Source organism: Streptomyces sp. NPDC024687, from assembly GCF_055559055.1.
Window position 1 is genome coordinate 113298 of record NZ_JBVHLJ010000003.1, and the last position, 57671, is coordinate 170968.

General features: G+C 70.1%; 49 protein-coding genes and 2 pseudogenes (2 of these 51 cut by a window edge). 29 read left to right on the top strand and 22 right to left on the bottom strand.

Features of this window, described 5'->3' with window-relative positions:
• Window positions 1-2000, bottom strand: the 5' portion of a protein-coding gene (locus ACZ39I_RS12340; RefSeq protein ID WP_467244463.1) for a peptidoglycan recognition protein family protein. It extends 184 nt beyond the left edge of the window; only the first 2000 of its 2184 coding nucleotides appear in the window; its start codon is at window positions 1998-2000; the stop codon falls past the left edge of the window.
• A 269-nt stretch (window positions 2001-2269) separates the two neighbouring features.
• Here ACZ39I_RS12340 and ACZ39I_RS12345 point away from each other — a divergent pair, with 269 nt between their 5' ends.
• From ACZ39I_RS12345 to ACZ39I_RS12355, 3 genes are all read left to right on the top strand, one after another.
• On the top strand, window positions 2270-2887 hold the full coding sequence (locus tag ACZ39I_RS12345; protein ID WP_467244464.1) for an RNA polymerase sigma factor: 618 nt from the start codon (window positions 2270-2272) through the stop codon (window positions 2885-2887).
• Window positions 2884-3927 carry a hypothetical protein gene (locus ACZ39I_RS12350; RefSeq protein WP_467244465.1) on the top strand — a complete coding sequence of 348 codons (1044 nt, stop codon included), beginning with the start codon at window positions 2884-2886 and terminating at the stop codon, window positions 3925-3927. Before ACZ39I_RS12345 ends, ACZ39I_RS12350 begins: the two co-directional genes overlap by 4 nt.
• 208 nt (window positions 3928-4135) lie before the next feature.
• Window positions 4136-4906 carry an alpha/beta fold hydrolase gene (locus ACZ39I_RS12355; RefSeq protein WP_467244466.1) on the top strand — a complete coding sequence of 257 codons (771 nt, stop codon included), beginning with the start codon at window positions 4136-4138 and terminating at the stop codon, window positions 4904-4906.
• Between the two features lie 92 nt (window positions 4907-4998).
• Here the strand turns inward: ACZ39I_RS12355 and ACZ39I_RS12360 are convergent, their stop codons facing one another.
• On the bottom strand, window positions 4999-5430 hold the full coding sequence (locus ACZ39I_RS12360) for a PPOX class F420-dependent oxidoreductase (protein WP_467244467.1): 432 nt from the start codon (window positions 5428-5430) through the stop codon (window positions 4999-5001).
• A 41-nt stretch (window positions 5431-5471) separates the two neighbouring features.
• Complete coding sequence (locus ACZ39I_RS12365; RefSeq protein WP_467244468.1) at window positions 5472-5684, bottom strand: hypothetical protein; 213 nt, start codon at window positions 5682-5684, stop codon at window positions 5472-5474.
• Between the two features lie 861 nt (window positions 5685-6545).
• Here ACZ39I_RS12365 and ACZ39I_RS12370 point away from each other — a divergent pair.
• Both ACZ39I_RS12370 and ACZ39I_RS12375 read left to right on the top strand, forming a co-directional pair.
• Complete coding sequence (locus ACZ39I_RS12370) at window positions 6546-7208, top strand: RNA polymerase sigma factor (protein WP_352389068.1); 663 nt, start codon at window positions 6546-6548, stop codon at window positions 7206-7208.
• Entirely contained in the window at window positions 7208-8287 is a 1080-nt protein-coding gene (locus tag ACZ39I_RS12375) for a hypothetical protein (protein WP_467244469.1), read from the top strand. Before ACZ39I_RS12370 ends, ACZ39I_RS12375 begins: the two co-directional genes overlap by 1 nt.
• A 222-nt stretch (window positions 8288-8509) precedes the next feature.
• Here the strand turns inward: ACZ39I_RS12375 and ACZ39I_RS12380 are convergent, their stop codons facing one another.
• Window positions 8510-9340 (bottom strand): L,D-transpeptidase family protein, encoded by an 831-nt coding sequence (locus ACZ39I_RS12380; RefSeq protein WP_467244470.1) that lies wholly within the window; start codon window positions 9338-9340, stop codon window positions 8510-8512.
• A gap of 123 nt (window positions 9341-9463) precedes the next feature.
• Between ACZ39I_RS12380 and ACZ39I_RS12385 the strand changes: the two genes are divergently transcribed.
• Window positions 9464-11044: an acyl-CoA mutase large subunit family protein gene (locus ACZ39I_RS12385; protein ID WP_467244471.1), complete on the top strand. Its 1581-nt coding sequence runs from the start codon at window positions 9464-9466 to the stop codon at window positions 11042-11044.
• A gap of 44 nt (window positions 11045-11088) precedes the next feature.
• On the opposite strand, the gene ACZ39I_RS12390 is transcribed toward ACZ39I_RS12385, so the two are convergent.
• Complete coding sequence (locus ACZ39I_RS12390; protein WP_467244472.1) at window positions 11089-12486, bottom strand: FAD-dependent oxidoreductase; 1398 nt, start codon at window positions 12484-12486, stop codon at window positions 11089-11091.
• 70 nt (window positions 12487-12556) lie between these two features.
• On the opposite strand from ACZ39I_RS12390, the gene ACZ39I_RS12395 reads away from it, so the two are divergent.
• Complete coding sequence (locus ACZ39I_RS12395) at window positions 12557-13234, top strand: TetR/AcrR family transcriptional regulator (protein ID WP_467244473.1); 678 nt, start codon at window positions 12557-12559, stop codon at window positions 13232-13234.
• Here ACZ39I_RS12395 and ACZ39I_RS12400 read toward each other — a convergent pair.
• Window positions 13200-14072: pseudogene (locus ACZ39I_RS12400) on the bottom strand (class I SAM-dependent methyltransferase). The gene ACZ39I_RS12395 and the pseudogene ACZ39I_RS12400 overlap by 35 nt on opposite strands.
• A 64-nt stretch (window positions 14073-14136) precedes the next feature.
• A pseudogene (locus ACZ39I_RS12405) lies at window positions 14137-15273 on the bottom strand (acyltransferase family protein).
• A gap of 240 nt (window positions 15274-15513) precedes the next feature.
• On the opposite strand from ACZ39I_RS12405, the gene ACZ39I_RS12410 reads away from it, so the two are divergent.
• The 3 genes from ACZ39I_RS12410 to ACZ39I_RS12420 are packed head-to-tail and all read left to right on the top strand — an operon-like array spanning window position 15514 to window position 21001.
• Window positions 15514-16977, top strand: coding sequence for a glycosyltransferase family 29 protein (locus tag ACZ39I_RS12410; protein WP_467244474.1), 1464 nt, complete (start codon window positions 15514-15516; stop codon window positions 16975-16977).
• The gene (locus tag ACZ39I_RS12415; RefSeq protein WP_467244475.1) at window positions 16974-19307 is read left to right on the top strand and encodes a glycosyltransferase; all 2334 of its coding nucleotides are present in this window, start codon (window positions 16974-16976) and stop codon (window positions 19305-19307) included. Before ACZ39I_RS12410 ends, ACZ39I_RS12415 begins: the two co-directional genes overlap by 4 nt.
• Window positions 19308-19309: 2 nt before the next feature.
• On the top strand, window positions 19310-21001 hold the full coding sequence (locus ACZ39I_RS12420) for a hypothetical protein (RefSeq protein WP_467244476.1): 1692 nt from the start codon (window positions 19310-19312) through the stop codon (window positions 20999-21001).
• Here ACZ39I_RS12420 and ACZ39I_RS12425 read toward each other — a convergent pair.
• The 6 genes from ACZ39I_RS12425 to ACZ39I_RS12450 all read right to left on the bottom strand — a co-directional run bounded on the left by ACZ39I_RS12425 (window position 20991) and on the right by ACZ39I_RS12450 (window position 27052).
• Window positions 20991-22256, bottom strand: coding sequence for an NAD(P)/FAD-dependent oxidoreductase (locus ACZ39I_RS12425; RefSeq protein WP_467244477.1), 1266 nt, complete (start codon window positions 22254-22256; stop codon window positions 20991-20993). The genes ACZ39I_RS12420 and ACZ39I_RS12425 overlap by 11 nt on opposite strands.
• Window positions 22253-22666 carry a GtrA family protein gene (locus ACZ39I_RS12430; RefSeq protein WP_467244478.1) on the bottom strand — a complete coding sequence of 138 codons (414 nt, stop codon included), beginning with the start codon at window positions 22664-22666 and terminating at the stop codon, window positions 22253-22255. The genes ACZ39I_RS12425 and ACZ39I_RS12430 overlap by 4 nt, the downstream gene beginning before the upstream one ends.
• The gene (locus ACZ39I_RS12435; protein ID WP_467244479.1) at window positions 22650-23615 is read right to left on the bottom strand and encodes a glycosyltransferase family 2 protein; all 966 of its coding nucleotides are present in this window, start codon (window positions 23613-23615) and stop codon (window positions 22650-22652) included. Before ACZ39I_RS12435 ends, ACZ39I_RS12430 begins: the two co-directional genes overlap by 17 nt.
• A 174-nt stretch (window positions 23616-23789) precedes the next feature.
• Window positions 23790-24632 carry an FkbM family methyltransferase gene (locus ACZ39I_RS12440; protein WP_467244480.1) on the bottom strand — a complete coding sequence of 281 codons (843 nt, stop codon included), beginning with the start codon at window positions 24630-24632 and terminating at the stop codon, window positions 23790-23792.
• 90 nt (window positions 24633-24722) lie between these two features.
• Complete coding sequence (locus ACZ39I_RS12445; RefSeq protein ID WP_467244481.1) at window positions 24723-26066, bottom strand: alpha-2,8-polysialyltransferase family protein; 1344 nt, start codon at window positions 26064-26066, stop codon at window positions 24723-24725.
• The gene (locus tag ACZ39I_RS12450) at window positions 26066-27052 is read right to left on the bottom strand and encodes a glycosyltransferase family 2 protein (protein ID WP_467244482.1); all 987 of its coding nucleotides are present in this window, start codon (window positions 27050-27052) and stop codon (window positions 26066-26068) included. Before ACZ39I_RS12450 ends, ACZ39I_RS12445 begins: the two co-directional genes overlap by 1 nt.
• 198 nt (window positions 27053-27250) lie before the next feature.
• Here ACZ39I_RS12450 and ACZ39I_RS12455 point away from each other — a divergent pair, with 198 nt between their 5' ends.
• The 8 genes from ACZ39I_RS12455 (at window position 27251) to ACZ39I_RS12490 (ending at window position 38321) form a co-directional block, all read left to right on the top strand.
• The gene (locus ACZ39I_RS12455) at window positions 27251-28597 is read left to right on the top strand and encodes a DUF6716 putative glycosyltransferase (RefSeq protein ID WP_467244483.1); all 1347 of its coding nucleotides are present in this window, start codon (window positions 27251-27253) and stop codon (window positions 28595-28597) included.
• 35 nt (window positions 28598-28632) lie between these two features.
• A complete protein-coding gene (locus ACZ39I_RS12460; protein ID WP_467244484.1) occupies window positions 28633-29883 on the top strand; it encodes a cytidylyltransferase domain-containing protein in 1251 nt (416 codons plus the stop codon).
• 14 nt (window positions 29884-29897) lie between these two features.
• Window positions 29898-30839 carry an N-acetylneuraminate synthase family protein gene (locus ACZ39I_RS12465; RefSeq protein WP_393600448.1) on the top strand — a complete coding sequence of 314 codons (942 nt, stop codon included), beginning with the start codon at window positions 29898-29900 and terminating at the stop codon, window positions 30837-30839.
• Window positions 30840-30936: 97 nt separating this feature from the next.
• The gene (locus tag ACZ39I_RS12470; protein ID WP_467245096.1) at window positions 30937-32001 is read left to right on the top strand and encodes a hypothetical protein; all 1065 of its coding nucleotides are present in this window, start codon (window positions 30937-30939) and stop codon (window positions 31999-32001) included.
• Between the two features lie 104 nt (window positions 32002-32105).
• Window positions 32106-32474 carry an SseB family protein gene (locus tag ACZ39I_RS12475; RefSeq protein WP_467244485.1) on the top strand — a complete coding sequence of 123 codons (369 nt, stop codon included), beginning with the start codon at window positions 32106-32108 and terminating at the stop codon, window positions 32472-32474.
• Complete coding sequence (locus ACZ39I_RS12480) at window positions 32471-33070, top strand: hypothetical protein (RefSeq protein ID WP_467244486.1); 600 nt, start codon at window positions 32471-32473, stop codon at window positions 33068-33070. Before ACZ39I_RS12475 ends, ACZ39I_RS12480 begins: the two co-directional genes overlap by 4 nt.
• Window positions 33070-37809 (top strand): putative T7SS-secreted protein, encoded by a 4740-nt coding sequence (locus ACZ39I_RS12485; protein ID WP_467244487.1) that lies wholly within the window; start codon window positions 33070-33072, stop codon window positions 37807-37809. Before ACZ39I_RS12480 ends, ACZ39I_RS12485 begins: the two co-directional genes overlap by 1 nt.
• Window positions 37806-38321: a hypothetical protein gene (locus tag ACZ39I_RS12490; RefSeq protein WP_467244488.1), complete on the top strand. Its 516-nt coding sequence runs from the start codon at window positions 37806-37808 to the stop codon at window positions 38319-38321. The genes ACZ39I_RS12485 and ACZ39I_RS12490 overlap by 4 nt, the downstream gene beginning before the upstream one ends.
• A 111-nt stretch (window positions 38322-38432) precedes the next feature.
• Here the strand turns inward: ACZ39I_RS12490 and ACZ39I_RS12495 are convergent, their stop codons facing one another.
• The 5 genes from ACZ39I_RS12495 to ACZ39I_RS12515 all read right to left on the bottom strand — a co-directional run bounded on the left by ACZ39I_RS12495 (window position 38433) and on the right by ACZ39I_RS12515 (window position 41459).
• Window positions 38433-39446, bottom strand: a complete 1014-nt coding sequence (locus ACZ39I_RS12495) for a hypothetical protein (RefSeq protein ID WP_467244489.1) — start codon at window positions 39444-39446, stop codon at window positions 38433-38435.
• An 11-nt stretch (window positions 39447-39457) separates the two neighbouring features.
• Complete coding sequence (locus ACZ39I_RS12500) at window positions 39458-40117, bottom strand: class I SAM-dependent methyltransferase (protein ID WP_467244490.1); 660 nt, start codon at window positions 40115-40117, stop codon at window positions 39458-39460.
• 75 nt (window positions 40118-40192) lie between these two features.
• Entirely contained in the window at window positions 40193-40393 is a 201-nt protein-coding gene (locus ACZ39I_RS12505) for a DUF397 domain-containing protein (RefSeq protein ID WP_467244491.1), read from the bottom strand.
• 5 nt (window positions 40394-40398) lie between these two features.
• Entirely contained in the window at window positions 40399-40599 is a 201-nt protein-coding gene (locus ACZ39I_RS12510) for a DUF397 domain-containing protein (protein WP_467244492.1), read from the bottom strand.
• Window positions 40600-40607: 8 nt separating this feature from the next.
• Window positions 40608-41459: a helix-turn-helix domain-containing protein gene (locus tag ACZ39I_RS12515; RefSeq protein ID WP_467244493.1), complete on the bottom strand. Its 852-nt coding sequence runs from the start codon at window positions 41457-41459 to the stop codon at window positions 40608-40610.
• A 203-nt stretch (window positions 41460-41662) separates the two neighbouring features.
• Here ACZ39I_RS12515 and ACZ39I_RS12520 point away from each other — a divergent pair, with 203 nt between their 5' ends.
• The 9 genes from ACZ39I_RS12520 to ACZ39I_RS12560 all read left to right on the top strand — a co-directional run bounded on the left by ACZ39I_RS12520 (window position 41663) and on the right by ACZ39I_RS12560 (window position 51846).
• The gene (locus tag ACZ39I_RS12520) at window positions 41663-42070 is read left to right on the top strand and encodes an ATP-binding protein (protein ID WP_467244494.1); all 408 of its coding nucleotides are present in this window, start codon (window positions 41663-41665) and stop codon (window positions 42068-42070) included.
• A 576-nt stretch (window positions 42071-42646) separates the two neighbouring features.
• Window positions 42647-43867, top strand: coding sequence for a M20 family metallopeptidase (locus tag ACZ39I_RS12525; RefSeq protein ID WP_467245097.1), 1221 nt, complete (start codon window positions 42647-42649; stop codon window positions 43865-43867).
• 287 nt (window positions 43868-44154) lie between these two features.
• Window positions 44155-45213 carry a BMP family lipoprotein gene (locus ACZ39I_RS12530; RefSeq protein ID WP_467244495.1) on the top strand — a complete coding sequence of 353 codons (1059 nt, stop codon included), beginning with the start codon at window positions 44155-44157 and terminating at the stop codon, window positions 45211-45213.
• 295 nt (window positions 45214-45508) lie between these two features.
• Window positions 45509-47056, top strand: coding sequence for an ABC transporter ATP-binding protein (locus ACZ39I_RS12535; protein ID WP_467245098.1), 1548 nt, complete (start codon window positions 45509-45511; stop codon window positions 47054-47056).
• Complete coding sequence (locus ACZ39I_RS12540; protein WP_467244496.1) at window positions 47053-48180, top strand: ABC transporter permease; 1128 nt, start codon at window positions 47053-47055, stop codon at window positions 48178-48180. Before ACZ39I_RS12535 ends, ACZ39I_RS12540 begins: the two co-directional genes overlap by 4 nt.
• The gene (locus ACZ39I_RS12545) at window positions 48180-49463 is read left to right on the top strand and encodes an ABC transporter permease (protein WP_467244497.1); all 1284 of its coding nucleotides are present in this window, start codon (window positions 48180-48182) and stop codon (window positions 49461-49463) included. The genes ACZ39I_RS12540 and ACZ39I_RS12545 overlap by 1 nt, the downstream gene beginning before the upstream one ends.
• Entirely contained in the window at window positions 49460-49861 is a 402-nt protein-coding gene (locus ACZ39I_RS12550) for a cytidine deaminase (protein ID WP_451477762.1), read from the top strand. The genes ACZ39I_RS12545 and ACZ39I_RS12550 overlap by 4 nt, the downstream gene beginning before the upstream one ends.
• A 27-nt stretch (window positions 49862-49888) precedes the next feature.
• A complete protein-coding gene (locus ACZ39I_RS12555; RefSeq protein WP_467245099.1) occupies window positions 49889-51166 on the top strand; it encodes a thymidine phosphorylase in 1278 nt (425 codons plus the stop codon).
• Window positions 51167-51261: 95 nt separating this feature from the next.
• Window positions 51262-51846 carry a Uma2 family endonuclease gene (locus tag ACZ39I_RS12560; RefSeq protein ID WP_467244498.1) on the top strand — a complete coding sequence of 195 codons (585 nt, stop codon included), beginning with the start codon at window positions 51262-51264 and terminating at the stop codon, window positions 51844-51846.
• A gap of 1 nt (window position 51847) precedes the next feature.
• On the opposite strand, the gene ACZ39I_RS12565 is transcribed toward ACZ39I_RS12560, so the two are convergent.
• Window positions 51848-52771, bottom strand: coding sequence for an AEC family transporter (locus ACZ39I_RS12565; protein WP_467244499.1), 924 nt, complete (start codon window positions 52769-52771; stop codon window positions 51848-51850).
• Window positions 52772-52904: 133 nt separating this feature from the next.
• Between ACZ39I_RS12565 and ACZ39I_RS12570 the strand changes: the two genes are divergently transcribed.
• Window positions 52905-53291 (top strand): STAS domain-containing protein, encoded by a 387-nt coding sequence (locus tag ACZ39I_RS12570; protein ID WP_352389040.1) that lies wholly within the window; start codon window positions 52905-52907, stop codon window positions 53289-53291.
• On the opposite strand, the gene ACZ39I_RS12575 is transcribed toward ACZ39I_RS12570, so the two are convergent.
• Together ACZ39I_RS12575 and ACZ39I_RS12580 are read right to left on the bottom strand one after the other, a co-directional pair.
• On the bottom strand, window positions 53175-54191 hold the full coding sequence (locus ACZ39I_RS12575; RefSeq protein ID WP_467244500.1) for a sigma-70 family RNA polymerase sigma factor: 1017 nt from the start codon (window positions 54189-54191) through the stop codon (window positions 53175-53177). The two genes, ACZ39I_RS12570 and ACZ39I_RS12575, sit on opposite strands and share 117 nt — an antisense overlap.
• Before the next feature lie 518 nt (window positions 54192-54709).
• Entirely contained in the window at window positions 54710-55990 is a 1281-nt protein-coding gene (locus ACZ39I_RS12580; protein WP_393600459.1) for an MFS transporter, read from the bottom strand.
• A gap of 63 nt (window positions 55991-56053) precedes the next feature.
• On the opposite strand from ACZ39I_RS12580, the gene ACZ39I_RS12585 reads away from it, so the two are divergent.
• Window positions 56054-57004: a LysR family transcriptional regulator gene (locus tag ACZ39I_RS12585; protein ID WP_451477757.1), complete on the top strand. Its 951-nt coding sequence runs from the start codon at window positions 56054-56056 to the stop codon at window positions 57002-57004.
• Between the two features lie 22 nt (window positions 57005-57026).
• On the opposite strand, the gene ACZ39I_RS12590 is transcribed toward ACZ39I_RS12585, so the two are convergent.
• Window positions 57027-57671, bottom strand: the 3' portion of a protein-coding gene (locus ACZ39I_RS12590; RefSeq protein ID WP_467244501.1) for a dienelactone hydrolase family protein. The gene runs 111 nt beyond the window's last position; the window shows 645 of its 756 coding nt (coding positions 112-756); the start codon falls outside the window, past its right edge; its stop codon occupies window positions 57027-57029.

The following is a 57671-nucleotide window of genomic DNA, read 5'->3' on the forward strand; positions in this document are numbered from 1 at the left end:
GCCTGCCCGGAGGTCGCCGCCCGCGAGACCGTCCACGCGGCGGACTTGCCGGTGAACGTCCAGGTCAGGCTCGCGTTCTTGGCACTGCTGGAGTACGACTTGCCACCGAGGTAGCTCGTGGAGGAACGGCTCGTCCAGCTGCCGGACTTCGTGGCCGAGGTCTCCTGAAGGATCATCGGCGTGTACGAGGGCGACGAGGTGCGGGTGTTGCCCGCGACGTCGGACGCCTTCATCGACCAGACGCTCGCGGTACCGGACTTGGCGGTACGGCTGGAGCTGGTGGTGGTCGGGCCGAAGGTGGCCGTCGTCGGGGACAGCAGGCTCACCGACTTGACGGCCTGGGAGTCGGCGGCCTTCCAGCCGAGGGTGACCGGAACGGCGGTGGGGTTGACCGTGCCGGTGCGCAGGGTGACCTTCGGGGTGGTGGAGAAGGTCGGCGCGGTGGTGTCGGTGACGACGGTCAGCGCGCCGGTCGCGGGAGTGACCTTGCCGGACTGGTGCACAGCCCGTACGGCGACCTTGTGGCTGCCCGCGGCCAGGGTGGTGCTCGCCGAGGTGGCCGTACCGGACGCGGTGGCGACGACCTGGCCGTCGACCAGCAGCTCGAACTTCGAGATCAGCGAACCCGGCGTGGTGGTCGACCACTTCGCCGTGATCGCGCCCTTCGTGTAGTACGTCGTGCCGGACAGGGCCGCGCCGGTCAGCGAGGTGAGCTTCAGGCCCTGCACCGGGCCGGACGCCCAGGCGCGGATGGTCGGCAGCTGGGCGTAGAGCGAGGTGCCCGGGCACTCGGTGGCGTAGCCGTCGCGGTGGCCGGAGACCCGGTTGAAGGTGTAGAGGCTGCCCGCGGTGAAGCTCGTACCGGCGAGGTTCTTCTGGGTCGCGCCCGCCGTCAGCTGGACCGTCGAGTCGGGGTCGACGCCGTACTGGCCGAGCTTCCAGGCCGTGATCCGGGCGACCGAGGTGAGGGCGGCGTTCGAGGCGCCCGTTGCGGTGTACTCACCGAGGACCGCGATGCCGGTGGACTCACGGTTCCACCCGTAGGTGTGGGCGCCCAGGACCGGTTGGTCGACGCCGCCCTTGCGGCCCTCGAAGATCGTGCCGCACTTGTCGACCAGGAAGTTGTAGCCGATGTCGTTCCAGCCGTTGCCGCTGGGGGCCGGGGCGGTGTGGTACGCGTAGATGGCCCGCACGATCGACGCCGATTCGGCGCAGGTGTAGTCGTTCGACCCGGCCGTGTGGTGCACGAAGACGGCCTTCACCCCGGCGTTGTACTCCGAGGGGTCGGGGCTGAGCGACTCGTCGGCGCCCCAGCCGGCGCGGGAGACGATCGACGGCTCGGGGACCGTCGACGGGGGGGCGGTGGGGGTGGTGGCGGTCGGGGTCGGCGTCGCGGTCGCCGTCGGGGAGGCGGTGGACGTGGCCGTGGCGGTCGGGGTCGGGCTCGGCGTCACGTCCTCGGCGTACGCCGCCGGGTCCGTGTCGTCGCCCGTGTCCCGCTGCTCCGCGGCGGTCGCGATGCCCGGGTCGACCAGGTTGACCTTGAGACCCGAGGGCAGTCCGGCGCTGGTGGTGCCGTCCTCGTGGACGACCTGTACCTCGACACCGTCCGAGGGGCCCACCCACAGGGGTTCGGACGCGCCGCGTGCCCCGGCCCGCTCGTCGGGGTCCTCCACCGGGTCCGCGTCCGTCTCCAGGTCCTGCCAGGACGTCCACGCGCCGGTGTCGATGCTGCGGGTGCGTACCTGCGCCTTGCCGTCGAGCCGCTTGGTCGCCCCCGTCCAGGAGATACCGAGCAGCGAGAACTGCTTGGTCTCAGTGCGCGGCAGCTCGCGCTCGCCGGTCTCGGGAGCCTTCAGCGCGAGGTTGTAGACCTTCACCGGCCGCTTGGGCTGCAGATCCCCCGCGGCGTCGGTCGACGGACTGGCGGTGGCGTAGGTCGCGATGCCGCCGCCCCCCAGCACCACCGCACCGAGCGTCAGCCACGCCCTCCGCTTCATGCTGAGCGGTCTGTACGCACGGCTTTTACGACGACTCACTACCCACCCCTGATTTTGGTCACAGAAAAACCACCTGTCACACAGGTGGCACTCATACAGCGTACGAACTCTGCCAGTTGTTACAGGTGTTCGAAGTGGGGTGCCCGGGATGTCCGGCCCGCTGTGACACTTCCGTGAGATCCGGCGCTGTTGACCGTGGGGGACATGGGCAAGGGTGGCCGTGCCGGACGGTGCGGAATCGCCACGAACCGGTACGGACGGGAAAGTTTTTGGGCCAGGGAGGGGAACCCCGCCGCGTGCAGGCGTACGACGGGGAACTGGGCGCGGCTGTCGCGCGGGCCCAGGAGGGCGACGAGAGTGCCTTCGCGATCGCCTACCGGCTGGTGCAGCCCGGACTGCTCGGCTATCTGCGCGGGCTGGTCGGGGAGGACGCGGAGGACGTGGCGTCGGACGCCTGGCTGGAGATCGCCCGGGACCTGGGCCGGTTCCGGGGCGACGGGGCGGGCTTCCGCGGCTGGACGGCGACCATCGCCCGGCACCGGGCCCTGGACCATCTGCGCCGGCTCAAGGTGCGGCCCCGGTCGGCGGCGCTGGAGCAGGACATGCTGGACCTGCCCGGTCCGTACAGCACCCACGACCAGGCGCTGGAGTCCCTCTCCACCGAGTACGCCCTGCAACTGGTCCGGGGGCTGCCGCGCGACCAGGCCGAGGCGGTGCTGCTGCGGGTGGTGGTCGGACTGGACGGCCCCGCCGCCGCGCGCGTCCTCGGCAAGCGTCCCGGCGCGGTGCGCACCGCGGCGTACCGGGGCCTGAAGCGGCTGGCGCACCAACTGGGCGCCGAGAGAGTGACGGATGACGGCCCCCGGACGCTGGGGGAGTCGACATGACAGGTGAGGACATCACCTCGGACAGGGACGGACACGGCATGGGCGACGAGCGGAGCGGCGACGCGGCGGGCCGCCGGTCGGCACGTCCGCAGGAGCCCGTGCGGGGCCGGGAACACGGCGACGGCTCAGTGCCGGGTGGTGGCGGGGTGCGGGGTGGCGCCCCTGCGCCGGGGCGGCAGCGGCCGTATGACGAGGGTGTGCCCGAGGAGGAGCGGACGCGTGCCGGGGGCCCGGGCCCGGGTGTCCTCGGCCAGGAGCCGGTCGGCGGCGGGCGGCGTTTCGGCGGCCGGGCGGCGGCAGGCAGGGGCCCCGGCGTCTCCCCGTCCACGCCGGACCACGGGAGCCGCACCGCTGCCGGGCCGGAGCCTTCGTACGACGACGGCTCCCTCGCGGCGCTGCTGGCAGTGGCCATCCGCGGGGAGAGCTCGGACGGTGACGCGGAACGGCGGGCCGTGGCTGCCTTTCAGGCGGCGCGGGACGCCGGGGTGCATCGGGCGCGGACGCGTCGGCGGGACGACTGGCGGCCCCGCACGCCGCGGCGCCGGACACATCCGTTGAAGGCGACGTTCTCCGTGCTCCTCGCGAGCCTCACCCTCGGCGGTGTCGCCTACGCGGCGATCGGTTCGGCGGGCGGCGGTCCGGACGGGGGCGTGGCCGAGGGCAGGGACGTACGCCCGAGCGTCTCGGCGAGCAGCCCGGCCGAGTCGCACAGCAGCGCGCGGTCCTCCGCGTCCGCCCCCGCGGAGCGTCCGCCCACCGCGAAGGACACCCTGGCCCACTGCCGTGTCTACGAGAAGCTCCGGGGCCAGGGCAAGGCGCTGGACGCCCCGGCGTTCCAGCGACTCGTGACGGCGGCCGGTGGCGAGGCGAACGTGAGCGCCTACTGCGCCGCGCTCACGGACCCGGCCGACGCGAAGGGCTCCGGCAACGGGAAGGGCGCGGGGAACGCCAAGGACGCGGACGACGTGAAGCCGGGGACGCAGAACGACAAGGCGAGCGGCTTGCGGAACGCGGACGGGAACAAGTCCAAGAAGCAGTGACCAAGAACCCGTCCCGGCCTCCGCCACCTGTGCCGGGACAGATGGGCCGCACCTATAGCGCCTAAACCGGGGTGCCTGCGGACAGGGTGCCATGAGTGTTCGATGCGCCTGATCTGTCCGGCCGGGCTCGGACAGCAGCCTCGTGGGCGGGCTCCGGCATCTACTACCCTCGTCGCCCTACCGATCTTGATTGCAGGGGAGCCAGACTGTGCGCAGCGCCGTCGCAACGACCGAGGGTGACCGGATCCGCTGGGTGGAACTGCCTGGGCGGGAGCGCGCCCGCGTCTACGTACACGGTCTCGGTGCCACTTCGCCCGCCTACTTCGCGGAGGCAGCGGTCCACCCGCTGTTGGCCGGCCACCGTTCACTGCTGATCGATCTACTCGGCCATGGCATCAGTGACCGCCCGGCGACATTCGACTACACCCTGGAGGCGCACGCCGACGCCCTCGCCGAAGCGCTGACTTTCGCGGGTGTCACCGGTGCGGAGCTGATCGCCCACAGCATGGGCGGTTCGGTGGCCATCGTCCTGGCGACCCGGCACCCGCGCCTGGTCTCCCGCCTGGTCCTGGTCGACGCCAACCTTGACCCGATTCCGCTCCAGGCCGGCTCCGGCGGCAGCAGCGGCATCGCTGCCTACTCCGAACAGGAATTCCTGGCAGGTGGCTGGCGAGAAGTCCGCGACCGGGTCGGCCCCCACTGGTGGTCCACCATGCGCCTGACCGGCCGCGAGGCCTTGCACCGCAGCGCGGTCCATCTCACTCGCGGCACCACCCCCACCATGCGCGAACTTCTGCTGGACTTGAAGATCCCCCGTACCTACCTGCTGCCCGAGGACGACAGCCCGCTCCCGGGCGCCGACGCGCTCACCGAGTCCGGGGTGGTCGTGGTGCCGATCCCGAACTGCGGGCACAACATCATGCTGGACAACCCGGACGCCTTCGCCTCCGCCACCGCAGCCGCACTCGACCAGGGGTAACGTCCCTCGCGGGCGACGGCAGGTCGGCCCCGATCATGCCTCGCAAGGCAGGCCCCGCAGACGCCGGGCCTGCGGGGCACAGGTCACCTCGGTCATTCCGAGATCCCGCTGTATGCGATGACGTTCCTCACGGTCGCCCGGACCAGGTATTCCCCGGACACCGAATTGCGTGCTCCGTACTGATCGGCCAGGGCCTGGCCCATGTAGCGGGCACCGATACGGGTAGCCCAGTAGCGCAGTTCCTCGGGGCTCTCCGTGAGTCGTGCCGTGCAGTCGAACATCACGTAGCTGTAGGGCGGCTCCTGGTCGTCCATACGCAGAGCGACGCGGGGGTCCCGCAGCAGCGCCTTGGCCTTGAGCGAGGCGTGCCAGGTCGTGAACACGATCTTGCACGCGCCGTCCGCAGTCTCGTCCAGGAGGAACCACACCGGGGTCACGTGGGGCCGTCCGTCCCTGTGGTGGGTCGCCAGCTTCGCGGTACGCGTGCCGGCGAGTACGAACGACCGCCACTGCTCTTCGGTCATGGGTCGCATCGGTTTCGCGCCTTCAGGTCACGGACGGGTTCTCAGTCCTCCCCGGCCAGTTCGTACATGCCGTTCCCGTCGAGGTAGTGGATGGTGCCGATGTCACGCATCACGACCTCCTCCATCTCGTGGAAGAGCCGCACGAAGCCCACGTACGTCATGTCGTCGGTGGTGGGGACGAGTTCGCCGCCGACGGGTACGAACTGCGAGAAGTCGTAGAAGCTTTCCAGCTTCTTGATGCCGTTTGTCGTCATGGATCTCGCGCACTGCGATGGTCGCTGTCACCACAGCGGCCCGGGCCAGGCCCAGGACATCCCGGGCGGAGTCCAGATCACGGTGGGGCAGGCGCACGACGACATCCGTGGCGCACTCGATGAGGTGCAGAGCCGCCCTGGCCAAGGAGTCGTCGCAGGGATAGCTCTGCTCCACTGCGGTGCGTGCGCTCTTCAGGAGTGCGGCCGCGTTGATCGTCTCGATGTTGTCCAACTTGCCTCCTAGGTCGGCAGTGACTGCGTCACCTGATGCGTCAGTCGATGGCATCGTTGATCCGTTGGCGGAGCCCCACCAGCAGCTCGAGGGCTTCGTATCCGTGGTCCCGGTGACACCTACGGCTGCCTGCTCGTCCAGAAGGCGTCGAGATGCGGCAGGAGTACGTGGTGGCTGGACCAGGACCACTCTGCTGGAGTCGCCGGGCGCCCGGGAGGGTCAAAGGCGTGCAGGTGCAGAGTTCTGCTGCGTGCGAGCGGCGGGGAGAGGTGGCTGAGCTCGTCGGCTTCCCGGCCGCTGGGCCTGGGCGGGATCATCCGGTAGCTGGTCACCTGAGGTGAAACGCGAGACGGCCGGGGCCGCCACCCCCCACAGGAGAGGCCCCGGCCGTCGCGCGGTACGGGCCGCGCGGCGGCCCGTACTTCCTTCAGCGTCATGAGTGCGGTTTCTGTCACACCCTGTCGAACCGCCTGCGGATCACGAGCCAGTTGCATTTTGTACGGACATGGACGAGCAGCGGTTTCAGGTCGTAACGTGCCTTTCGCGCCGGGCGCGGAAGTTGACTGATCAACCCCTCGACGGCTCGAAGCGGCGACCATCGATCGCGACCATGTATTGAGGATTCACGGGTGCTGGGGGACGACGCGGAGTTGACTGCCGCGGTGCTTGCGGCACAGGACGGGGACGAGACCGCGTTCCGGACTGTGTACCGCGCGGTGCACCCGCGGCTGCTCGGATACGTCCGGACGCTGGTCGGCGATCCGGACGCCGAGGACGTGGCCTCCGAGGCCTGGCTCCAGATAGCCCGTGACCTGGACCGTTTCGACGGAGACGCGGACCGTTTCCGCGGCTGGGCGGCCCGGATAGCCCGCAACCGCGCCCTCGACCACATCCGGATGCGCGGCCGCCGCCCCGCCATCGGCGGCGACGAGACCGAGCTGACCGGGAAGCCCGCCGAGTCGGACACCGCGGGCGAGGCCATCGAGGCGCTGTCCACCGACACCACCCTCTCGCTCATCGCACGGCTGCCCCAGGACCAGGCCGAGGCAGTGGTGCTGCGGGTGGTGGTCGGCCTGGACGCCAAGACCGCCGCCGAGACCCTCGGCAAGCGCCCCGGCGCGGTACGGACGGCCGCGCACCGGGGTCTGAAACGGCTCGCCGAGCTCCTCGGCGAGGATCCGGAATCGGCCGGCGCGCTCGATGCCCTGCCGCCGCAGCGAGAACCGCAGGACAGTGCGGTGACGTCCGCGAGTGTGACGCATATGCGCCCGCGGACGCAGAAGGACATGTGATGGCCGACGAGAGCTACGGGTGGCTGGACCTCGAGACAGCGGAGCGGTTGCTGCGCGGCGAGTCACTGGAAGCTGTCGACGAGGCCGCCCGCGACCAGGCCGAGCGGCTCGCGAAAACGCTCGACGCGCTGACCGCCGAACCGGCTCCGACCAGCGGCGCACTCCCCGGTGAGGAGGCCGCGCTGGCCGCGTTCCGCAAGGTGCGCGCGGATCGTGCGGACGACTGGGTGAGCCCGCCCGCCCCGGGCCGGCGCCCGGCCGAAGCCCGTTCCGCCGATGCCGGGCTCGTGCGGATCGGCGCCCCCGACGCGAGGTCCGGCCGGGCCCGCCGGCGGCGTCCCGCGCACCTCGGGCTGGCCGCCGTACTGGCCGTCGGGATGGTGGGCGGAGTGGCCGTCGCGGCCGGATTCGGGGTCCTGCCGCACGTCGGGGACGGCGAACCGGAACCCGCGGCCTCGGTGTCGGCCGCCGCCACCCCGGACCGCCCGCCCGTCTCGCCGTCGGCCCCGGCCCCCCACGTCGCGCCCTCGCCCGAGGGCTCCCCCTCCGGTGGGACCGGCTCCCGGGACACGGCACGCGACGACACCGGCTCGGCCCCCGGCACGGGCGCGGACGGGCGCGGTGTACGGCCCCGCGGTGACGGAAACGCGGCTGCCTCGGCCTGCCGGGACGTGCGCGCCGGGAAGAAGCTCGACCCGACCCGCAAACGTGCCCTGGAGGGTGCGGCGGGCGGGACCTCGCGGGTGTGGACCTACTGCATGGGCGTCCTGTCCGGCGTCGGCACCCGGGGCGACGCCGAGTCGGTCCCCGACGACCGCAAGAGCGACGGCAAGGGCGACGGCAAGAGCGACGGCAACGGCGAGGACACCGGCAACCACGAGGACAACGACAAGAGCGGCCACGGCGACCGGAACGGCCACGGGGACGGAAACGGGAACGGCCATGACGACGGCCAGTTCGCGCCCCCTCGCCGGAACCACCACGACCCCGACGGCGGCACCGCCGGCGCCCCGCTCGCCTCGCCCGGGGCAACGATGTCACCCACCCCGCGGCCGAACCCGTCGTACAGCGCGATCTGACCGCTTCCCGCGCCGCTGACCTGCGCTTTTCTCACCCACCGCGGTTTCGGTCGCGGTGGGTGTGACGTTTTCGGTCGCTGCGGCGCAGTATGGAGTGAGCCGACTGGTCATCGGCCGTCGCACAGAGCCGGGGTTCCCCCCGTACCTACGGCTCGTGCACCTCGGCGCGGGCGGGACACGTTCCCCCGGTCCCGTCCGCGCCCCTGATCCTCGTCGCGGAACTCACCAGTGCACGACGACCTTGTCGCCGTTCCTCACCTGGGCGAACAGGTCCGCGATCGCCGCCTCGTCCCGCACGTTGACGCAGCCGTGCGAGCCGCCCGCGTATCCGTGGGCGGCGAAGTCGGCCGAGTAGTGCACCGCCTGGCCGCCGCTGAAGAACATCGCGTACGGCATCGGGGAGTCGTAGAGCGTCGACACATGGTGCCGTGACTTCCAGTAGACGCTGAACACACCCTCACGGGTCGGGGTGCCCACCGAGCCGAAGCGGATCGGCACGGTCATGACCGTCCGTCCGTCGATCATCCAGCGCAGGGTCCGGCTGGTCTTGCTGATGCACAGCACCCGCCCGGTCAGACAGCGCGCGTCCGGCGCGTCGGCCGGCTGGCCGCCCATCAGATACAGCTCCCACTTGCCCGGCTCGTGCGTCATGTCTTTCAGCCGCTTCCAGGTGACCGTGTCGGTCCTCCCGGTCCTCGGCAGGCCGCGCTTGCCCTGGAACCCCTTCACCGCACGCTCGGTGAGATCGTCGTACGACCCCGTCGGCCCGTCGTAGAGCCAGGCGACCTGACGTAGCCGGGCCTGCAACTCCCGTACGTCCCGCCCGGAGTCGCCCCGCGACCACAGCACGGCGGGCGCGGGGGCCGCACCGGACGTGGACGTGGACGGCGTCGCACTCGGCTTCGGGTCGTCGCCGGCCGGTGGTGTGCTGCGCTGCGGGACCTCGATCCGCACCGGCAGACGCCGCTTGCCGTCCCCGTCCCCGTCGGCGGTCCGCACCGTGCAGCCGGAGGCCAGCGCCAGGACCAGCAGCGCGGCGAACGCTCTCCCCATGCCCGTACTACGCATCCGGACCCCCTGTCGTCTCACCGGCATCCCCTGAGATGTCTCCCCCCGGACGGCCGGTTGCGAACGACCCGGCGGCGCTTCGCCCGGGACCGCAATACGGTGGTGGGCATGACGCGTGAGTCGGAGTCCGGACTGCCCATCGAACCCGTCTACGGCCCCGAGACCCTCCAGGGCTGGAGCCCCGAGGAGAAGCTCGGCGAGCCGGGCGGGTACCCCTTCACGCGGGGCGTGTACCCGTCGATGTACACGGGCCGCCCCTGGACGATGCGCCAGTACGCCGGTTTCGGCACGGCGGCGGAGTCCAACGCCCGCTACCGGCAGCTGATCGCCCACGGCACCACGGGCCTGTCGGTCGCCTTCGACCTGCCCACCCAGATGGGCCACGACTCCGACGCCCCGATCGCCCACGGCGAGGTCGGCAAGGTCGGTGTCGCCGTCGACTCGATCGACGACATGCGGGTGCTGTTCGGCGGGATCCCGCTCGACCAGGTGTCCACGTCGATGACGATCAACGCACCCGCCGCCCTCCTGCTGCTCCTGTACCAACTGGTCGCGGAGGAGCAGGGGGTGCCGGCGGACCAGCTCACCGGCACGATCCAGAACGACGTGCTGAAGGAGTACATCGCGCGGGGCACGTACATCTTCCCGCCGAAGCCCTCCCTGCGCCTGACCGCGGACATCTTCAAGTACTGCGGGGCCGAGATCCCGAGGTGGAACACGATCTCGATCTCCGGCTACCACATGGCCGAGGCGGGCGCCTCCCCGTCGCAGGAGATCGCGTTCACGCTCGCCGACGGCATCGAGTACGTGCGTACGGCGGTCGCGGCCGGCATGGATGTCGACGACTTCGCACCCCGCCTGTCCTTCTTCTTCGTCGCGCGGACGACGATCCTGGAGGAGGTCGCCAAGTTCCGTGCCGCCAGGCGGATCTGGGCGAAGGTGATGCGGGACGAGTTCGGGGCGCGGAACCCGAAGTCGCTGATGCTCCGCTTCCACACGCAGACGGCCGGCGTGCAGCTGACGGCCCAGCAGCCGGAGCTCAACCTGGTCCGCGTCGCCGTCCAGGGCCTGGCGGCGGTCCTCGGCGGCACGCAGTCGCTGCACACCAACTCCTTCGACGAGGCCATCGCGCTCCCGACCGACAAGAGCGCCCGGCTGGCGCTCCGTACGCAGCAGGTCCTCGCCCACGAGACCGACGTCACGGCCACCGTGGACCCCTTCGCGGGCTCGTACGCCGTCGAGAGGATGACCGACGACGTCGAGGCGGCCGCACTGGACCTGATGCGAAGGGTCGAGGACCTCGGGGGCGCGGTCGCCGCCATCGAGCACGGCTTCCAGAAGAACGAGATCGAGCACAACGCCTACCGCATCGCCCAGGAGACCGACTCCGGCGAGCGGGTGGTCGTGGGCGTCAACCGCTTCCGGCTCGACGAGGAGGAGCCGTACGAGCCGCTCCGCGTCGACCCCGCCATCGAGGCCCGGCAGGCGGAGCGGCTGGCCCGGCTCCGTGCCGAGCGCGACCGGTCCGCGGTGGACGCGGCCCTCGCCGCCCTGAAGAAGGCGGCGGAGGGCGAGGACAACGTCCTGTACCCGATGAAGGACGCGCTGAAGGCCCGGGCGACGGTGGGCGAGGTGTGCAACGCGCTGCGCGAGGTGTGGGGTACGTATGTCCCCTCGGACGCGTTCTGAGTGCGACAGTGTGCGACAGTCGTACGCGGTGAAGGTGTCGTTCGCTAGCGCGTGACGCCTCGGCCGACGTACTCCGTCAGCTTCGAGGCGTCCTCGCCCGCCCACCCCACATAGCCGTCCGGCCGCACCAGGAACAGCCCCTTCCCGTACGACGGTTGCTCGTCACCGGTGACCACCCGCACCGACTCCGGCAGCTCCGGAGCCTCGGCCCCGACCGCCACCAGTGTCCAGTGCGGGCCCCGGAACGCGTCGAAGAGCCGTGTGCCCGCCAGCTTGCCGTCGGGGGCGCGGTCGCCCGCACGGAGTCCGTCCGGTGCCGTCCGTGTCTCCTGAGTGAGGGACGAGTCCCGGTAGCCCAGGCCCAGTTGGCGGGTCGCCTCACCCCGGCGGACCTCTCCCCGGTGCACGCCCGTCGAGATGCCGAGCATCTGCGCGGCGATGGGGCGGCGTTCCTCCTCGTAGGTGTCCAGGAGGGCGGCCGGGGCACCGCCCCGCAGCACCGCGCCCAGCTTCCAGCCCAGGTTGTAGGCGTCCTGGACGCTCGTGTTCAGGCCCTGGCCGCCCGCGGGGGAGTGGACATGGGCCGCGTCACCGGCGAGGAAGACCCGGCCCGAGCGGAAACGGTCCGCGAGGGCCGCGCGGGGCCGGAAGTCGGAGGCCCAGCGGACCTCGGTCACCGACTCGGGGGCCAGGTGGGAGCGGGCCGCGACGACCGCGCGGATGGCGTCGAGGGACAGGTCCACCCGCGTACCCTCCGGGAACTGGGCGACGACCTGGAAGTCCTCGGTACCGGCGAGCGGGCAGATCGCGAGGTAGCCGCTCTCGCCGCGCGGCGGGAAGATGTGCCAGTTGTCCCGGTCGAGGCCGGTGATGCGGACGTCCGCGACGAGGAGGGGGTTCGGGTCGACCGTCTCGCCGGTCATGCCGATGCCGAGCGTCCGGCGGACGACGGAGCGCCCGCCGTCGCCGGCGACCACGTACCGGGCGCGGACGTCCGCTCCCGCCGCGAAGCGCACGGTCACCCCATCGGAGTCCTGCTCGAACCCCACGACCTCCCGGCCGAAGGACACCCGCCCGCCCAACTCCTCCAGCCGTGCGAACAGCACCTCCTGGGTGTGCCACTGCGGCACCATCCACGGTGCGTTGTACGGCGAGTCCTCCGTCACCTCGGCCTCGTCGAACATCCGGTGCTCGCCGACCCGCTCACCGTCCTGCCAGACCATCCCGACCGGGTAGCTCCCGCCGACCGCGAGGATCGCGTCGAGCACGCCGAGATCGTCGAAGACCTCCATGGTGCGCGGCTGGAGGCCCTTGCCGCGTGACCCCGGGAACAGCCGGTCCGCCTTCTCCACGACCAGCGCGTCCACCCCCCGCCGGGCGAGGTCGATACCGAGGGCGAGACCCGTGGGGCCCGCGCCGACGACCAGTACGTCCGTGTTCATACCCATCTCCTTAACGCTGTTAAGTGCTGCTGTCGTCGAGAGTGCCCTTAACGCTGTTAAGCTGTCAAGCGTGAGTACCGAGAAACGCCCGCCCCTGGACCGCGCCCGGGTAGCCGACACCGCCCTGAAGCTCCTGAACGAGGTGGGCCTGGACGGCCTCAGCCTGCGGGCCATCGCCAAGGAACTCGACGTCAAGGCCCCTGCCCTGTACTGGCACTTCAAGGACAAGCAGGCGCTGCTCGACGAGATGGCGACGGAGATGTTCCGGCGCATGGTCGCCGGGACCGCACTCGACCCGTCCGACACCTGGCGGGAGCGGCTCCTCAAGTCCAACCGCGGACTGCGCACCGCCCTGCTCGGCTACCGCGACGGCGCCAAGGTCTACAGCGGCTCACGCTTCACGGGCCTGGTCCACGTCGAGCAGATGGAGGAGACCCTCCGGCTCCTCACGGCGGCCGGATTCACCCTCGCCCAGGCGGTCCGGGCCACGTCGACGTCGTACCTCTACACGCTCGGCTTCGTGACCGAGGAACAGGGCGTGGAGCCGCTGCCCGGCGAGCGCCGCGAAGGCTTCGACGTGGCGGAACGCGCCCGCGCGATGGCCGGCTTCCCGTTGTCGGCGGCGGCGGGCGCGGAGATCTTCCAGGACTTCGACCAGCACTACGAGGAGGGCCTGGCGCTGGTGATCGCGGGAATCGAGAACCAGTACCGGCCTACCGGGCCCGCACCTTCCGCACCGCGCGGGTGACCACGGGCGGCAGCAGATCCACGGCGATCCGCCGGGCCGGGGACCGACGCGGCTTCGGAGCGGGGGCAGGCGCGGGGGCCGGCGCGACATAGTGCCGGGAGTGAGGGAACGGCGGCGCCTGCATCTTCTGCGCCCGCGCCCGAATCAGCCGGTGACCTGCCGCCTCCTGCACGCTCAGCCCGACGTCCGTGCGCTCCCGGAGCATGGCCAGCAACTCCTCCTGCACCGGTTCCGGGTCCCCCCAGGTGCCGTAGAGCTTCTGGGTGCTGAGGCAGATCGGCCGCAGCCCGCGGTTCAGCACGGCCTCCCACACGGCGACGGAGACACCGGGCGTGTGCTCGGAGCGGAAGTCGTCCAGGACGACGAGCCCGTCCGGCAGGAGGATCTCGCGTGCCGCGCCGATGTCGTCGCGCACGTGCTCGTACAGGTGTGAGGCGTCGATGTGGACGAAGCGGCAGGTGTCCGCCTTCACCTCGCCGGAGATGACCGAGGTGGGGGCCTCGATCACCCTCGGCAGGGTGTCGTGGAAGGAGAGGTAGTTGCGCTCGAAGGTCTCGCGGGTGAGGGAGGCGTACGACTTGGAGGTCTCCGCGCGGTTCGCGCCGTCGGGGGCCTCGCCGCCGAACAGGTCACAGACGGTGAACGCCTCGCCCGGGCGCAGATGGTGCCCGAGCAGGATCGCGCTCTTGCCCATGTAGACGCCGAGTTAGAGGAGGTCTCCGGTGAGCTGCTGTTTCTCCAGGAACCAGGTGAACAGCACCTGGTCGAGCGGCGGGAACCAGCCGGGGACGTCCTTCAGTTCACCGGGGGGCCTGGGGGTCTGCTGTGAGTCGGCCATGAGTCATGCTTGCTCGCCCACGCCCGGCCCAACTGGCGGCCCGCTGAACGTCCGGTGAACAGCTTCAGAGCCGGCGGGCCAGCGCCGAGCGCAGACGTGGGGTCAGCGGCTTCTCGACGTAGCGGTTCATCAGCCGGGCCAGCAGCAGCATCCCCGCGATCGTCAGCGCGAAGGTCCCGGCCGCGGGCACGCCGAGGCGGACGTGCAGCTCGTGCACGACCACCCAGCCCAGGTGCTCGTGCACCAGGTAGAAGGGGTACGTCAGCGCCCCGGCCACCGTCAGCCAGCGCCAGTTCGCCCAGCCCAGCCAGCCCAGCGCGATCGCCGCGACGGCGAGGAAGCCGAAGGCCACCACCAGCACGATGCCCAGCGTGGTGCGGTGGGCGAAGGCGTTCGGGTCGGACGCGTTCCACAGCGAACGGACCGCGTAGTGCTGCCCGATCAGGAAGCTGACCGCGACGATGCCCCACGCGTACACGTCCCGCCGGTCGCGGTGGACGAGGTAGAGGCCGACACCGCCGATGAAGAAGGGGGCGTACTCGGGCATGAACACCACGTCGAGCAGCGGCTGATGCGCGGTCTGGGTGATCGCCGCCGCCAGCGTCCAGCCCGCACAGAACATGATCACCCGGCGCCGGTTGGCCCCGGGCAGGACCACGCACAGCGCGAACAGGACGTAGAAGCGGACCTCCGCTCACAGCGTCCAGCACACCCCGAGCACCCGGTCCACGCCCAGCGGCTGCTGAAGCATGGTCAGGTTCACCAGGACATCGCTCGGCGACAGCGCCTCGTAGGCGACCACCGGCAGCGCGAACACCGCCGTGACCAGCAGAACGGCGAACCAGTACGCGGGCAGGAGCCGGGAGGCGCGGGAGGCGAAGAACGACTTCAGGGGCCGCCCCCAGCCGCTCATGCAGATCACGAATCCGCTGATCACGAAAAAGACCTGGACGCCGAGGCAGCCGTACGAGAAATACGTGTGCAGCGTGGGGAACTGCTGTTGTGCGGAACTTCCCCAGGCCTTGGTGATCTCGCCGCCCCGGCCGCCGTAGTGGTACGACGCCACCATCAGCGCGGCCACCAGCCGCAGTCCGTCCAGGGCCCGCAGCCGGCTCTCGCGGGGGCGTGGTGCGGACGGCGGCGCTACGGGTTGCGGCCCTTCCGGCCGCCGGGGCAGGTCGGCCGCCGGCCGGACGGTCATGCTGGTCACGGAAATCCCCTTCGCAAGCTCTGCGGAGCCTATGGCACTCCTGTGGAGGTGCCTCAGCACGTTAGTCCGAATCACGGCGATGTCTTACTCGCCGGGTCAACCATTGGCCGCCTGGTCCCGGTGAGTTCACCTGTACGTCGTTTTGGCTTTCTAAGTTCGCCCAGAATCCCCCCACGTCGCGATAAACCCGTGAACTTGTCTTTGCTTTGGCAAGAAAACAACAGGAGTGCCATGACGACGGTCCAGAAGAGGCGTGCACGCGCGCGTGGAGGGGAGCTGGACGAGTGCCTGCGCGCCTGCGCGGCGCACAGCGGCAAGGTCGTCGGCAGTGTCGACCGGCGCCGCGTCGAACTCAGCGAACAGCTGCGCAAGCTGCTCGTCGTGTGGGGGACGACCGCCACCGCGGCCCCCGCGACGCCCGCCCCGTCCGGTGCGACGGCCCTGCTCAAGCGGGCCGTCAAGGGCGCCGCGGCCCCCACCCCCGGCATCCCCGCCGAACTGCTCGACGCCTTGCTCGCCGTCGCCAACAAGGCCCTGGAGTGCGGGTACGACGACGAGCTGAACCTCGCCCTGATCATCAGCGACACCGTCCTCGCCCAGCGCAAGAACTCCCGGGCCGGCTGGCGGCTGCGCGCCCGGCTCCTGGAGGCGCTCGGTGAGGACGCCGAGGCCCTGGAGGCGTACGAGCGCTATCTCGCCCTCACCGACGACGACGGCTTCGGCGTCCGCGCCCGGATCGCGGGCCTGCGCATCGCGGGGGAGAAGGAACGAGAGCTCCTCGACCTCCTGAAGCGCCAGGTCCCCGGCGCCCGCGCCTTCGCCGCCCGCCCCGCCACCGACGTGTGGGCCGAGGGCCTCGCCGCGCACGCCGTCGGAGACTGGGCCGAGGCCGAGCCCCGGCTCGTGGGAGCGCTCCTCTCGCTGACCGACGAGAGCGCCCCGGTGCAGGAACGCCAGGAACTGCTCAGCCAGTACCTCGACCTGCGCTCCACCGAGGACAGCGACCTCACCGCCTTCACCGAGGCCGTCGCGCTCTACGCCGAGCAGCGCCGCAACCGCATGCGCGGTCCGGTCGCCGACCCGACCGTGGGCGGTGTGCAGTGGATCACCCTGGGCGAGTTCCGCAACCTGATCGCCGGCAAGTCGATCTGCCTGATCGCCAACTCCGGCCGGGTGGGCGCCAGTTCGATGGGCGCCGAGATCGACGCGTACGACCTCGTCGTCCGCTTCAACTCCTACCGGATCGACCCGAAGCACACCGGCAGCAGGACCGACATCCACGCCACGATCCACAAGCACGGCTTCAACTGGGACCAGCACGTCACCACCCGGCTCGTCTTCGGCGGGGTCTCCGGCGACTGGAAGTACTCGCTGCGCAACCGCCTGGTGCCCGGCGCCCAGACCTACCTCGGCGACGAGTCGCTGCGCTGGCCCGTGCGCAACATCGGCAAGGTCTCCACCGACGTCTGGTCCGGCATCCCGACCACCGGCTTCAACATGCTCTACCTGTTGGACTTCCTCGACGTCAGCCCGAAGCTCGACCTGATCGGCTTCGACTTCTACGAGAGCGGCCCCTACCGCGTCCAGGAAGCGATGAAGCTCGCCATCACCTCCGTGCACGAGTACACCAGCGAGAAGGCATGGGTCATGGAGCGGGCCCAGAGCGTGACCGACATGAGGATCTCCCTGCGATGACCATCAACTCCCTTGCCGGGACCGCCGCCCCCCTGGCCCCGGTGACCGACGCCCACGCCCTCACCGGCAAGCGCAGGATCGCCTTCGCCAGCTTCGTCGACGAGAACTACCTGCCCGGCTTCCTCGCCCTGCTGCGCAGCCTCGCCCTGTCGAACCCGGGCGTGTGCGAGGACTTCGTCGTCCTCTACGACGACCTGCGGCCCGGCTCGATCGCCCGGATCCGCGCACTGCACCCGCGGATCGTTCTCAGGCGGGTCGACGCCGACCGCTACGACGCGTACAAGAAGGGCGACCAGGACAACTACCTGGTCCGCAAGGCGTACTTCATCCTGGACGTCTTCAGGATCCGTGAGTACGACACCGTCATCACGCTCGACACCGACATGGTCGTCCTCGGCGACCTGAGCGAACTCCTCCGACTGCGCGAGGGGCTGGCGGCCGTCCCGCAGTTCTTCTACGGGCAGCACAAGCTCAACTCCGGTCTGCTGGTCATCCAGCGCGAGTACCTGAGCGACGCGTTCTGCGCCCGGCTCGACAAGTGCGGCCGCTCCGGTGACTACGAGCTCGACAAGCACGACCAGGGCATCCTCAACGCCGTCCTGGACGGCGACTTCGTGCGCCTCGACGCCCGTTACAACTTCGTCAAGCGGCGCCTCTCGGGCGATCTGCCCGTCCCCGACGACACCGCGATCCTGCACTTCACCGGCCGCCACAAGCCCTGGCAGGGCGGCGAGAGCGGCTACAGCCGGGCCGAGGACCGCTGGCGCGAGTTCGAGCTGTCCGACGCCGACTTCCACTCCGCGTACCTGGAGTCCGCCGGCGCACTGCACCACGACCTGATCGTGCACTACGGCACCCCGCACGTGGCCCGCACCGGGGACGTCGAGGCCGCTCGCAAGGTGGCCGCCGCGCACATCGCGTCCGGTGACTACCAGGACGCCGTCGACATCCTCTCGAGCGTCCGCATCCCCCTCGACGAGGCCTGGCCGCACGAGGTCCTCGGCCACGCCCTGATGAGCGTCTCCCGCTACGAGGAGGCGAGGACACAGCTCCTGCTGGCCGCCGCCGCCCCCAACCGGGCCGCCACCGCCTACGCCCGCCTCGCCCAGATGGCCTGGGTGCACGGCGACCACAGCGAGGCTCTGACGTACGCCACGGCCGGCATGTCCGTGGACCCGACGCACCGCCCCAGCCGCCTGTGGGCGCAGCGCGCGGCCGCCGTACCGGCACAGGAACTGGGCGCCCCCGAGGACCAGTTGTCGCATGTCGCCTTCTACATGGACCGCCAGGGCAACGCCGGCGACAAGCTCCTCCCGGAGAGCGTCCGCTCCGCCTTCGGCCCGGACACCACCTCCCGCCGCTGGCACTCCGTGCACGCCCACCGTCTCTTCGACGAGGCCGCCCTCCAACGCGTCAACCGCCGCCGCGGCCTGGTCATCGGCGGCGGCGGGCTGTTCATCCCGGACACCATGCCCAACGGCAACAGCGCCTGGCAGTGGAACGTCCCGGACGAGCTGCTCCAGCGCATCGACGTCCCCGTCGCGGTCTTCGCCGTCGGCTTCAACGCCTTCGACGGCCAGTCCTACCGCGCGAACCGCTTCCGGGACTCGCTGCGTCTGCTCGTCGAGCAGTCCTCCTTCTTCGGTCTGCGCAACCACGGCTCGATCGAGAAGGTCCGGGCCATGGTCCCGGCCCACCTGCACGACAAGATCCGCTTCCAGCCCTGTCCGACGACCGTCGCCCGACAGCTGGTGCCCGGCTGGCAGGACCCGGCCAAGCGCGACGACACCATCCTCATCAACGCCGCCTACGACCGCGCGGGCCTGCGCTTCGGCCACGACTACGGCTACTTCCTGGCCCAGATGGCCCAGGCCGTACGGGACCTCGGCAAGCTGGCCGAGGTGCAGTGCGTGGCGCACTCCCTCGACGACGAGAAGATCGTCTTCGACCTGCGCCGCGAGCACGGCATCTCGATGCCGGTCATCCCGATGTACGACTTCGAGAACAAGGAGATCCTCGACCTCTACGCCCGCACCAAGCTGGTCATCGGCATGCGCGGCCACGCGGGAATGATCCCCTTCGGCGTCGGCACCCCGATCATCAGCCTGATCTCGCACCCGAAGATGGCGTACTTCCTGCGGGACATCGAGCGGCCCGAGTGGGGCGTCTCGGTCCACGACCGCCACCTCGCCGCGCGTCTGGTGGAGCGCTCGACGGAGCTGCTCGCCGACCACGACAGGACGGTCGCCGACGTCCACGGCCGCCAGCAGGAGCTGTGGAAGGTCACCGAGGCGAACGCGGCCGACCTCCGGGTCATCCTGGGCGGCTGACCGTGACGAGCACCCTGGCCGGCGATGCCACCGTCGCCCGGCCCCGTACCACCGGCCGCCGCTCACCCCAGTGGTGGGCGGCGGCCGCCCTGCCGTCCGCGGTGGCCGTGGTGTACACGGCCCTCACCCGCGGCCTGACGGGCGATCTCCACTACGTCCTCGCCGCCCTGCGCACCGGCCGCGCGGCCGGCTACTCGCCGTCGGAGGTCTTCACCCACCGCCCGTATTTCTACCGGTGGTTCGTCGCGCTGCTGGACCGGCTCGCCTTCTTCGGGAGCACGGCGGTGCGCGAGGCGACGATGAACGTGGCCGGGGTCCTCCTGGCCATCGCCGCCGGCTACGCACTGCACGCCGCGCTGGTCCGCCGCGTGGGCGCCCGCGAGGCTGCCCTTACGGCCGGCGCCACAGGACTGGTCCTGGCGCTCGCGCCCCGCAACGACTTCCTCCAGCCGGAGTGGGCGGCCGTCGTCCTCACGGTGTTCGGGGCGGCCGCCGCGCTCGGCCTCCGGCGGCCCTGGCCGGCCGCACTGCTCGCCGCGCTCCCGTTCGGCCTCGCGGTGATGATGAAGTACTCCACCGCCGCGACCGCCGCGATCGGCGTGCTCCTCGTCTACGCGGTCGACCGGGGCCGGGCGGTACGCGTCGCGGTGCTCGGGGTGCCCGCCGCACTGGCCCTGTTCGGCATCAGCGTGCTGGCCGGCAGCCACGAGTGGCAGTGGACCGAGGACATGCCGCAGATCAACCAGTCGGCACTGAGCCGCACCGGCATCCGGCCGCACTTCATCCTCGACCGCTCCCTGGACTTCCTCGCCGACCGCGCGGTGACCAGTCCGGTCCTGCTGCTCCTGCCGGGCGCGCTGCTGCTGGTCCTGACCCGGGTCCGGGGCCGGCTGCGGCGGGCCGAACTCCTGGCGGTCGCCGCGCTCATCGGCCTCGCCGCGCAGGCGGTCGTGGTCGTCCAGGGCAACTGGTTCCTCTACCACGGGGCCCAGATGCCGGTCGTGGCCGCGGTGGTCTGGGGCGTCGCGGTCGGGGGAGCGCGCCGCTCGCCGCCGTGGTGCTTCGGGGCCGTATCGCTGCTGTACGGCGTGGCGCCCGTGGTGTATGCGCAGTTGCCCAGGGGAGCGCAGCGGTCGTGGGAGGTGTGGGCGGCGGGGCTGGTCGCGCTGCTCGCGGCCGTGCTGGACGTGGTGCTGGAGAAGCGGCTGCGGAACCGGTCGGCCGTCCTGGTCGCCCTGTCCGGCGTGGTGCTGCTGGCCGCGAGTATCTGGCCCGGCTCCCCGCACCTGGTGCAGTACGGCAAGGTCACCGTCACCGGCGCCGAGTACCTGACGTCGCAGCGGCGGGCCGCCGAGGACGCCGACCGCATCCGTGCCGAGCTGCCCGCCGGAGCCCCGGTGCTGTACCTCGCCTTCGGTGAGACGGCGTACGACGTCGGCCACCCGGCCCGGTGCCGCTACCCGATCGCCACGTTCCTCCAGCGCACCCGCTACCTGCCGGACGTGGCCGAGTTGACGTCGTTCAAGGAGAACGCCGACTGCGTCGACCACGACCCGGCCCCGTACGCCGTCCTGGAGCGGCCCTGGTTCCAGCCGGGCCGCGTGGACCCGGAGCTGTGGCGCCGGGTCACCGCGGTGTACGACTGCCCGCGCGGCGAGGAGGGCGAACGGCTGGTGCTGTGCGTCAGGCGCTGAGCCCCAGGGACCTGACGACCTCGCGGGCCATGGCCACCGAGTAGCTCTGACCCCGGTCCTGCGGGTAGATCTGGGCCATGGTGGCCAGCGTGACCCGGCTCATCGGTGTCTCGTGGGCCGGGATCAGCGCACGGTACTCCGGCGTCACCACCGGCTGGGCGAACCCGGCCTTCGAGAAGTGCCAGTCCTTGATCCAGGACTTCTCGAAGGCCGGGTTGATCCGCTTCAGATACGGCACGAACGTGTCGAGCAGTTCACTCGGCTCGGTGGTGAAGCGCCAGTCCTCGCGCTCCACGTAGTTGCCGACGTAGAGGATGTGCCGCCCGCCGTAGACGGCCGGGTCGATCATCTTGGTGTGTTCGACGACCGCGAGGAAGGGGAAGTCGGGCTCGTTGATGTTGAGCCAGTAGTACGGGATCGCACTGCGGTCCAGTTCCAGCACGAAGCAGGTGGCGCCCAGGTACTGGTTCTTCCACACCGTGTCGTCGGCCGGCAGTCCCGCCGCCTTCGCGAAGGCCGGCTGCGGGGTGGTGACGATCAGGTGGTCGAACTCGTAGGCGGAACCGTCCGCGCAGCGCACCGACACCAGGTCGCCGTCCTGCCGAATCGTGGTGGCCGCCTTGCCGAACTCCACCTTGCCGCCGTGCTCCTCGATGCCGTCCCGCAGCGCCGCGTAGACCCGCTCGAACCCGCCGTCCACATAGCCGAGTTCGAAGGTCCGGCAGTGGATCCGGGCCCACAGCCAGGCCATCGACACCTGTTCGGCGCGGTCGCCGAACTTGCCGGTCAGCAGGGGCTCCCAGACGGCCGCGGTGGCCTTCTTCCCGGCCCACTTGCGCAGCCAGGCCAGCGCGGTGAGGTCGTTGTAGCGGTCCCCCTTGCGCACCGCCTTGAGCACCGCCGAGGAGCCGGCGAAGCGCACCGCGTCGACCGGGCCGAACTCCGGGAAGCGCACCATGTCGAACGGCGTGGTGAAGTCGATCAGCCTGCCGGCCCGGTAGATACCGGTGGTCGGCCGGTGGAAGCGCAGCGCGTCACCGAGCCCCAACTCCTCGATCAGCGCGATCATCGCCTTGTCGCTGCGGAAGATGTGGTGGTAGTAGCGCTCCAGGGGAACCCCACCGACCTCCAACGAGGCGGCCAGGCCGCCGAGTTCGTCCGCCGCCTCCAGGATGGTCAATTGGTGGCCGGCGCGTACGGCGTCCCAGGCGGCCGTCAGGCCGCTGGCGCCGGCGCCGATGATGCCGAGGTTCATGCGAAGCTCCACTTTCTGTTGAGCACGAACTGGAGCGCCAGGACCAGCGGCAGTGAACCCGCCTTGACCAGATTGGCGTCGATCCCCAGACCGTCGGTGAAGGCGAGGAACAGCAGGTTCGTCAGGGCGATGCCGGTCAGCCCGACGGCGTAGAACCGCAGGAAACGGACCACGAGCCGGTCGCGGCGCTCGAAGGTGAACCTGGCGTTCAGCGCGAAGTTGCTGGCGATGCCGAGCGTGGTGCTCAGCCCGTTGGCGACCTGCTCGTTCATCCCCGCGAGGTTGTGCAGCAGCAGGAAGACGACCAGGTCGAGGGCGACACCGCTGCCGCCGATGAGGGTGTAGCGCAGGAGTTGCCGGGTGATCCGGGGCGGGGCGGGCGCGGGGGCGGTCTCAGTGGTCACCGTCACCGCCGACGACCTCGCGCACCAGATACAGCGGCCGGCCCTGTGCCTCGCTGTAGATGCGCCCTATGTACGCCCCGATGACACCCAGCGACAGCATCTGCGTGCCGCCCAGGAACAGCACGACGCACATCAGCATCGTCCAGCCGGAGACGGTGATGTCGGGCCGGAAGAACTTCATGGCCAGCGCGTAGACGATGCCGAGCAGCGACAGCGCGAGCACCACGAAGCCGAGCCGGGTGATCATCTTCAGCGGGGCGGTGGAGAAGCTGGTCACACCGTCGATCGCGAGCCTGGCCATCTTGCGCAGCGGGTACTTGGTCTCGCCCGCGAACCTTTCGTCGCGGTCGAAGGCGACCTCGGTCTGCCGGTAGCCCATCGAGGCGACGATGCCGCGCACGAACCGGCTGCGCTCGCGGTACCTGCGCAGTTCGTCGGCGACCCGCCGGTCCAGGAGCCGGAAGTCCCCGGTGTCCAGCGGGATGTCCACGTCGGTGGAGGAGCGCAGGACGCGGTAGTACAGGTGCGCGGTGGCCCGCTTGAACGCGCTGTCCTGCCGGGAGCGCCGGCGCGCGTGCACGATCTCGGCCCCCTCGCGCCAGGCGTCGATCAGCTCCAGGCTGACCTTCGGCGGGTCCTGGAGGTCGGTGTCCATCACGATCACGGCGTCGCCCCGGGCGAGGTCCAGCCCGGCGGTGATGGCGAGCTGGTGCCCGAAGTTGCGCGCGAAGTCGACGACCCGGACCCGTCCGTCCCGCTCCGCGAGGCCCTTGAGCAGCTCCAGGGAGCCGTCCGTGGAGCCGTCGTTGACGTACACCAGCTCGAAGTCCAGCTCGGGGCGGCTGTCGAGGGCCGCGGTGAGCTCGGTGTGGAAGGCGGTGATGCCGTCCCGCTCGTTGTAGACGGGGAGGACGTAGGAGATCAACGGCCGCCCCCGCTCAGGCTCCGGCTCCACGGTCACGAGCGTGACCGGAGCCGGAGCCGGAGCGGGGGAAGGCGGACGTATGTCCTGTTGGGTCATGTTGCGGGAAGTTATGGAGCTCCCGTGAACCGCGGCCCAACAACCCGCGTCGGACAGGAGTCCTCCCTGTTTCTCTTCGGCTTTCTTCCGCGATTTCGGGTTGCTGTGTCACTCGCGTGGGAGGAACAACAGATTCCGCGTCTTGGGCGGCCGCGGTGCGGAGGACGGAACGAGTTCGCCGTCGAGTTCAGCGATCCAGTGGGATTTGTAACCGAGCGGGTCGAATTCCGCGAGAAGCGGGTCCAGCGGGGCACCGGCGAGCGCCTCCAGCAATACGGCGGGCCGGTCGCGTTTCAGGACCTGCCGGGCGCCTTCCAGGACCGACATCTCGTGACCCTCCACGTCGATCTTGATCAGGTCCAGTTTCGTGTCGGCGAACACCTCGTCGAGGCAGACCAGGCGAATGCGCTTGAGTTGGGCGTCGTCGGTGGAGTGCTCCAGGGTGGAGCCCGTCGACAGCAGGTTTCCCGAGAAGCGGACGCTGATCTCCGCCGAGCCAGCCGCGCTGGACACACCGGCCTGGTGGAGTCGGACGTTCTGGACGCCGTTCGACCGGACGTTCACCGAGAGCCGGGCGTGGATCTGGTCCACCGGCTCGAAGGAGTGCACGGTCGCCTCCGGACGGGACAGCGCGGCGATCATCGAGAAGTAGCCGACGTGCGCGCCGACATCGGCGATCGTCGTGCTCCTCGCGGCGAGCCGGGCCCAGGTGGCGAGGCTGCCGGGCTCGTAGCCGAACCGCCCGTTCCAGAGGGTGTCGAGGGCGACGGCGTCGTCGTTCACACAGAACATGACGAACGGCGGACAGTACGGCGAGTCGATCTCGGCGTAGCCCCGATACGGGTGCTTCTTGCGGTGGACGCGGATGATGTCGCCGGTCGGGACCGGCCTGACGGATGGTGCGTGGGCCAGCATGCGGGCGTTGGCTTCATCGAGCTGGTGGATACGCATCCGGCGATGGTAGGGCCAGGTCACACGGGGTGACCTGGCCTTTTCCCCGGCGTCATGTTCCCGGCGCGCCGCGTTCACCCACGGTTTCGTTCAGCGCTTCACGGCCTTCTTCAGCGCCCGGGCCCGCCGCACCACCCGGCGCGCGGTGGAACTGCGCGGCAGGAAGGCCAGCCGCTCGGGAATGCCGCCGGGCAGGCCCAGCGAGGTGAGCCGCTTGCGCTTGAAGTAGCGCTGGGTGCGCGGCTTGAAGTGCTTGGAGAGGTACCGCTCCGCCGCCGGTCGCAGGCTCGGATAGATCTGCGGCTGCATGGTGAAGCCGACCGCGGTGACCAGGGCGTTCAGATCCCCGGCCGGGATCGCGTCCTCACTCCCGCGGCCCTCCAGGTCCGCCAGCACCGCGTCCGCCAGCACCACCGGCACCCGGTTGCTGTTCTGGTACGGCGTCAGCCGCTCGAGGAGCAGTTCGGTGCCGATGCGGGTGGCCGGCAGGTCGTAGAGGGCGGAGGCCGTGAACAGGGCGGTGGAGAAGCAGCCGACGACCAGTGCGGGCCGGGTCTTCTCGAACAGCACCTCGGCGAGCACCGGGGTGTCCAGGACGGTGAGGTCCACGCCGAGCTGCTCCGCCTCGGCCTCCAGGGCACGGCTGAAGCGGGCCGGCGCGCTGGGGTGCGGCTTGAAGACGACCGTACGGTGCCCCTTGGCGACCGCGCCCTTCAGCATCCGTACGTGCAGGGCCTCCTCCTCCTCGGGGGAGAGGATGTCCAGCGCGGAGAGGTACTGGCCGAGCAGCAGCGCCGCGTCGTCCGGCAGCGGCGGCAACTCCTCGACGGCGGCGGTGAGTTCACCCATCGCCTTGAGGAAGGCGGACGTCGGCACCACGACCGGCGGCACGCCGAACTCGGTCAGCAGCATCGGCGTGAGGCCCGCGATCAGGTCCAGGTGGAGCAGGCGCCGCACGCGCGTGCCGACCAGCGGGTCGAGCTTGCTGCGGGTGGGGCCGTAACTCATCAGCCCGTCGGCGTAGACGTCGACCGGGGCGCCGGTGAAGATCTGGGCGACGGTGAGGGCGGGGGCGACCTGGAGGGACTCCAGGACCAGTTCGACCCGGTCCTCGCCCAGGCCCCACAGCAGCCGCAGATAGCGCTCGAAGAGGGGGACGTCGTCCGGGCGGGGCGTCCAGGAGCCCGGGTGGAAGGGGCGGATGGCCTCGTTCCAGGAGAGCACCTCGTCGAAGTGGTCGCGCAGCGGCGCGAAGCCCGGCATCTCGTCCAGCGGCGTCGAAGTCTCCGGTGTCGCCGTGTTGTTGAACACCAGCAGCACCCGCCGCTCGGGTTCCTCGAAGAGGTCCGAGTCGATCGCGGCGGCCAGCGTGACCGCGCCGTACAGCGTGGAGGCGCAGAAGATCTGGGTCGTACGGGAACCGGTCGGGGGCATCACGCGGCCGCCTTCGCTGTGGTGACCCGTCGCCGCAGCCGCCGCAGCTTGGCGGAACGGCGCAGGTCCATGCTGTCGAGTACGTCACCGAGCGCATCCTGCGGCATCCGCTGTATGGCCGCCGCGCTCATCGCCCGCAGCTGCCTGGCCACGGACGGCTCCCACTTGGACTCGTCGGAGAGATGGTGGGCGATGATCGCGCAGTAGGTGCGCACCGCCTTGGGCAGCAGTTTGTCGGCGTCCCGGTCCGCCGCCGTCTCCTCGATGACCTGGTCGAAGGCGCGGATGAAGTCGAGCTGGCGGGCGTCGCCGATCTGGGTGAGGGAGGAGGCCACCCCGCGCCGGTAGAACACGCCCAGCAGGCTCACCACGGCGAACGACTCGGCCTCGCGGTGCAGCTTCCAGATCCACGGCCGGTCCTCGGCCGTGCGCAGCCCGTCGGTGAAGTGCAGCAGGCCCTTGTCGAGCAGACGGCGGTGGTAGGCGCCGGCCCACGCGTACGCGTAGTCCACGGACGTCGAGCGGTCGGCGGGCAGGATCGCGTCCCGCGGGTTCAGCACCTCGCCCCGCCGCCCGATCGGGACCCGGTGCACGGTCCGGGCGCGCGCGACGGTCTGCACATGGTCGGTGCGGACGAAGTCGCAGCCCAACTCCTCGATGGCGGCGACCAGTTGCCTGAGATAGCCCGGCGCGAGCCAGTCGTCGCCGTCCAGGAACGTCAGGTACTCGCCGCGCGCCGCGTCCAGGCCGGTGTTGCGCGCGGTGGCGAGCCCTCCGTTCGTCTCGTGGTGGAGGACCCGCACCTGGGCGACGTCCGACAGCTCCTCGGCCGCACGGTCGAGAATCGCCGGAGTTTCGTCCTTGGATTTGTCGTTCACCAGGATGAACTCGAAATCTCGGCGCGCATTCAGGCGAAGACTTCGGAGGGTGTCAGGGGCGTATTGCTGCACGTTGTAGAACGGCACGATGACGGAGAGCTTGGGCACCCGCAAAACGCTAGAAGGCGGTCCGGCAGCGGAACTTTCCGGAAAGGAGACTGGGGGTGAACTCGATGTGTCGGAACGGTGCATCCCGTGTACTTCCGAGTCCTCGGCGGGCCAGTTCGGCTCTCGGTGGGCTTTTGTTAACTTCTCGTTGATTCGCGGTTGGGCGGGACCTAGAAATTCCTTCCTAGCGTCGTCGTCGTGCCGCCAAGTACACCGAAGCCCCTTCGAATCGCCGTCCTCGCGGACTCCGACACCCGCTGGAAATGGGGTGCGCTGACCGCCGACCGCATCGCTCCGGATCCCTCCATGGAAGCCGGACGCCGAGGCGGGGCGCAAGCAGGCCCCGCGCTGGACGGATTCCTGCTGCGCGGCCGGGCCACCCCCACCGCACGCCAGCTCGAAGAGGTCGGCGTGCGCGCGGACTCTCTGCGGGAGGTCACCGCGGCCGAGTTCCTGCGGGCCATGGCCGAGACGTCGTACGACCTCGTCGTGCTGGCCCTGGTCGGCGGCGGGGTCCAGGCGATGCTGCACGGGCTGGGGCGCGTCTGGGAGGGCCTCGAGAAGCGTCCCGTCGTCGTCACCGGCTATGTCGGTGTCGTCTACGAGAAGCTCGCCGACGGCCTGCTCCTGCGGCACGGGGCCGACCTGGTCCTCGCCAACTCCCGCCAGGACGCCGAGCGTTTTCGCGCGGTGTACGAGGGCGTGGGCGCGGACGCCTCGTCCGTGACCGAGGTGGCGCTGCCGTTCCTCGGCGGTGCGGCCTACGAAGGCGAACACGCCCCGTACACCGTGGTGTTCGCGGTCCAGCCCTCGGTGCCGGACAACCGCAAGGACCGCGTGTACCTGCTGAACCGGCTCATCCGGCACGCCCGCCTCCACCCCGAGCGCGAGGTGCTGCTCAAGCTGCGCTCCCGGCCCGGCGAACACACCACGCACATCGAGGAGTTGCCGTACCAGAAGCTGGTCCAGCGACTCGAACCGCCGGCCAACTTCCGTCTGGTGTACGGCCACATGGGCGAGGTCCTGGACCGGACCGACCTGCTGGTCACCGTCAGCTCCACGGCCGCGCTGGAGTCACTGCACCGCGGCATCCCGACGGTGGTGCTGACCGACCTGGGCATCCGCGAGGTCCTCGGCAACCACCACTTCGTCGGCTCCGGCTGCCTCGCCTCCTGGGACCAACTGGACGCGGGCCACCGGCCGGTGCCCGACGAGGAGTGGGTGGCCCGCCAGGGAGTGGTCGCTGGGGGAGGTTCGTACGCGCACGCCTTCGACGGGGCGCGCGAGCGCATCACCAAGCTGCTGGCCTCGCCCGAGCTGCCCCCGCTGACCCCGTACTACACACCCGTCACCGCCCCCGGCTACCTCCCCGGCATCCTCGCCCGCCATCACCTGGGCCCCGACGGCACACCGCTGCCCGGCGCCCCCGCCCACGAAAGGGAGCCGGGCCCGGTCCGCCGGATCGTCCGCCGCGCGGCCCGCGGCGCCTACCGGCACGGGGTGCAGCGCGTGGCTCCGGTGATCCGGCGGATGGGGGAGCTGTGAACACCTTCCCAGGCCTCTCGCAAGGAGCAGACCCCATGTCCAACCCGCAAGCGGGCCAAGGCGCTTCGGTGCGCCGGGTGCTCGCGGTGATTCCCGCGCGCGGCGGCTCCAAGGGCGTGCCCGCGAAGAACCTCGCCCCTGTCGGGGGAGTGCCGCTGGTGGCACGGGCCGTACGCGAGTGCCTCGCCACCCGGCTGGTGACCGATGTCGTGGTCTCCACCGACGACCAGGCCATCGCCGCCGCCGCCCGCGAGGCCGGCGCCGAGGTCGTGCTGCGCCCCGCCGCCATCGCCGGTGACACGGCGACCTCGGAGGCGGCCGTCCTGCACGCCCTGGACACCCACGAGGCCCTGCACGGCGCGGCCGTCGACGTGGTGGTGTTCGTGCAGTGCACCAGCCCCTTCATCGTCCGCGAGGACATCGACGGGGTCGCCGCCGCGATCGTCGAGGACGGCGCGGACACCGCCGTCACCGTGGCCCCCTTCCACGGCTTCATCTGGCGGGACGCCGAGTCCCCCGAGGACGAGGCCGACGCGGCCACCGGCGGCGGCCACGGCGTCAACCACGACAAGTCCTACCGCCCCCGCCGCCAGGACCGCCCCCAGGACCTCCTGGAGACCGGCGCCGCCTACGCGATGGACGCGCCGGGCTTCCGCAAGCACCAGCACCGCTTCTTCGGCCGTACGGAACTGGTCCGCACGGACCCCGCGCGCGTGCTGGAGATCGACGACCCGCACGACCTCGCGAGGGCCCGCGCGCTGGCGCCCCTCTTCGACGCCGACCGCGCCGGAGCGCTGCCGTCCTTCGACGACATCGACGCGGTCGTACTGGACTTCGACGGCACCCAGACCGACGACCGGGTACTGATCGACGCCGATGGAAAGGAGTTCGTCTCCGTGCACCGCGGCGACGGACTCGGCATCGCCGCCCTGCGCAAGTCGGGCCTGAAGATGCTGATCCTCTCCACGGAGCAGAACCCGGTCGTCGCCGCCCGCGCACGCAAGCTCAAGATCCCCGTGCTGCACGGCATCGACCGGAAGGACCTCGCGCTGAAGCAGTGGTGCGAGGAGCAGGGCATCGCGCCCGAGCGCGTGCTCTACGTCGGCAACGACGTCAACGACCTCCCGTGCTTCGCCCTCGTCGGCTGGCCCGTGGCGGTCGCGAGCGCCCACGACGTGGTACGCGGCGCCGCCCGTGCGGTCACCACCGTCCCCGGTGGCGACGGCGCGATCCGAGAGATCGCCAGCTGGATCCTCGGCCCCTCTCTCGACTCCCTCGACAAGTAAGGAACGTTCCCCTCATGTCTGTTAACTCCCGCCTGCGCACCTTCGGCACCGAGCGCATCGCCGGTCCCGGCCAGCCCGTCTACATCTGCGGCGAGATCGGCATCAACCACAACGGCGAGCTGGAGAACGCCTTCAAGCTCATCGACGTGGCCGCCGAGGCCGGCTGCGACGCCGTGAAGTTCCAGAAGCGCACGCCCGAGATCTGCACCCCGCGCGACCAGTGGGACATCGAGCGTGACACGCCCTGGGGCCGGATGACGTACATCGACTACCGCCACCGCGTGGAGTTCGGCGAGGACGAGTACCGCCAGATCGACGCGTACTGCAAGGAGAAGGGGATCGCCTGGTTCGCCTCCCCGTGGGACACCGAGGCCGTCGCCTTCCTGGAGAAGTTCGACGTGCCGGCCCACAAGGTGGCGAGCGCCTCCCTGACGGACGACGAGCTGCTGAAGGCGCTGCGCGCCACCGGCCGCACGATCATCCTGTCCTCCGGCATGTCCACCCCGAAGCAGATCCGCCACGCCGTCGAGGTCCTCGGCTCGGAGAACATCCTTCTCTGCCACGCCACTTCGACGTACCCGGCGAAGGCCGAGGAGCTCAACCTCCGGGTCATCAACACGCTCCAGGAGGAGTACCCGAACGTCCCGATCGGCTACTCCGGCCACGAGACGGGCCTGCAGACCACCCTCGCGGCGGTCGCCCTCGGCGCGACCTTCGTCGAGCGCCACATCACCCTGGACCGCGCGATGTGGGGCTCCGACCAGGCCGCCTCGGTGGAGCCGCAGGGCCTGCAGCGCCTGGTCCGCGACATCCGCACCATCGAGGCCTCCCTCGGCGACGGCGTCAAGAAGGTCTACGACTCCGAGCTCGGCCCCATGAAGAAGCTGCGCCGCGTCACCGGCGTGGTCGCCGAGGCGGAGATCGCAGCGGCGGCGGGCGAGCCGGTCTCGGTCTGAGCCACCAGGTACCGGGTCCCGGGCGACTGTCCGTCCGGGACCCGGTGTTCACTACGCGCGCCTCATGAGCGCCTTACGACGGGACGGTCGTACGTCGATGAGCCCCCGCGCCGGGAACACCGGCCCCCGCACTCTCGCGTTCGTGGAGAGCCCGGTCCAGCTGCTCAACGTGCTGGAGTGGGCGCACGGGCACGCGCCCGGCGCGCAGCTCACCCTCGTCGTGCTGTCCCCCACCGACCCCATGACCCGCGGCCAGCTGCGCCGCATGGCGGAACTGGCCCGCGAGGAGGGCCACGAGGTCCGCTGGGAGGAGGCGAGGGGCGGCCCCGCGGCCCCCTTCCAGACCATCGGCGGCCTGGCGGGCATGCTCCGCAGAGCGGACCGTATGGTCCTGGGCGACCCTTTCTCCCGCTATGTCCAGCTGTTGCTCACCATCACCAGGGCCTCCGCCGTGGTCGTGGTCGACGACGGCACGGCGACGATGGAGTTCGTCGCCCAACTGGCCCGCGGTGAACGCCTGGTGCGCTGGCACCGCAAGGGCGGCCGCCCGAGCCCCCGCGACCTCGCCTTCGCCCCGATATCGGCGGCGGCCCGCAAACGCCTGACGCCGGGGGAGGGCAGGGAAGTCGAGATCTTCTCCTCGATGCCGATGGCGGAGACCCCGGCAGGCGTGACGGTCTCGTCCCACTCCTTCGCCTGGACCCGCGGCCGCTTCGGCCCGCCGCGCATCACGAAGGGCGCGGACATGGTCGGCACCTCGCTGGTGGAGACAGGCGTGGTGGACGCCGACCGCTATGTGGAGGCGGTCACCCGCCTGGCCAAGTCCCATGGCGCGACCCGCTACTTCGCCCACCGCCGCGAGTCGACGGAGAAGCTCCACCGGCTGGCCGTGGAGACGGGGCTGGAGATCGTCCGCCCCGACCTCCCCCTCGAGCTGATCGCCCGACGCGGACCCATCGGCCGTACGATCCTCAGCTTCCCCTCGACGGTCGTGCACACCCTGCCGCTGGCGTTGGCGGGCACGGGGGTCCGCGTGGCGGTCTGCGACATCGACCCGGAGTGGCTGACGGAGACGGCCTCGCCGCGGGCGCAGGGGTTCTTGTCGGGGGTCACGGGGACGGCCCGGGATGTGCATCGGTTGTCGGCGGTGGCGGCGGTGTGAGTTCGGGCCTGGCCGAAAACGCCCAAGTCGCTCTCAGCCGCATCGTCTAGCATCGTCGTTCACTTGTGCGACGTTCGATGAGGGTGACGACGGGGGCGGCTGGCGTGGATGCCGAGACGTTGCGGCAGGGCAACCTGTGTGCGGCAGTGGGGGAGTTCCGGCGCAGCCAGGTACTGGTGCCGGTCGTGGACGGGTCGTTGCTGTCGGCGGAGGCGGGCGGGATCCGCTGGCTGTTCGCGTTCACGGATCTCCCGGCGCTGGAACGATTCGCCGAGGCGCGGGGTGAGGCCGTACCGGAGCGCGTACCGGTGTACGGCGCGCGTCTGCTGGACCAGGTGATCCCGAGGGTGGACGGTCCTACGGGGATCGCGGTGGACGCGGGGAGCCCGACGGGTCTCGTGCTGCCCCCGGTGACGGGGATCGTGCCGGACGCGGTGGCCGTGGACGTCGCTTCGAAGGAGTCGGCGACGTGAGCGACGGCTACCAGGTCGATCCGGAGGCGATGGAACGGATCACCCGAGGCATCAACCAGGCGATGGCGGAGCTGAAGGAGTTCGGCTTCGACATCGAGGCGAACCTGGGCCGCGGCTTCGACGACCTCTCGATGACCGGACTGGAGGTGGGCGACGACAGCCTCCAGCAGGTCTTCGCCGACTTCTGCGACCGCTGGGGCTGGGGCGTGCGCTCGCTGATGCAGGACGCGAACGAGTTCGCGGGCCGACTGGGTCTGTCGGCGGGGATCTACCACGAGCAGGAGCAGTACGTCTCCGACACCCTGAAGTCGGTGTGGACGGCCGGTACGGGCAACCCGTACCTGACCCCGGACGAGGTGAAGGCACGTTCCTGGTCGGAGACGCTGAAGGACAACCCGGTCAGCCAGGTGGCGAACGCGGACTACAGCGCGGAGTCCTTCACGTCGGGCGCGGACGAGGTGAAGGCGGCCTGGACCGAGGCTGCGGAAGACGTCTCGACATCGACGGTGACACCGGACGCGTTCTTCGATCCCCGGACGGACTGGCAGTGGAGCGGGCCCCCCTCTTCGAGCTCTGACGGGGAGGGCGAGGACTGATGGGCTTCGGGGATCTGGTCGACGACTTCGGCGACGGTCTGGAGAGCGCGGCCGACGGCCTGAACAAGGGCGTCGGCGAGGCAGTCAACTGGGGCACGGACAAGACGGCGGGACTGCTGTCGGACGTGGGCGCCGACGGCGCGGCCGAGAAGGTCCGCGACTTCGGCGAGAGCGTGAACAACCGCCTGGGCGGCACGGTCGCCGAGCGCGCCCTGGGCGAGAGCGAGGACCCGAAGGAACTCGTCCACGGCAGCGAGCCGGCGCTCCGCGAACGGGCCGGGCACCTGCGGAAGTTCGCGGCCGCCTTCGAGAACGTCGGCCAGGGCATGCGCTCGCTCGACCCGGGCGAGTGGCGGGGCCAGGCGGCGGACGCGTTCCGCGCGAAGTTCGACGTACAGCCGAAGCAGTGGTTGACGGCGGCGGACGCGTGCACGGAGGCGGCCGCGGCGCTGGAGTCGTACGCGGACACGGTCCGCTGGGCGCAGGAGCAGGCGCAGGCGGCGATCGAGAAATACCGGGCCGCGCAGGACGCCTACCGGCGGGCGGCGGACGCCTACGACGCGCAGGTCTCGGCGTACACCCGGGCAGCCGACCGCTACAACGCGACCGCCGAGGCGGGGGGCGATCCGGGAGCGAAGCCGACGAAACCGGGCGACTTCGTCGACCCTGGAACGGCGGGCCGCGAGGAAGCACAGGAGATCCTGTCCCACGCCCGCCGTCTGCGCACGGACGCGGCGCAGGACGCCCGCCGCAAGCTGGCCGCGGCCCTGGAATCGGCCCCGCCGAAACCGGAGTTCACCGACCGCCTGGGCGCTGGCGCGGCCGACCTGTTCGTCGGCACCCAGCTCAACTCGGTCCACGTCCTGGGCGGCCTCCTGCGCGGCGGCACCGACGTCCTCAAACTCGCCCGCACGGTCAACCCCCTGGACCCGTACAACCTGACCCACCCCGGGGAGTGGACGAAGAACTCCCAGCTGCTGCTGGCGGGCCTGGTGGGGACGGCGGCGCACCCGGAGCGGTTGCCGATGTCGATCCTGGGGACGGGGTGGTCGAGCGATCCGGGGGACTCGGCGGGGTATCTGCTCTCGAACCTGATCGGAGGGAAGGGCGCGGGCGGCCTGGGCCGGGCAGTTGGGCGTGACGCTCTGCGCGGGCTGGCGAAGGACGCGGCGACGGGAGCCGCACGGCAGGGCACACGCCGGGGACTCATGGACGTCGCCCGGGAACTGAAGTGCAAGCTCTTCGGCAGCGACCCGATCGACATGGCCACCGGCCGCATGTCCCTGCCCCAGACCGATGTGACCCTCCCCGCGCGGCTGCCCCTGATCTTCACCCGCCAGTTCGAGTCGTCGTACCGGTCGGGCCGCTGGTTCGGCCCGTGCTGGACGTCGACGGCGGACCAGCGGCTGGAGATCGATGCCGAGGGAGTCATCTTCGTCCGCGAGGACGGCTCGTTGCTGGCGTATCCGCACCCGGCGCCAGGCGTCCCGGTGCTACCGCTGGAGGGCGCTTCCTGGCCGCTGACGGTGGACGAGTGGGGCGACTACACGGTCACCGACCCGGAGTCCGGCCGTGTCTGGGACTTCGCGGGTCCGGGCGGCGACGGCATAGCCCTGCTTTCCCAGCTGATCGACCGCTCGGGCAGCCAGTGGCTCACCTTCGAGTACGACGACGAGGGCGCCCCCAAGGGCATCGTGCACTCGTCCGGCTACGACCTGAGGATCACAACCGAGGGCGGCCGGATCACGGCCCTGCATCTGACCGACGACATCGAATTGGTTCGCTTCACCTACGACGCGCAGGTCCACCTGTCGACGGTGACGAACTCCTCGGGCCTGCCGACCCGCTTCACCAACGACTCCACCGGCCGGATCACCGCCTGGACCGACACCAACGACTCCTCGTACCACTACGTCTACGACGACGAGGACCGCTGCACGTCACAGGGCGGTGAGGCGGGCCACCTGAGCTACACGTACTCCTACGGCGACCCCGACCCGACCACCGGGCACCGGACGGTAACGGCGGTCAACTCGCTGGGACACAGCACCCGTTACGAGATCAACAGCGACCTGCAAGTGGCAGCGGTGACCACCCCGGACGGCGCCACGACCCACACCACCCACGACCGGGCCCACCGCCCGCTGGCCGTCACCGACCCACTGGGCCGCACGCGCGGCTATGCCTACGACGAGGCGGGCCGCACGGTCATGGCCGTCCGCCCCGACGGCCGCTACACCAGCATCGCCTACGACGCCCAGGGCATGCCGGTGGCGCTGTCCGGCCCCGACGGCACCCACGTCACCCAGCAGTTCGACGAGTTCGGCAACCGCACGGCGGTGACCGACGGCTCGGGCACGACGACCCGCTTCACGTACGACGACCAGGGCCACCTGGAGTCCGTCACCAACGCGCTCGGGCACACTACAAGGGTCCGCTGCAACGCGGCGGGCCTGCCCCTGGAGATCACCGACCCCCTGGGCGCGGTGACCCGCTACGAACGCGACGCCTTCGGCCGCCCGGTGACGATCACGGACCCGACGGGCTCCGTGACCCACCTGGAGTGGACGGTGGAGGGCCGCCTGTCCCGCCGTACGGCGGCGGACGGCACGGCGGAGTCCTGGACCTACGACGGCGAGGGCAACTGCACGGCCCACACGGACGCGTCGGGCGCGGTGACCCGCTACGAATACACCCACTTCGACCTGCTGGCCGCCCGCACGGACCCGGACGGCGTGCGCCACGAGTTCGACCACGACACGGAACTACGCCTCACGCAGGTGGTGAACCCGCAGGGCCTGACGTGGAGTTACGAGTACGACCCGGCAGGCCGCCTGGTCGCGGAGACGGACTTCGACGACCGCAGGCTGACGTACGACCATGACCGGGCAGGGCAGCTGAGAGCCACCACGACCGCTTCCGGCCAGTCGATCCACTTCTCGCGGGACGTCCTGGGCCAGATGATCCGCAAGGAGGCGGCGGGTGCGGTCACGACGTACGGGTACGACCTGACGGGCGCCCTGACGGAGGCGGCGGGCCCGGACGCGACCCTGATCCTGCACCGGGACGAAGCGGGCCGCGTGCTGTCGGAGACGGTCAATGGCCGCACGCTCACCCACACGTACGACGTGCTGGGCCGCCGCACCAGCCGCACCACGCCGTCCGCAGCGACGACGACGTGGTCGTACGACGCGTCGGGCAACCGCACCGGCATGGCGGTGTCGGGCCGGACCCTCACCTTCACGCACGACGAGGCGGGCCGTGAACTGACCCGCCACATAGCCGAGTCGGTCACTCTCACCCAGGCCTTCGACCCCCTGGGCCGCCTGACGAAGCAAGACATCGTCGGCCCGGCCGGCACCCACCTCCAGCACCGCGCGTACACCTACCGAGCCGACGGCAACCTCACGGCCATCGACGACCACCTGAACGGCACGCGCCACTTCGACCTGGACGTGGCAGGCAGGGTGACGGCCGTCCACGCGGCGAACTGGACGGAGACGTACGCCTACGACGAGGCGGGCAACCAGACGCAGGCGACCTGGCCGTCAAGCCACCCGGGCCACGACTCGACCGGCGACCGCACCTACACGGGCACCCGCATCACCCGTGCCGGCGCCATTCGCTACGAACACGACGAAGCGGGCCGCATCACCCTCCGCCAGAAAACCCGCCTGTCCCGCAAGCCGGACACGTGGCGCTACGAGTGGGACGCGGAGGACCGACTGACGGCGGTGACAACCCCTGACGGCACGGTGTGGCGTTACCGCTACGACCCGCTGGGCCGCCGCATCGCGAAGCAACGCCTGGCGGCGGACGGCACCTCGGTCCTGGAACAGGTGGACTTCACCTGGGACGGCACGACCCTCTGCGAGCAGACGACGAGGTCCCCGTCCCTCCCCAACCCGGTGACGCTGACCTGGAACCACCAGGGCCTGCACCCCCTCACCCAGACGGAACGCATCACAGCCGCCGACGCCCCCCAGGACGAAATCGACTCCCGCTTCTTCGCCATAGTCACCGACCTGGTCGGCACCCCGACCGAACTCATCGACGAGTCCGGCGACATAGCCTGGCGCACCCGCAGCACCCTGTGGGGCACAACAGCATGGGCTGCGGACAGCACGGCCTACACACCACTCCGCTTCCCGGGCCAGTACTTCGACCCGGAAACGGGGTTGCATTACAACTACTTCCGGCACTACGACCCGGAAACCGGCCGTTACATCACCCTCGATCCCCTGGGACTCGCCCCCGCACCCAATCCCACTACCTACGTCCACAATCCACACACGTGGATAGATCCTCTCGGCCTGGCGGGGTGCCGCCCCCTGCCCAGGGGGCACAGCTCACAACCGGCTTTCAGGAACGACCCCTATAACCCTGATGTTGTCAGTCGGCGCATTGAGGACATGCGCCGCTTGTACGGGATCGAGGAGCCTCCTCCGGCTGCTAGTGCCAGCGGCATGATCGGCGCCAACGGCACACAAGTGACGAGCAAGACAATGTGGAACCATGGCCCGTATCGCATCGATGTCGAGAACCCTAATCCCGGGCAGCGGGCCGGACAGTTGCACTTCCAAGACCAAAGCAATCTCACCGCGAAATACCAGTATAATTTTGAAACTGGGAACTTCGATGGACTTCCACGCTCCATCGAGAAGGAAGTCGGTAAAAGCCCTGGATTTCAGGCCGGTATTGACAAGGGGCTGCGCATGTTGGGAGAAAATCGACCATGAAGATGAATGCCAGTATGGCCGATCTCCTCGAAGGTGTCGAATTTCGCGTTCGAGAAGAAGACGCACCGGACCAGTTCCGTGCAGTCGTGCGCGAGGGGTGGATTATGGACGGCGAGGCGCAACTACTTAGAGCCCTCTATTCCGGCTACTCCGGAGTTGGGATGCAGGAGTTCGAGGACGTCGTTCACTACGAGGCCACCGTGAACGGTCGCGGCATGATGGACTATGACCTCCCGAAATCCGGCCCCGAGAGGCGTGCGTCACTCCTGCGAAGGTCTCTCGGATACGCCTGCTCAGCCCTGCTGGCCGTACCGGCCAGCCAGCGGTGGCCGGCGCTGGGATATATCTCGCTGTCCGAGGGGGGAATCGATGGCGACTCACTCACCGCGCATGTCACTTTCTGCTCTCAGCGACTGGAGCTACCAGCCTACGCAAGCGACATGGATTCCTACATGCACGAGGCGCTGATGGAGATCTCTCAGGGAGATGCGGCAGAATTGCTCAGGAAGTGAGGGATCCCCTTTTTTCCTCGCTACCGGGAACGCTCGGGACAACTTCTCCTTGCCGAGGGCTCTCCCTGAGCACTCGCAGCAAGATCTTGAAGCGTGTGCCGCCCGGGACTTCTATGAGTCGGTCCAGCGGTTCGGGTGACCGGAGGGATCTGTGGTGAGCCAGGTTCCGTCGCCAAGGGGCTGGATGTCGTAGGGATTGGCAGAGTGCGCGTCGAACTCAGTGCGGACTTGGCCCGAGCGCACATCGACGCGGTAGTGACGGAACCACTCCTGCTCGTCCTCGGTTTCGCCGACGAGGGTGACGATGGCAGTGTCCGGACTCAGGTACCCGCCACTCCATTCCACGTAGACCTCATCCGGGTCCTGTCCGAAGGCGTCGACGGAGAGGGTGAACGTCACCTCGCCGTCGGGGTAGGTGTGGATGGCGATGTCGGCCTGGTCGTGGTGAACGGTCATGAAGTGGTGTCCGTCGGGCGACAGGCCGATGAGGCAACGGTCGCTCCAGGGATAGCAGAAGAGGTCCATCCGGCCCCCGGTCAGCGACGCACGGTAGATGACCGAGCCGTCCTGCCCTTCGCCCACGTCGAGGAGGACCTGATCACTCGTCGGGTGCCGCAGTTGCTGTCCGCCGTGCCCGACGGTCTGGAGATCCGCCTGCGCGATGACCGTTCCGGCCTCGGCGTCCAAGGCGACCCACTGGTCGGGGCGGTTACGGCCGGCCATGGCGTCAGGCCGGTAGACCCACACCACACGGTCGTCCCACGACAGCACGCAGCTGGGCCGGTGTCCGTATTGCTGATCCGACTGTGGCTCGAACTGCGACCGCCAGACCTCGGCCCCGTCCGCCGTCACGCAGACGGCCGCGTTGAGGGTCGTGTAGTAGGCGCGCCGAAGACCGGCGGCAACGGTGTGGTCAACGACGTCGTCCTCGGGAGCCGGCCGAAAGACCATCGCGGGCGACAGCACGCCCCTGGCATCGGCAGCCAGGTCATAGGCGCAGATGTGCCCGTCAACGAGCCGCGTGATGAGCTGCAGGGAGCGCGGGGATTGAACCATGCGTCGGAGGTTAGCGTCCGAGCGGATCTTCGTTCCGGTGACCCTGTCCGGCTCCCGCCTGTCGCTCAATTGATGCTGTCCTACGCCGGTTTCTGCGCCACCAGGTATGCGCGGGCCAGCTTTTCCTCGCCGAGGGGTTCCCTGAGGACCCGGAGGATTACCTGGAAGCCGGCCTTGGTGAGAGGCTCGGCAACTGCCTCCGGGGCGCGCAACCAGTAGTCCAGGGAGATCTTGTGGCCGAAGCGTTCGTCCAGGTGCATGTGGGTGCCGCCGGGCTCGTACTGGAAGCCGATCAGGGCGTGGGCGCCGGGGGCCAGGGTGCGGTGGAACTCTGCGAACGCCGTCGGGAGGTGGTCGTCCGGGACGTGGATGATCGAGTACAGCGCGGTGATGCCGCCCAGGGTTTCCGACGGCAGGTCGAGCGACGTCATCGAGCCCACGTGGAAGCGGAGGTCCGGGTGGGCTCTGCGGGCCAGTTCCACCATCTTCGGGGAGACGTCCACGCCGAAGACCCGGACGCCGAGGTCGTGGAGCGCCGCGGTCACGTGTCCCGGGCCGCTGCCGATGTCGGCCACCGGGCCCTTGCTCTGCTCCTTCACCAACTCCGCGAAGCCGGTGATCTGGGCTCTGTCCAGCGTGGGGATGCCGGCCCAGTCGGAGAACTGCTCGGTGTAGGGCGCGGCGATCGTGTCGTACGCGGTTCGGGTGGCCCGTATGAAGTCGGGGATCTCGGCGTTCACTCGCTGCACCCTAGCGGGGGGTCTCGGGGCGGCGGGTGGGAAGTTACGGAGCGCCGCGTGGAGTTTGCCTGGTGGTCAGCGGGCGCCAGGGCGCGGGGACTTGAGGGCTTCGAGGAAGGCGGTGAAGGTGTGGGGCGGGAAGGTGAGGTTGGCACCGGCCGGGGTCTTGGAGTCGCGGACGGCTATGTGAGTGGGTGAGTTTGTTATCTCGACGCAGGAGTCGCCGTCGCCGGGACCGGAGTAGGACGACTTCTTCCACTGGGTCGGGATGGTCATGCCGGTCACCGGGCGCCAGGGCGCGGGGACTTGAGGGCTTCGAGGAAGGCGGTGAAGGTGTGGGGCGGGAAGGTGAGGGTGGCCCTGGTCGGGGCTTTGGAGTCGCGTACGGCTATGTAGGAGCACAGGTCCGCCACTTCCACGCAATCGTTGCCCTCACCTCCACCTGAGAAGGACGACTTCTTCCACAGGGTCAGGGCGGTCATGACGGTCCTCACAGTTCCTTGGTCAACTGGTGGATGAGGTCACGAGACTGCTCCGGAGGGAGTGACCCCTCCGTCACCTTACGGAAGAGCTTTCGAAAGTGCTCCAGTTGAGCCTCGGAGTCCAAGAAGGCCGTTCCGTGCGGGGCATCGCGAACCACAGTGTCCAGCTGGGGGACCGCTCCGCCCAGGTGCACCAGGGCGCTTCCGGCCCCCGCGAAGTCGTCCAGAGCGAAGGGGATGACTCGAACGGTGACGTGGTCGGCTTCGGAGATATCCAAGATTCGGGTCAACTGGGTCCGCATCGCGGTACGCCCCGCCACTTTGATGCGAAGTGCCGCCTCGTGGATCACGGTGTCGTACGGCAGCGGAGAGGGGCCTTCGATGACGACCTTCCGCTTCATCCGGTGATCTACGCGGAGATCCACCTCGCTGTCGGGAAACTCCGGGTTCATGTAGGCGAAGAGGGCCCGGGCGTAGTCCTCCGTCTGGAACAGTCCAGGCACGTGGATGACTGCCACGTCGTGGCGAAATGTGGCGTGGTGATCCAGCTCGGCGAGGTCCAGGTAGGCGGCGGGAAGGGCCCCTCGGTACTCCTCCCACCAGCCCTGGGTACGGTCGGTCGCCATCACCACTAGTGCCTCGACCAGCTCGGCGTCGGCACACGTGTAATTTGCCGCGATCCGACGTAGGCGCTTCTCGCTGACTCCGGCTAGTCCGTACTCGATCTGGCTGATCTGTGCGGTGCTCACTCCGAGCAGGTCCGCTGCCTGGCGGTTCGTCAGTCCTGCTGCTTCGCGGAGCCTTCGGAGTTCGAGCGCCAGGCGCAACTGACGTGCGGTCGGTTCGCGCCTCAGCGCCATCGCCTACTCCTCCCAATGCGCCTGGCGGCGCGGCTCGTTCGGATTCAGATTACGGGATCGGCTTGCGAAACCTAAACGCTAATCCCTACTGTCGGTGATGCAACGCACACTCTGCGGAAGTGCACTGCTTCGTCCTGTCGTGACGGTTGCGGCGATGCCACCGCGTGCTCATCCCGTACCAACGCCCGAACTGGAGTTGAACCATGCCCGAAAACGCCCCCTGGGAGTACACCCTGTACATCCCGAACGACGTCCGAGCCGTCACCGTCGCCCGCCGCACCCTCCGGCTCATCCTCACGATGCACGGCCTGATCCGCCTGACCGACACCGCCGAGCTCCTCGCGGCCGAGCTGGTCTCCAATGCCGTACGCCATACGAAGGGGCCGGCCGCACTGCGGGTGCGCTGGTCGGTCGGCGTGCTGCGGATCGGGGCGTGGGATGCGGACCCTGGGCCTCCTGAGCCGCCCGGTGAGCTGAGCGCCATGGGAGAGGTGGAGGAGGGGCGGGGGCTCGCGTTGGTCAAGGCCTGTGCCGATCTGTGGGGCTGGCAGCCGTTGGCCCGGCACGGCAACCGGGGGAAGTTCGTGTGGTGTGAGCTGGGCGCGGCTTGAGAGGTGACCGTGGGGCCGCCCGCTTCTTTCGGTGCCGATGACCCTCCGGGCCACCCGTGACACGGCTCACTCCAGCACGGGGCCGGGTGGGCGAGGCCCGAGGTCGGCTGCGTCGCGGCGCGCGGTCGTGGTTCGCGTGCACGCCGGGTGGTGTGGCGGCGAGTGGATGGGGAACCGGGGTGGGGATGGACACGGTTCCCTTAAGTGCAAAGGGTGACCGCAAGCACAGGCGGCGACCTCCATCGCCCTCAGCCCTGGCTCGCGGCAGTCGCACGCTGCCTGCCCGTCGTCCACGACGGTCCCCACCACCGTCGATCACCCGACGTGGCCCGGCCGCACCTCGCCGTGATGGCCCGGACCGGCTCCAACCTCATCCCGATCCTGTTTCGACAGATGAAACAGAACCACCGGACGCGAGCCCGGCATGGTATGTGTGGGAAAGGTGGTTCCTACCCATCTCAAATCACATCCATGCGTCGAGCGGCCAGATTTTCTTCCCACGGCGGGTTGAAGTTTTGTTGATCGCGGGTCGGTTGGTCGCCCCGGCGTCCTACCCTTTAGAGGGTGAAGCAACTGATGTCACTGGAGTCCGAGGTCGATCTGCCCGGGGAAGCCGTGCTTCCCGGCGTGCTGAGCGACGCGCTGCACGCCGAACTGGTCCACTTCCGGCGCGACTTGCACATGCACCCGGAGCTCGGCAATCAGGAGTTCCGAACCACCGCGGCGATCAAGGAGCGGCTGGAGCGCGCCGGGCTGAAGCCCCGGGTGCTCGCCGTGGGGACCGGTCTCGTCTGTGACATCGGGGAGTGGGACGGCGAAAAGCCCATGCTCGCCCTGCGCGCCGACATCGACGGCCTGCCCATCCCGGACATGAAGACCGAGTGCTCGTACCGGTCGACCGTGCCCGATCGGGCGCATGCCTGTGGACACGATGTGCACACGACCGTCGTGCTCGGCGCCGGACTCGTCCTCGCCGACCTGCACCAGCGGGGGCTGCTGCCGCGGCCCGTGCGGCTGATCTTCCAGCCCGCCGAGGAAGTGCTGCCCGGCGGTGCCGCCGACGCCATCGAGTGCGGGGTGCTGGAGGGCGTCGGCAAGATGCTCGCCGTGCACTGCGACCCGCGGGTCGACGCCGGGAAGATCGGGCTCCGGACCGGTGCGATCACCTCCGCGTGCGACCGGCTGGAGATCTCCCTCGACGGGCCCGGCGGGCACACCGCCCGGCCGCACCTCACCACCGACCTCGTCACCGCCGCCGCCCGCGTCGTCACCGACGTGCCCGCCCTCGTCGGGCGACGGGTCGACACGCGGGCCGGGCTCGCCGTGACCTGGGGGCGGATCGAGTCGGGGCACGCCCCGAACGTCATCCCGCAGCACGCCGAGCTCTCCGGGACCGTGCGCTGCCTCGACCTCGACACCTGGCAGCAGGCCCCGGACATCGTGGTCGCCGCGATCGACGAGGTCGCCAATCTGTACGGGGCCAAGTCCGAGATCAACTACGTACGGGGCGTGCCGCCCGTCGTCAACGACGGGGACGTCACCGAGCTGATCCGCGAGGCCATGACCGCCCGGCGCGGCGCCGACTCCGTCGAGAGCACCGAGCAGAGCCTCGGCGGCGAGGACTTCTCCTGGTACCTGCAGCGCGTCCCCGGCGCCATGGCCCGCCTCGGGGTCCGCACGCCGGGCGAGCGGACCGTACGCGACCTCCACCAGGGCGACTTCGACGCCGACGAGTCCGCCATCACCGTAGGCGTGGAGATGTTCACGGCGGCGGCCCTGCTGGATGCCGCACAGTGACCCGAGCGTGACGGAACGGTCCCTCGGGGCCGTTCCGCTGGCTGGCGCAACACGGTTGTAAGCCAATCGTGCGCACATCGAAATCCCGGTGTGCGAAGCCCGAAGAGCCTGAGTTCAGACGCTGTTTGCCTCGAATCGATAACGGCTTCGGAAGAGGTCTGTTTCCGACATCTACGCGCGTTACGATGCCGCGAAGCCAACGCCGCAGGGGCGTACAGGCCCGGGCACTGGCATGGTGCTCACATGAAGCGCCGACAAGGCGCTCAGGTCAGGTGAAGGAGCCTCCCGTGCGCCGGGTAGCCAAGCTTTCCGCTGCGTGTATCGCCACCGCAGCTCTCGCACTGACTGCCACAGCCTGTGGCAGCACCTCCTCCGAGGACGACAGCTCCTCGTCCGCCTCCGCCGGCAGCGGCAAGGGCGGTATCAAGATCGGTCTCGCCTACGACGTCGGCGGCCGTGGTGACCGTTCCTTCAACGACTCCGCCGCGCGCGGTGCCGACAAGGCCGAGAAGGAGTTCGGCGGCTCCATCAAGGAGCTCACCGCCAAGAGCTCCGACACGGAGGCCGACCGCGAGCAGCGCCTGACCGACCTCGCCGACGCCGGCTACAACCCGATCGTCGCCATCGGCTTCTCCTACGCCACCTCGGTCGACAAGGTCGCTGCCAAGTACCCGAAGGTCAACTTCGGCCTTATCGACGCGGTCGCGAAGGCCAAGAACGTCGACAGCATCACCTTCACCGAGGAGCAGGGTTCCTACCTGGCCGGTGTCGCCGCGGCGCTGAAGACCAAGAAGAACCACGTCGGCTTCATCGGCGGCGTGGACACCCCGCTGATCAAGAAGTTCGAGGCGGGCTACGCCCAGGGCGTCAAGGACACCAACCCCAAGGCCAAGGTCGACGTCCAGTACCTGACCCACGGCTCGGACTTCTCCGGTTTCGCCAGCCCCGACAAGGGCAAGGAGGCCGCGTCCGGCATGCTCGACGCCGGCGCCGACGTGATCTACGCCGCGGCCGGCTCCTCCGGCAACGGCTCGATCGAGGCCGTCTCCGGCGTCAAGGGCGCCTGGGCCATCGGCGTGGACTCGGACCAGTACAACATCGCGGGTCTGAGCAAGTACAAGAACTCGATCCTCACCTCGATGGTCAAGAACGTCGACGTCGGCGTCTACGACTTCATCAAGTCCGTCCACGACGGCAAGCCGCTGACCGGCAACCAGATCTACTCGCTCGAGAAGAGCGGCGTCGGCCTGGCCACCAGCGGTGGCTTCATCGACGACATCCAGCCGCAGCTGGACGCCGCGAAGAAGAAGATCGTCGACGGCACCGTCAAGGTCAAGACCAGCTGACCTGACGGTTCCCGCCGGAACCCGGGCTCGGCGAAGGGGCCTCGACAACCCCCTCGCCGAGCCATAACAATGTGGCGACTCTACGCGTGTAGCACGGAGTAGCCGCGCCAAGGCCCGTCCGGCGGATCAGGCCGGCACCAAGCAGCGGTACCTTGTCTGCGCACGTGCCCCCGTGACACCGGCATGGTCCCCCGGACAGGCCCCAGCGTCGCCGACGCCTGCCCTCCCCTACGCAGCCCCTTTTCCCCGAGGAGAGTGCGCCATCAACGCGTCCAGCCCTCCCGCTGCCGTCGAACTGCGCGGCATCACCAAGCGATTCCCCGGCGTCGTCGCCAACAAGGACATCGACATCACCGTCCGCACGGGCACCGTGCACGCCCTGTGCGGTGAGAACGGTGCCGGCAAGTCCACCCTGATGAAGATCCTCTACGGCATGCAGCAGCCGGACGAGGGCACCATCACGGTGAACGGCGAGACGGTCAACTTCCACACCCCCGCCGACGCCATCGCCCGTGGCATCGGCATGGTGCACCAGCACTTCATGCTCGCCGACAACCTCACCGTCCTGGAGAACGTCGTCCTGGGCGCGGAGAAGCTGTACGGCATCGGCGCCAAGGCCCGCGCGAAGATCAGGGAGATCTCCGACGCGTACAGCCTGAACGTCCGGCCGGATGTGCTGCTCGAGGAGCTCGGCGTCGCCGACCGCCAGCGCGTGGAGATCCTCAAGGTCCTCTACCGCGGCGCCAAGACCCTGATCCTCGACGAGCCCACCGCCGTCCTCGTCCCGCAGGAGGTCGACGCCCTCTTCGCCAACCTGCGCGAGCTCAAGGCCGAGGGCCTCACCGTCATCTTCATCTCGCACAAGCTCGGCGAGGTCCTGTCGGTGGCCGACGAGATCACCGTCATCCGGCGCGGCACCACCGTCGGCACGGTCGAGCCCGCCGGTACGACCCCCAAGCAGCTCGCCGAGCTGATGGTGGGCAGCGAACTGCCCACGCCGGAGACCGAGGAGTCCACGGTCACCGACGTCCCGCTGCTGAAGCTGGACGGCCTGCGCCTGGCCCAGACCGACCTCGACGGCATCGAGCGGATCATCCTCGACGACATCTCCTTCACCATCCACAAGGGCGAGGTCCTCGGGATCGCCGGCGTGGAGGGCAACGGCCAGTCCGAACTGGTCGAGGCCATCATGGGCATCCGCGACCCCGACTCCGGCACGGTCACCCTCGACGGCACCGACATCTCCCACCTTGCCACCCGCCACCGCCGCGAGGCCGGCGTCGGCTACATCCCCGAGGACCGCCACCGCCACGGCCTGCTCCTCGAGGCACCGCTGTGGGAGAACCGCATCCTCGGCCACGTCACCGAGAAGCCCAACTCCCGCGGCCAGCTGCTCGACATCAAGGCCGCCCGCACGGACACCGAGCGCATCATCACGGCGTACGACGTCCGCACCCCCGGCATCGACGTCACCGCCGCCTCTCTGTCCGGCGGCAACCAGCAGAAGCTGATCGTCGGCCGCGAGATGAGCCACGCGCCCAAGCTGCTCATCGCCGCCCACCCCACCCGCGGTGTGGACGTCGGCGCGCAGGCCGCGATCTGGGACCACATCCGCGAGGCCCGCCGCGAGGGCCTGGCCGTGCTGCTGATCTCCGCCGACCTGGACGAGCTCATCGGCCTGTCCGACACCCTGCGGGTGATGTACCGCGGCCGACTGGTCGCCGACGCCGACCCCGCCACCATCACCCCCGAGGAGCTGGGCTCCGCCATGACCGGTGCCGCCACCGGCCACCTGGAGCACGCAGCGGACTCCGCAGCGGACCACGAGGACGACGCCCGATGAACAAGCTGACCCAACGCATCGACAGGGAGCGGCTGCTCCTCGGCATCGCGGCCCCGCTGCTCGCGGTCGTCGCGGCGCTCGTCGTCACCACCCTGGTGATCCTCGCGACCGGCAAGAACCCGGGCGCCGCCTTCAGCGACATGCTGACCTACGGCTCCGCCAGCGACAGCCAGGTCTACATCCTCAACAAGGCGACGACGTACTACCTCGCGGGTGTCGCGGTGGCCATCGGCTTCCGCATGAACCTGTTCAACATCGGCGTCGACGGCCAGTACCGCATCGCCGCGTTCTTCGCCGCCGTCCTCGGCGGCGCGCTGACCACGCCCGGCTGGATCTCCATCCCGCTGATCATCCTGTGCGCCATGGGCACCGGCGCCGTGTGGGCGGGCATCGCGGGCATCCTCAAGGTGACCCGCGGCGTCAGCGAGGTCATCTCGACGATCATGCTCAACGCGATCGCCACCGCGATCATCGCCTACCTGCTCCAGCCCGGAAAGCTCGCCGAACTCCAGGCCGGCGGCACGGTCGTCTCCACCAAGCCGCTGCCGTCGTCCTCGTACTTCTTCCAGATCGACACCGGCGCCGCGGGCGTGCTGTGGGGCTTCATCGTCATCGCCGTGCTCGTCGGCATCGCGTACTGGTTCGTCCTCGGCCGCACCCGCTTCGGCTTCGACCTGCGCACCGTCGGCCAGTCCGAGAGCGCCGCCGCCGCGAGCGGTGTCTCGGTGAAGAAGATGATCGCCACCAGCATGCTCATCTCGGGCGCGGTGGCCGGCCTGATCGGCATGCCGACCCTGCTCAACGACAGCCACCAGTTCAGCAACGACTTCCCCGTAGGCATCGGCTTCACCGGTATCGCCATCGCCCTGCTCGGCCGCAACAACCCGGTCGGCATCGCGCTGGGCGCGCTGCTGTGGGGCTTCCTCGAGCGCACCACCAACCACCTGGAGTTCGAGGGCTACGACAAGGAGATCCTCGGCGTGATCCAGGGCGTCATCGTCCTGTCCGTCGTCATCGCCTACGAAGTCGTACGCCGTTACGGGCTCAAGCGCCAGCAGCAGCGGGTCGGCGCCGAGCTCGCCGCCCAGGCCGCAGCCCCGACCCAGAAGCAGGAGGTGGCGTGATGACTGCCACGACGACCCACACGCCGCCCCCCGCGGCACCCAAGGCGGACACCGCCACCCGGTCGGGCCGCTCCCTCGGCCAGATCCTCATGATCGTCGCCGGTGCGCTGCTGCTCGTCGCCGCGGTCCGCGTCATCTCCGGCTCCGACCAGCTCACCTCCGAGGGCCAGGTCTCGGCGGCGCTCAGTCTCGCCGTGCCGATCGGCCTCGCTGGCCTCGCCGGTCTGTGGTCCGAGCGGTCCGGCGTGGTCAACATCGGCCTCGAGGGCATGATGATCCTCGGCACCTTCGGCGCCGGCTGGATCGGCTGGCAGTCCAGCCCCTGGCTCGGCCTGCTGTGCGGCGTCGGCTTCGGCGTCGTGGGCGGTCTGCTGCACGCGGTCGCGACCGTCACCTTCGGCGTTGACCACATCGTCTCCGGTGTCGCGATCAACCTCCTCGCGCTCGGCACCACCCAGTACCTCGCCAAGCTCTTCTTCGTGGAAGGCAAGGCGGAGGAAGCGGGCGGCAACCCCAAGCAGTCCCCGCCCGTGGATACTCTGCCCAGCTTCGACGTCCCGGGCCTCTCCAGCGGGCTGCACTCCGTCGAGAACCATCACTGGTTCCTGATCTCCGACATCGCGGGCATCCTCGGCGGCCTGTTCACCAACCTGTCCATCGTGACGGTCCTGGCGTTCGCGCTGTTCGTCGGCAGCTGGTGGCTGCTGTGGCGCACCGCGTTCGGCCTGCGGCTGCGCTCCTGCGGCGAGAACCCGATCGCCGCCGAGTCCCTCGGCGTCAACGTCTACAAGTACAAGTACATGGCCGTGGCGATCTCCGGCGGCCTCGCCGGCCTCGGCGGCGCCTTCCTGGCGCTGGTCACCTCGCACACCTACCTGGAGGGCCAGACCGGAGGCCGCGGCTACATCGGCCTCGCCGCCATGATCTTCGGCAACTGGCGGCCCGGCGGACTCGCCATGGGCGCGGGCCTGTTCGGCTACTCCGACGCGCTCCAGCTGCGCAACGGCGGCGAGACCGTCCACGCGCTGCTGCTCCTGCTGTTCGTGCTGCTCCTGGCGATGGCCGGCTGGAAGCTGTACAAGAAGGCGCACTGGCAGGGCGGCATCAGCCTCATGGTGGCCGCGGGCGTCCTGGTCTGGTACCTGGTCACCGACGAGGTCCCGAGCGACTTCGTGGGCGCCACCCCGTACGTCGTCACGCTGCTGGTGCTGTCGCTGTCCGCGCAGCGCCTGCGGATGCCCAAGGCGGACGGCATGCGCTACCGGAAGGGCCAGGGCAAGTGACCGCGCGGTCCGACGTCGACTGGGAGTCGCTGCGCGAGCGGGCCCGGGACGCCATGTCCCGGGCGTACGCCCCCTACTCCGGCTACCCGGTCGGCGTGGCCGCCCTGGTCGACGACGGCCGTACCGTCACCGGCTGCAACGTCGAGAACGCCTCCTACGGCCTCGGCCTGTGCGCCGAGTGCGGTCTGGTCTCGGAGCTGCAGAACACCGGCGGCGGCCGCCTCACGCACTTCACGTGCGTGGACGGCCGGGGCGAGATCCTCGTCCCCTGCGGCCGCTGCCGTCAGCTGCTGTACGAGTTCGGCGGCCCGGACCTGCTCCTGGAGACCCCGGCGGGCATCCTGCCGCTGTCGGAGATGCTGCCGCAGGCCTTCGGGCCGGGCCATCTCACCAAGTAATTCCCGGAAGGAAAGCCCTGCATGGCCATGGACGCCATCTCCGTCATCCGCACCAAGCGCGACCGCGGTGAACTCAGCGACGAGCAGATCGACTGGGTCATCGACGCGTACACCCGCGGGGAGGTCGCCGACGAGCAGATGTCCGCGCTTGCGATGGCGATCCTGCTCAACGGCATGAACCGCCGTGAGATCGCCCGCTGGACCGCCGCGATGATCGCCTCGGGCGAGCGCATGGACTTCTCGTCCCTGTCCCGCCCTACGGCCGACAAGCACTCCACGGGCGGCGTCGGCGACAAGATCACGCTCCCGCTGGCGCCCCTGGTGGCGGCCTGCGGCGCGGCCGTGCCGCAGCTCTCGGGCCGCGGTCTCGGCCACACCGGCGGCACGCTCGACAAGCTGGAGTCGATCCCGGGCTGGCGCGCGCTGCTGTCGAACGAGGAGATGCTGAACGTCCTCGACACCACCGGCGCGGTCATCTGCGCGGCGGGCGACGGTCTGGCTCCCGCCGACAAGAAGCTGTACGCCCTGCGTGACGTCACCGGCACGGTCGAGGCGATCCCCCTGATCGCCTCCTCGATCATGTCGAAGAAGATCGCGGAGGGTACGGGTTCCCTGGTCCTGGACGTGAAGGTCGGCACCGGCGCCTTCATGAAGACCATCGAGGACGCGCGGGAGCTGGCGTCCACGATGGTGGGCCTGGGCACGGACCACGGCGTGAAGACGGTCGCGCTCCTGACGGACATGTCGACCCCGCTCGGTCTCACGGCGGGCAACGCCCTCGAAGTCCGCGAGTCGGTCGAGGTCCTGGCCGGCGGCGGCCCGTCGGACGTGGTGGAGCTGACCCTCGCACTGGCCCGCGAGATGCTCGACGCGGCGGGCGTGAAGGACGCCGACCCCGCGAAGGCCCTGGCCGACGGCTCGGCGATGGACGTCTGGCGCCGGATGATCGCGGCGCAGGGCGGCGACCCGGACGCGGAACTGCCCGTGGCTCGCGAGCAGCACGTGATCAAGGCGCCGGCCTCGGGCGTCCTGACCCGCCTCGACGCCTACGGCATCGGCGTCGCCGCCTGGCGGCTCGGCGCGGGGCGTGCCCGCAAGGAGGACCCGGTGCAGGCGGGCGCGGGCGTGGAACTCCACGCCAAGCCCGGCGACACGGTCACCGAGGGCCAGCCCCTGCTGACCCTGCACACCGACACCCCCGAACGCTTCGAGTACGCCCTCGAGTCGATCGAGGGTTCCTACGACATCGGGGCGACGGGGACGGCCTTCACGGCGTCGCCGGTGGTGCTGGAACGCATCGCCTGACCTGGGGTTTCCTCTTTCGGGTGAACGGGATCGGTGGACCGCCACCGGTCCCGTTCGGCATGCTGGACTCGGTGACGCACCGATAGGAGACCGCCATGAGCGCACTCACTGTGGGCCACGATCCCGGCCAGAGCTGGGACGACCTCGTCCAGCTCTGGGACGAGATGGAATGGCCCGAGGGCAGCAAGGTGGAGATCATCGAGGGGATCATCACCGTGTCACCTGCTCCCGCGCCGCGTCACAACGTGATCGCGGAACGTATTCAGCGCCGCCTTTACTCCGTGATCCCCGATGACTGGGGGGTGTTCCAGACCCAGGCCATCGCTGTTCCGTCGCAGTTGGGGATGTTCATCCCGGACATCCTGGTCGCCCCGATCGAGGAGTGCACCGACGCGGAGACCTACTTGCCGGCTGCCGTCGCCGAACTCGTCGTGGAGGTCACCTCCAGGAAGAACGCCCGCCACGACCGTGTGAGCAAGCCGGCCGCCTACGCATCCGCGGGCATCCCGCTCTACCTTCTCGTCGACCGCTGGGCGCCCGAAGGTCCCACCGCGACGCTCTACGGAGAGCCTCAGGGGGACGTCTACCGCCCCCTGGCCGTCGCCAAGTTCGGCGAACTCCTCACCATCCCGGCGCCCTTCGACCTCGTCATCGACACCAGCGAATTCCCCGAGACGTGAGTCAGCCGAGGAGCGCCGCCACCCCCACCAACACCGGCACCGACAACACCGTCGACACCAGGATCGAGTCCCGGGCCAACCGCTCGCCCACGCCGTAGGTGGACGCGTACGTGTAGAGGTTCTGCGCGGCCGGCAGGGCCGATGTCACGACCACGTCGAGGAGTTGGGCCCCGTGCAGGCCGAAGACCCCGGCCGCCAGTGCCCAGGCCGCCGCGGGCTGCCCCACCGACTTCAGCGCGACCGAGAGCAGGACCAGCTGTCGGTCCGGGCCCCGGCCGGGCATGGTGCTGCCGCACAGGGAGATGCCGAAGGCGAGGAGGACGGCCGGGACCGACATGCCGCCGATCAGGGTCAGGGGGTCCATGACGGGGGCCGGGGCCTTGAGACCGGCCGCCGAGACCGCAACGCCGGCCAGCGAGCCCACCGCGATCGGATTGCGCAGCGGGGTCAGCAGTCGCCGCCACAGCGGACCCTTCTCCCCGTCGCCCGACGCCACGTCCAGGACGGTCAGCGCGATCGGGGTCACCCCGACCAGCTGGAAGAGCAGCACCGGCGCCACGAGTGACGCGTCCCCGAGCACGTACACCGCGATCGGGATGCCGAGGTTGCCGGAGTTGACGTAGGACGAGCACAGCGCGCCGATCGTCGTACGGCCCAGCCCCCAGCCCCGTGCGACACCCACCGCCACGAAGACGCCCGCTGCCGCTGCCGTGCTGAGCGCGGTCACCAGGAGACGGCTGGAGAAGATCACCGACAGGTCGGCCCGGGCCAGCGTGGTGAACAGCAGGGCGGGTGAGGCGACATGGAAGGCGAGCTTGGTCAGGACCTCCCGGCCCTGGTCGCCGAGGTAGCCGCGCAGCCCGATGAGATAGCCGACGCCGATCACCACCGCGATGACCGCGAAGCCGGTCAGCACTCCCTGCACGGAGGCTCCTCAAGGGTGAGGAGGGCGTGGCATATCCAGGGAGGTGATGATCGGTGGCGCATGCAGGCAACCCTCGGGGGCAGGTGGCACCCAGGTCAACGTGATCCTGCCCGCGTGGTCGAGGCGTCGGCCGATGAGTTACGCCCGCCCGCCAGGTCTACCGATCGTGGACGCCATGACACCCGCTGTACTCGTGCTGGCCGGCCCCGTCACCCGGGACGAGGTGACGGGGCTCGGCGACGAGGTCCGGGCCCTGTTGCGCACGACCCGCGCCGGGGTGGTGGTGTGCGATGTCGCCGGGCTGGGACCGCCGGGTCTCGCCGTCGTCGATCTGCTCGCCCGGCTGCAGCTCGCGGCTCGGCGTGCCGGGGGCCGGATCAGACTGCGCGACCCCGATCCCGGACTACACGCCCTCCTCGACCTCGTCGGCCTCCGCTTCGAGGTGGAGGGGCAGGCCGAACAGGGGGAACCAGCGCTGGGTGTCGAGGAAGAAGTGGAACCCGGTGAGCCTGCCGTCTGAGATCTCCAGCACCTGGACCGCCCACGGGACGAAGCCGCCCTTGTCCGGGTCCGGCTTGTACTGGGCGAACCCAGGCATGCCGTTGACCTGCACCGGCACCAGTCGGGAGCCCTCGCAGGCCGAGCCGAGGGTTGTCATGAAGCCCGTGATGTCGTCGTGGCCCGTCAGCCACAGGTCGAACGGCGGCATCGTCATGATGGCGTCCTCGTGGAGGAGAGCCGTCAGAGCCGTCATGTCGTAGCCCTCGAACGCCTTCACATAGCGGTCCAGGAGCTTCTGCTGCTCCTCGTCCAGCGGGTCGGACACGGCCGCGTCGGCGCCGTGCTCCTCCCGCTCGGCGAGGGTGGCGCGGGCGCGCTGGAGGGCGCTGTTGACCGAGGCGACGGAGGTGTCGAGGAGTTCGGCGACCTCGCTCGCCTTCCAGGCCAGCACCTCGCGCAGGATCAGCACCGCGCGCTGCTTGGGCGGCAGTTGCTGCAGGGCGGCCATGAAGGCGAGCCGCACGGTCTCCTTGGCCACCGCCGCCTCGGCCGGGTCCTCGACGCTCGGCAGGATGCGGTTGTCCGGCATCGGCTCCAGCCAGGTGTGGTCCGGGCGGGGGGAGAGGGCGGCCTGGGCGAGGGGCGTCGACTCGGTGAGGTCCATGGGGCGGGCGCGCTTGTTGCCCGCCGTCAGCATGTCCAGACAGACGTTGGTCGCGATCCGGTACAGCCACGAGCGGAGGCTGGAACGGCCCTCGAACCTGTCGTAGCTCCGCCAGGCCCGCACCATCGTGTCCTGCACCGCGTCCTCGGCCTCGAAGGAGGAGCCGAGCATGCGGTAGCAGTACCCCGTCAGCTCCGTGCGGTGCTTCTCGAGCCTGACGTCGAGGTCTGTCGTCGTAGCCGTAGCGTCCGTCATCGTCCACCCACCCCTGTGGCCGTGCTGTGCCGCGCCTTTGCGCCCACTACTCGGAAACTACCGCACGCCACTGACAATGGCGTCCGGGGTGGGAAAGGGGCAGCTCAGAGGCGATGTTTGCCAGTCCCGCAAAGCGCTCAGCGGCAGTCGGCTCGCTGCCGACTGAGCGTCTTGAGCCCCTGTCTACCGCAGGGGTGTCAACTACCGACGTCTTTTGCCGTGCGGCTTGCACAGCGCTCGCCACTGGATGTGACGCCACGCTTGCGTCCAGCTGTTCCGGTGAGCAGTAGGGGCGATTGACGGCGCCCCGCACCTGCGCGGTCAGGCGTCGCCGTGCAACCGGGTCCACCGGCATAGCCGGATCTGTGCCTTCGGGTGACTCCCGCGTGGGGCGATCAATCTAGCGTCACCAGATGGAGTCGAGCAACTACTTTCTGACATCCAGTGATTGTGGCTGTCGGACATGAAGAATCCCCCTGGCCGACCGACCTCGACCAGGGGGAAGCAGAACGTGCGGCTCAGGCCGTCGCGAGCCGCTGCTGGGCCCGAGCCGCACGCGTTCCGAGGACGGTGATCGACACCACGCCGAGCACCGCCAGCAGGCCGACCCCGACGGTTCCGCCCCAGCCGCCCGCGTGGAAGGCGAGCGCGCCGACCGTGCTGCCCGCGCTGGAGCCGATGTAGTAGGCGGACTGGTAGAGGGCCGAGGCCTGGGCGCGGCCGTGGGTGGCCGTCTTGCTGACCGCCGAGGACGCCACCGCGTGCCCGGCGAAGAAGCCCCCGGTGATCAGGACCAGGCCCAGCAGGACCAGCCCGAGGGAGTCGGCCAGGGAGAGCAGCAGGCCCGCGGCCGTCGTACCGCCCGCCGCGTACAGCGCGCCCCGGCGGCCCAGGCGGCCGACGAGCCGGCCCGCCGTCGACGCGGACACCGTGCCCACCAGGTAGACCAGGAAGATCGAGCCGACGATGCCCTGGGGGAGGGAGAACGGCGCCTCGGTCAGCCGGTAGCCGATCACCGTGTACACGCCGCCGAAGACCGTCATGAACAGCGCGCCGATGGCGTAGAGGCGGCGCAGCAACGGGTCGCCCAGGTGTCCGCGGACCGTGCCGAGCAGCACCCGCGGCCGCAGCGAGCCCGCCACGAAGTGCTTCGGCGCCGGCAGCAGCAGGCGGAACGCCACCGCGCAGGCCACCGCGAGCGCGCCGATGACCCCGACGGCCACCCGCCAGCCCCACTCCTGCGCGACCCAGCCGGTGATGACCCGGCCGCTCATCCCGCCGACGCTGTTGCCGGCGACGAACAGGCCGATCGCCGTGACCAGCGCCTTCGGCCGGACCTCCTCGGCGAGATACGCCGTCGCCGAGGCGGGCAGTCCCGCCAGGGCCGCACCCTGCACCGCCCGCAGCACGACCAGCGTGGTGAGCGAGGGCGCGAAGGGGACCAGGATCCCGACTGTCACCGCGACCGCCAGCGACGCCGTCATGACCGTACGGCGTCCGAAGCGCTCGGAGAGGGCGCTCATCGGCAGCACGAACAGCGCCAGGCCGCCGGTCGCCGCCGCCACCGTCCAGCTCGCCTCGCTCGCCGCGACCCCGAACTCGCCCGAGATCAGCGGGAGGAGGGCCTGCGTGGAGTACAGCAGCGCGAAGGTCGCGACACCGGCGAGGAAGAGGGCGAAGCTCATCCGGCGGTAGCCGGGGCCGCCCGGGGTCAGACGGGAGTCGACGGTGGCAGAGGCGGGAGATGCGGCAGGGGATACGGCGCCCACGCGGGTGGACGCCTCGGTACTGGCAGGCATGCCTCGAAGTTACGTACGGCCGCGCTCATCCGTCCAATGCATGGATTCGCCATAATCGTTCCCATGGAGCATCAGCAGAGGTCACAGGCGCGTCTGTCACCGTCCAGTGACACAGAAGACATGGTGATGTTGCTGGCCCCGCGGCTCGCCTACTTCGCCGGCGTGGCCCGCACCGAGCACGTCACCCGCGCCGCCCAGGAGATGGACGTACCCCAGTCGACGCTCTCGCGGGCCATGGTCCGCCTCGAGCAGGACCTCGGCGTCGACCTCTTCGCCCGCATCGGCCGCACGGTCTCCCTCACGCCCGCCGGCCGCACCTTCCTCGGCTCCGTCGACCGCGCCCTCGCCGAGATCCGGCGCGCCGCCGACGAGGTCCGTGCCGACGCCGACCCGGCCACCGGCAAGGTCGCCTTCGGCTTTCTGCACACCATGGGCTCGGAGACGGTCCCCGGCCTCATCCGGGCCTTCCGCGCCGACCACCCCCGCGTCCGGTTCAGCCTGGTCCAGAACTACGGCGAGGCGATGATCGAACGCCTGCGCGCGGGCGAGCTGGACCTGTGCCTGACCTCACCGGTCCCGGACGCCCCCGACCTCGTGGCCCGTCGCCTCGACGAACAGAAACTGCGGCTCGTGGTCCCCGCCGACCACCCGCTCGCGGCCCGCAAGCGGGTACGCCTCGCCGAGGCCGCCGAGGAGTCCTTCGTGACTCTGGAGCCCGGTTACGGTCTGCGCCGCATCACCGACGACCTCTGCCAGGAGGCCGGATTCAAGCCCCGCATCGCCTTCGAGGGCGAGGAGGCGGAGACCTTGCGGGGACTCGTGGCGGCAGGACTGGGCGTCGCCCTTCTGCCGCCACCGGCCTTCCCGCGCCCGGGAGTCGTGGAACTGACGGTCACGGCCCCCCGGGCGGCCCGCGAGATCGGCGTCGCCTGGCTCGACGGCCACCCGGACACACCCCCGGTGGCTGCCTTCAAGAAGTTCCTGCTGTCGAGGCGGGGCAACCTGCTGCCCTGACCTGCGACCCTGCTGCCCCGGCCTACCGCCGCCGCCCGAACCCGGAGGCGAGCGGCATGCGCAGCCCCAGCGGCGGCGGAGCGGCCAGCGCGTCCTGCACCGGCCGTGACAGCACCCGCCCGAACAGCGCCCCCATCACGAAGTCCTCGGTCAGCGCGTGCACTTCGGCCCGGTACTGATGCAGTCCGTGCCCGTCGGAGTGCACCTCGAACCGGCACACCTCCCGGTTCGCCTTCTTCGCCCGGGACGCGAACCGGAACGACAACTCGGGGTCCGTCTGCTGGTCGTTGGTCCCGTGCACGATCAAGACCCGGCGCCCCGCGAGCTGCTTGACCGGTTCCGGATCGGCCGCCACATCCTCCTCGGGCAGCCAGGGAGCGACCGCCACCACGGAGTTGACGGCCTCGTGCCCGCCCGCGTGCAGTGCGGCCCGGGCGCCCATGTCGACGCCGACCAGGGACACGGGGACGTCGCCGTAGCGCCGTACGGCCTCGTCGGCGGCCCAGGTCGCGTCGTGCGCGAGATGCGCCTCGCTGCCGTTCCACCCCCGATAGCGGTAGTGCACCAGATGTGCGGCGAGCCCGTCGGCGTGCCCCGCACGGGCGAGTCGTCGTCCCAACGCCCTTACGGCGGAGGGCAGTCGCATCGAGGCGGGTCTGCGCAAAGA

Bases quoted from the DNA above. Each gene is read 5' to 3' on its own strand.
- ACZ39I_RS12390 (WP_467244472.1), bottom strand. From the start codon at position 12,486: ATGAACACGGACGTACTGGTCGTCGGCGCGGGCCCCACGGGTCTCGCC.
- ACZ39I_RS12350 (WP_467244465.1), top strand. From the start codon at position 2,884: ATGACAGGTGAGGACATCACCTCGGACAGGGACGGACACGGCATGGGC.
- ACZ39I_RS12515 (WP_467244493.1), bottom strand. From the start codon at position 41,459: ATGGCGCTGAGGCGCGAACCGACCGCACGTCAGTTGCGCCTGGCGCTC.
- ACZ39I_RS12415 (WP_467244475.1), top strand. From the start codon at position 16,974: ATGACCATCAACTCCCTTGCCGGGACCGCCGCCCCCCTGGCCCCGGTG.
- ACZ39I_RS12490 (WP_467244488.1), top strand. From the start codon at position 37,806: ATGAAGATGAATGCCAGTATGGCCGATCTCCTCGAAGGTGTCGAATTT.
- ACZ39I_RS12380 (WP_467244470.1), bottom strand. From the start codon at position 9,340: ATGGGGAGAGCGTTCGCCGCGCTGCTGGTCCTGGCGCTGGCCTCCGGC.
- ACZ39I_RS12440 (WP_467244480.1), bottom strand. From the start codon at position 24,632: ATGCGTATCCACCAGCTCGATGAAGCCAACGCCCGCATGCTGGCCCAC.
- ACZ39I_RS12410 (WP_467244474.1), top strand. From the start codon at position 15,514: ATGACGACGGTCCAGAAGAGGCGTGCACGCGCGCGTGGAGGGGAGCTG.
- ACZ39I_RS12560 (WP_467244498.1), top strand. From the start codon at position 51,262: ATGAGCGCACTCACTGTGGGCCACGATCCCGGCCAGAGCTGGGACGAC.
- ACZ39I_RS12360 (WP_467244467.1), bottom strand. From the start codon at position 5,430: ATGACCGAAGAGCAGTGGCGGTCGTTCGTACTCGCCGGCACGCGTACC.
- ACZ39I_RS12570 (WP_352389040.1), top strand. From the start codon at position 52,905: ATGAGTTACGCCCGCCCGCCAGGTCTACCGATCGTGGACGCCATGACA.
- ACZ39I_RS12425 (WP_467244477.1), bottom strand. From the start codon at position 22,256: ATGAACCTCGGCATCATCGGCGCCGGCGCCAGCGGCCTGACGGCCGCC.
- ACZ39I_RS12465 (WP_393600448.1), top strand. From the start codon at position 29,898: ATGTCTGTTAACTCCCGCCTGCGCACCTTCGGCACCGAGCGCATCGCC.
- ACZ39I_RS12510 (WP_467244492.1), bottom strand. From the start codon at position 40,599: ATGACCGCCCTGACCCTGTGGAAGAAGTCGTCCTTCTCAGGTGGAGGT.
- ACZ39I_RS12585 (WP_451477757.1), top strand. From the start codon at position 56,054: ATGGAGCATCAGCAGAGGTCACAGGCGCGTCTGTCACCGTCCAGTGAC.
- ACZ39I_RS12505 (WP_467244491.1), bottom strand. From the start codon at position 40,393: ATGACCATCCCGACCCAGTGGAAGAAGTCGTCCTACTCCGGTCCCGGC.
- ACZ39I_RS12520 (WP_467244494.1), top strand. From the start codon at position 41,663: ATGCCCGAAAACGCCCCCTGGGAGTACACCCTGTACATCCCGAACGAC.
- ACZ39I_RS12445 (WP_467244481.1), bottom strand. From the start codon at position 26,066: ATGCCCCCGACCGGTTCCCGTACGACCCAGATCTTCTGCGCCTCCACG.
- ACZ39I_RS12470 (WP_467245096.1), top strand. From the start codon at position 30,937: ATGAGCCCCCGCGCCGGGAACACCGGCCCCCGCACTCTCGCGTTCGTG.
- ACZ39I_RS12580 (WP_393600459.1), bottom strand. From the start codon at position 55,990: ATGCCTGCCAGTACCGAGGCGTCCACCCGCGTGGGCGCCGTATCCCCT.
- ACZ39I_RS12525 (WP_467245097.1), top strand. From the start codon at position 42,647: ATGTCACTGGAGTCCGAGGTCGATCTGCCCGGGGAAGCCGTGCTTCCC.
- ACZ39I_RS12460 (WP_467244484.1), top strand. From the start codon at position 28,633: ATGTCCAACCCGCAAGCGGGCCAAGGCGCTTCGGTGCGCCGGGTGCTC.
- ACZ39I_RS12365 (WP_467244468.1), bottom strand. From the start codon at position 5,684: ATGACGACAAACGGCATCAAGAAGCTGGAAAGCTTCTACGACTTCTCG.
- ACZ39I_RS12545 (WP_467244497.1), top strand. From the start codon at position 48,180: ATGACTGCCACGACGACCCACACGCCGCCCCCCGCGGCACCCAAGGCG.
- ACZ39I_RS12555 (WP_467245099.1), top strand. From the start codon at position 49,889: ATGGACGCCATCTCCGTCATCCGCACCAAGCGCGACCGCGGTGAACTC.
- ACZ39I_RS12485 (WP_467244487.1), top strand. From the start codon at position 33,070: ATGGGCTTCGGGGATCTGGTCGACGACTTCGGCGACGGTCTGGAGAGC.
- ACZ39I_RS12540 (WP_467244496.1), top strand. From the start codon at position 47,053: ATGAACAAGCTGACCCAACGCATCGACAGGGAGCGGCTGCTCCTCGGC.
- ACZ39I_RS12575 (WP_467244500.1), bottom strand. From the start codon at position 54,191: ATGACGGACGCTACGGCTACGACGACAGACCTCGACGTCAGGCTCGAG.
- ACZ39I_RS12375 (WP_467244469.1), top strand. From the start codon at position 7,208: ATGGCCGACGAGAGCTACGGGTGGCTGGACCTCGAGACAGCGGAGCGG.
- ACZ39I_RS12385 (WP_467244471.1), top strand. From the start codon at position 9,464: ATGACGCGTGAGTCGGAGTCCGGACTGCCCATCGAACCCGTCTACGGC.